Annotated in this window: 52 protein-coding genes (2 of these 52 cut by a window edge); 16 read left to right on the top strand and 36 right to left on the bottom strand. The window is 73.2% G+C overall.

From position 1 onward, the window contains the following. A protein-coding gene (glgP, locus tag ACI79S_RS05410) for an alpha-glucan family phosphorylase (protein ID WP_456592413.1) crosses the window boundary here: on the bottom strand, positions 1-1,254 show its 5' end (the start). Its footprint begins 1,296 nt before the window's first position; 1,254 of the gene's 2,550 nt are visible here — the first part of the coding sequence; the start codon lies at positions 1,252-1,254; its stop codon lies beyond the left edge, outside the window. 159 nt (positions 1,255-1,413) lie between these two features. Here glgP and ACI79S_RS05415 point away from each other — a divergent pair, with 159 nt between their 5' ends. The 5 genes from ACI79S_RS05415 (at position 1,414) to ACI79S_RS05435 (ending at position 11,217) form a co-directional block, all read left to right on the top strand. Next, on the top strand, positions 1,414-3,447 hold the full coding sequence (locus ACI79S_RS05415) for an alpha-1,4-glucan--maltose-1-phosphate maltosyltransferase (RefSeq protein WP_456592414.1): 2,034 nt from the start codon (positions 1,414-1,416) through the stop codon (positions 3,445-3,447). 106 nt (positions 3,448-3,553) lie between these two features. Further along, entirely contained in the window at positions 3,554-5,371 is a 1,818-nt protein-coding gene (gene treS, locus ACI79S_RS05420; protein ID WP_456592415.1) for a maltose alpha-D-glucosyltransferase, read from the top strand. Then, the gene (locus ACI79S_RS05425; protein ID WP_456592416.1) at positions 5,368-6,735 is read left to right on the top strand and encodes a maltokinase N-terminal cap-like domain-containing protein; all 1,368 of its coding nucleotides are present in this window, start codon (positions 5,368-5,370) and stop codon (positions 6,733-6,735) included. Before treS ends, ACI79S_RS05425 begins: the two co-directional genes overlap by 4 nt. 52 nt (positions 6,736-6,787) lie before the next feature. After that, positions 6,788-9,697 (top strand): 1,4-alpha-glucan branching protein GlgB, encoded by a 2,910-nt coding sequence (gene glgB, locus ACI79S_RS05430; RefSeq protein WP_456592417.1) that lies wholly within the window; start codon positions 6,788-6,790, stop codon positions 9,695-9,697. Positions 9,698-9,828: 131 nt separating this feature from the next. Further along, the gene (locus tag ACI79S_RS05435; RefSeq protein WP_456592418.1) at positions 9,829-11,217 is read left to right on the top strand and encodes a neutral zinc metallopeptidase; all 1,389 of its coding nucleotides are present in this window, start codon (positions 9,829-9,831) and stop codon (positions 11,215-11,217) included. A 10-nt stretch (positions 11,218-11,227) separates the two neighbouring features. On the opposite strand, the gene ACI79S_RS05440 is transcribed toward ACI79S_RS05435, so the two are convergent. The 5 genes from ACI79S_RS05440 to ACI79S_RS05460 form a co-directional block, all read right to left on the bottom strand. After that, the gene (locus ACI79S_RS05440; RefSeq protein WP_456592419.1) at positions 11,228-12,187 is read right to left on the bottom strand and encodes a tetratricopeptide repeat protein; all 960 of its coding nucleotides are present in this window, start codon (positions 12,185-12,187) and stop codon (positions 11,228-11,230) included. A 46-nt stretch (positions 12,188-12,233) separates the two neighbouring features. Beyond that, entirely contained in the window at positions 12,234-12,617 is a 384-nt protein-coding gene (locus ACI79S_RS05445) for a VOC family protein (RefSeq protein ID WP_456592420.1), read from the bottom strand. Positions 12,618-12,620: 3 nt separating this feature from the next. Then, the gene (locus ACI79S_RS05450) at positions 12,621-14,300 is read right to left on the bottom strand and encodes an acyl-CoA mutase large subunit family protein (protein WP_456592421.1); all 1,680 of its coding nucleotides are present in this window, start codon (positions 14,298-14,300) and stop codon (positions 12,621-12,623) included. Positions 14,301-14,339: 39 nt separating this feature from the next. After that, positions 14,340-14,846, bottom strand: a complete 507-nt coding sequence (locus ACI79S_RS05455) for a MarR family winged helix-turn-helix transcriptional regulator (protein WP_456592422.1) — start codon at positions 14,844-14,846, stop codon at positions 14,340-14,342. A 74-nt stretch (positions 14,847-14,920) separates the two neighbouring features. Then, the gene (locus ACI79S_RS05460; RefSeq protein ID WP_456592423.1) at positions 14,921-16,396 is read right to left on the bottom strand and encodes a phytoene desaturase family protein; all 1,476 of its coding nucleotides are present in this window, start codon (positions 16,394-16,396) and stop codon (positions 14,921-14,923) included. Positions 16,397-16,531: 135 nt separating this feature from the next. Between ACI79S_RS05460 and ACI79S_RS05465 the strand changes: the two genes are divergently transcribed. After that, complete coding sequence (locus ACI79S_RS05465; protein ID WP_456592424.1) at positions 16,532-17,023, top strand: hypothetical protein; 492 nt, start codon at positions 16,532-16,534, stop codon at positions 17,021-17,023. After that, on the top strand, positions 17,020-17,907 hold the full coding sequence (locus ACI79S_RS05470) for an HTTM domain-containing protein (RefSeq protein WP_456592425.1): 888 nt from the start codon (positions 17,020-17,022) through the stop codon (positions 17,905-17,907). The genes ACI79S_RS05465 and ACI79S_RS05470 overlap by 4 nt, the downstream gene beginning before the upstream one ends. 28 nt (positions 17,908-17,935) lie before the next feature. Here ACI79S_RS05470 and meaB read toward each other — a convergent pair whose 3' ends face one another. Both meaB and ACI79S_RS05480 read right to left on the bottom strand, forming a co-directional pair. Continuing rightward, entirely contained in the window at positions 17,936-18,958 is a 1,023-nt protein-coding gene (gene meaB, locus ACI79S_RS05475) for a methylmalonyl Co-A mutase-associated GTPase MeaB (protein WP_456592426.1), read from the bottom strand. Further along, positions 18,955-20,145, bottom strand: a complete 1,191-nt coding sequence (locus ACI79S_RS05480; RefSeq protein WP_456592427.1) for an acetyl-CoA C-acetyltransferase — start codon at positions 20,143-20,145, stop codon at positions 18,955-18,957. The genes meaB and ACI79S_RS05480 overlap by 4 nt, the downstream gene beginning before the upstream one ends. Positions 20,146-20,348: 203 nt before the next feature. Between ACI79S_RS05480 and mce the strand changes: the two genes are divergently transcribed. The 4 genes from mce to ACI79S_RS05500 all read left to right on the top strand — a co-directional run bounded on the left by mce (position 20,349) and on the right by ACI79S_RS05500 (position 25,021). Next, positions 20,349-20,807, top strand: a complete 459-nt coding sequence (gene mce / locus ACI79S_RS05485; protein ID WP_456592428.1) for a methylmalonyl-CoA epimerase — start codon at positions 20,349-20,351, stop codon at positions 20,805-20,807. Between the two features lie 99 nt (positions 20,808-20,906). Beyond that, entirely contained in the window at positions 20,907-22,238 is a 1,332-nt protein-coding gene (ccrA, locus tag ACI79S_RS05490) for a crotonyl-CoA carboxylase/reductase (protein ID WP_456592429.1), read from the top strand. Between the two features lie 204 nt (positions 22,239-22,442). After that, positions 22,443-23,687: a hypothetical protein gene (locus ACI79S_RS05495; protein ID WP_456592430.1), complete on the top strand. Its 1,245-nt coding sequence runs from the start codon at positions 22,443-22,445 to the stop codon at positions 23,685-23,687. 29 nt (positions 23,688-23,716) lie between these two features. Then, complete coding sequence (locus tag ACI79S_RS05500) at positions 23,717-25,021, top strand: class F sortase (RefSeq protein ID WP_456592431.1); 1,305 nt, start codon at positions 23,717-23,719, stop codon at positions 25,019-25,021. A gap of 66 nt (positions 25,022-25,087) precedes the next feature. On the opposite strand, the gene ACI79S_RS05505 is transcribed toward ACI79S_RS05500, so the two are convergent. The 3 genes from ACI79S_RS05505 to nucS all read right to left on the bottom strand — a co-directional run bounded on the left by ACI79S_RS05505 (position 25,088) and on the right by nucS (position 27,938). After that, positions 25,088-25,393, bottom strand: coding sequence for a hypothetical protein (locus tag ACI79S_RS05505; protein WP_456592432.1), 306 nt, complete (start codon positions 25,391-25,393; stop codon positions 25,088-25,090). A 3-nt stretch (positions 25,394-25,396) separates the two neighbouring features. Continuing rightward, positions 25,397-27,178 (bottom strand): 3-hydroxyacyl-CoA dehydrogenase family protein, encoded by a 1,782-nt coding sequence (locus ACI79S_RS05510; RefSeq protein ID WP_456592433.1) that lies wholly within the window; start codon positions 27,176-27,178, stop codon positions 25,397-25,399. Positions 27,179-27,266: 88 nt separating this feature from the next. Beyond that, a complete protein-coding gene (gene nucS, locus ACI79S_RS05515) occupies positions 27,267-27,938 on the bottom strand; it encodes an endonuclease NucS (RefSeq protein ID WP_456592434.1) in 672 nt (223 codons plus the stop codon). A gap of 110 nt (positions 27,939-28,048) precedes the next feature. Here nucS and ACI79S_RS05520 point away from each other — a divergent pair, with 110 nt between their 5' ends. Together ACI79S_RS05520 and ACI79S_RS05525 are read left to right on the top strand one after the other, a co-directional pair. Beyond that, positions 28,049-29,266, top strand: a complete 1,218-nt coding sequence (locus tag ACI79S_RS05520) for a sensor domain-containing phosphodiesterase (RefSeq protein WP_456592435.1) — start codon at positions 28,049-28,051, stop codon at positions 29,264-29,266. A gap of 53 nt (positions 29,267-29,319) precedes the next feature. Then, entirely contained in the window at positions 29,320-30,195 is an 876-nt protein-coding gene (locus ACI79S_RS05525; RefSeq protein WP_456592436.1) for a hypothetical protein, read from the top strand. Between the two features lie 79 nt (positions 30,196-30,274). On the opposite strand, the gene ACI79S_RS05530 is transcribed toward ACI79S_RS05525, so the two are convergent. Further along, the gene (locus ACI79S_RS05530) at positions 30,275-31,621 is read right to left on the bottom strand and encodes a dicarboxylate/amino acid:cation symporter (RefSeq protein WP_456592437.1); all 1,347 of its coding nucleotides are present in this window, start codon (positions 31,619-31,621) and stop codon (positions 30,275-30,277) included. 195 nt (positions 31,622-31,816) lie between these two features. After that, on the bottom strand, positions 31,817-32,587 hold the full coding sequence (locus ACI79S_RS05535) for an enoyl-CoA hydratase-related protein (RefSeq protein ID WP_456592438.1): 771 nt from the start codon (positions 32,585-32,587) through the stop codon (positions 31,817-31,819). Positions 32,588-32,655: 68 nt separating this feature from the next. Between ACI79S_RS05535 and ACI79S_RS05540 the strand changes: the two genes are divergently transcribed. Continuing rightward, the gene (locus ACI79S_RS05540) at positions 32,656-33,450 is read left to right on the top strand and encodes a YqjF family protein (protein WP_456592439.1); all 795 of its coding nucleotides are present in this window, start codon (positions 32,656-32,658) and stop codon (positions 33,448-33,450) included. Here ACI79S_RS05540 and ACI79S_RS05545 read toward each other — a convergent pair. Beyond that, on the bottom strand, positions 33,380-35,398 hold the full coding sequence (locus ACI79S_RS05545) for a protein meaA (protein ID WP_456592440.1): 2,019 nt from the start codon (positions 35,396-35,398) through the stop codon (positions 33,380-33,382). The genes ACI79S_RS05540 and ACI79S_RS05545 overlap by 71 nt on opposite strands. A gap of 93 nt (positions 35,399-35,491) precedes the next feature. Between ACI79S_RS05545 and ACI79S_RS05550 the strand changes: the two genes are divergently transcribed. Beyond that, on the top strand, positions 35,492-35,806 hold the full coding sequence (locus ACI79S_RS05550; RefSeq protein WP_456592441.1) for a hypothetical protein: 315 nt from the start codon (positions 35,492-35,494) through the stop codon (positions 35,804-35,806). Between the two features lie 9 nt (positions 35,807-35,815). Here ACI79S_RS05550 and murA read toward each other — a convergent pair whose 3' ends face one another. Then, positions 35,816-37,096: a UDP-N-acetylglucosamine 1-carboxyvinyltransferase gene (gene murA / locus ACI79S_RS05555; RefSeq protein ID WP_456592442.1), complete on the bottom strand. Its 1,281-nt coding sequence runs from the start codon at positions 37,094-37,096 to the stop codon at positions 35,816-35,818. Between the two features lie 70 nt (positions 37,097-37,166). Between murA and ACI79S_RS05560 the strand changes: the two genes are divergently transcribed. After that, complete coding sequence (locus tag ACI79S_RS05560) at positions 37,167-37,778, top strand: cob(I)yrinic acid a,c-diamide adenosyltransferase (protein ID WP_456592443.1); 612 nt, start codon at positions 37,167-37,169, stop codon at positions 37,776-37,778. A 9-nt stretch (positions 37,779-37,787) separates the two neighbouring features. Here the strand turns inward: ACI79S_RS05560 and ACI79S_RS05565 are convergent, their stop codons facing one another. The 21 genes from ACI79S_RS05565 to ACI79S_RS05665 all read right to left on the bottom strand — a co-directional run. Further along, entirely contained in the window at positions 37,788-38,189 is a 402-nt protein-coding gene (locus ACI79S_RS05565; protein ID WP_456592444.1) for a DUF2550 domain-containing protein, read from the bottom strand. Positions 38,190-38,210: 21 nt separating this feature from the next. Next, on the bottom strand, positions 38,211-38,588 hold the full coding sequence (locus ACI79S_RS05570) for a F0F1 ATP synthase subunit epsilon (RefSeq protein WP_456592445.1): 378 nt from the start codon (positions 38,586-38,588) through the stop codon (positions 38,211-38,213). Between the two features lie 151 nt (positions 38,589-38,739). Further along, a complete protein-coding gene (locus ACI79S_RS05575; protein ID WP_456592446.1) occupies positions 38,740-38,928 on the bottom strand; it encodes a hypothetical protein in 189 nt (62 codons plus the stop codon). Positions 38,929-39,160: 232 nt separating this feature from the next. Further along, positions 39,161-40,603, bottom strand: coding sequence for a F0F1 ATP synthase subunit beta (atpD, locus tag ACI79S_RS05580; protein ID WP_456592447.1), 1,443 nt, complete (start codon positions 40,601-40,603; stop codon positions 39,161-39,163). Positions 40,604-40,652: 49 nt separating this feature from the next. Beyond that, the gene (locus ACI79S_RS05585; protein ID WP_456592448.1) at positions 40,653-41,624 is read right to left on the bottom strand and encodes a F0F1 ATP synthase subunit gamma; all 972 of its coding nucleotides are present in this window, start codon (positions 41,622-41,624) and stop codon (positions 40,653-40,655) included. A gap of 3 nt (positions 41,625-41,627) precedes the next feature. After that, positions 41,628-43,265 (bottom strand): F0F1 ATP synthase subunit alpha, encoded by a 1,638-nt coding sequence (atpA, locus tag ACI79S_RS05590; RefSeq protein ID WP_456592449.1) that lies wholly within the window; start codon positions 43,263-43,265, stop codon positions 41,628-41,630. A 49-nt stretch (positions 43,266-43,314) separates the two neighbouring features. Further along, positions 43,315-44,187 carry a F0F1 ATP synthase subunit delta gene (locus tag ACI79S_RS05595; protein ID WP_456592450.1) on the bottom strand — a complete coding sequence of 291 codons (873 nt, stop codon included), beginning with the start codon at positions 44,185-44,187 and terminating at the stop codon, positions 43,315-43,317. Further along, positions 44,187-44,750: a F0F1 ATP synthase subunit B gene (locus tag ACI79S_RS05600; RefSeq protein ID WP_456592451.1), complete on the bottom strand. Its 564-nt coding sequence runs from the start codon at positions 44,748-44,750 to the stop codon at positions 44,187-44,189. The genes ACI79S_RS05595 and ACI79S_RS05600 overlap by 1 nt, the downstream gene beginning before the upstream one ends. A 48-nt stretch (positions 44,751-44,798) precedes the next feature. Continuing rightward, positions 44,799-45,029, bottom strand: a complete 231-nt coding sequence (atpE, locus tag ACI79S_RS05605) for an ATP synthase F0 subunit C (RefSeq protein WP_014377627.1) — start codon at positions 45,027-45,029, stop codon at positions 44,799-44,801. A gap of 108 nt (positions 45,030-45,137) precedes the next feature. Then, complete coding sequence (gene atpB / locus ACI79S_RS05610) at positions 45,138-45,965, bottom strand: F0F1 ATP synthase subunit A (RefSeq protein WP_456592452.1); 828 nt, start codon at positions 45,963-45,965, stop codon at positions 45,138-45,140. Positions 45,966-46,305: 340 nt separating this feature from the next. After that, positions 46,306-46,788, bottom strand: a complete 483-nt coding sequence (locus tag ACI79S_RS05615; RefSeq protein WP_456592453.1) for a hypothetical protein — start codon at positions 46,786-46,788, stop codon at positions 46,306-46,308. Continuing rightward, a complete protein-coding gene (locus ACI79S_RS05620; RefSeq protein ID WP_456592454.1) occupies positions 46,785-48,053 on the bottom strand; it encodes a glycosyltransferase family 4 protein in 1,269 nt (422 codons plus the stop codon). Before ACI79S_RS05620 ends, ACI79S_RS05615 begins: the two co-directional genes overlap by 4 nt. A gap of 3 nt (positions 48,054-48,056) precedes the next feature. Beyond that, positions 48,057-49,361: a serine hydroxymethyltransferase gene (locus ACI79S_RS05625; RefSeq protein WP_456592455.1), complete on the bottom strand. Its 1,305-nt coding sequence runs from the start codon at positions 49,359-49,361 to the stop codon at positions 48,057-48,059. Positions 49,362-49,534: 173 nt separating this feature from the next. Beyond that, positions 49,535-50,176: an L-threonylcarbamoyladenylate synthase gene (locus ACI79S_RS05630; protein WP_456592456.1), complete on the bottom strand. Its 642-nt coding sequence runs from the start codon at positions 50,174-50,176 to the stop codon at positions 49,535-49,537. A gap of 23 nt (positions 50,177-50,199) precedes the next feature. After that, entirely contained in the window at positions 50,200-51,057 is an 858-nt protein-coding gene (gene prmC / locus ACI79S_RS05635) for a peptide chain release factor N(5)-glutamine methyltransferase (RefSeq protein ID WP_456592556.1), read from the bottom strand. Next, positions 51,054-52,133, bottom strand: a complete 1,080-nt coding sequence (gene prfA, locus ACI79S_RS05640) for a peptide chain release factor 1 (protein ID WP_456592457.1) — start codon at positions 52,131-52,133, stop codon at positions 51,054-51,056. Before prfA ends, prmC begins: the two co-directional genes overlap by 4 nt. Before the next feature lie 114 nt (positions 52,134-52,247). Next, a complete protein-coding gene (rpmE, locus tag ACI79S_RS05645; RefSeq protein WP_456589223.1) occupies positions 52,248-52,481 on the bottom strand; it encodes a 50S ribosomal protein L31 in 234 nt (77 codons plus the stop codon). A gap of 133 nt (positions 52,482-52,614) precedes the next feature. Then, positions 52,615-54,783, bottom strand: coding sequence for a transcription termination factor Rho (rho, locus tag ACI79S_RS05650; protein ID WP_456592458.1), 2,169 nt, complete (start codon positions 54,781-54,783; stop codon positions 52,615-52,617). Between the two features lie 246 nt (positions 54,784-55,029). After that, a complete protein-coding gene (thrB, locus tag ACI79S_RS05655; RefSeq protein WP_456592459.1) occupies positions 55,030-55,956 on the bottom strand; it encodes a homoserine kinase in 927 nt (308 codons plus the stop codon). A 32-nt stretch (positions 55,957-55,988) separates the two neighbouring features. After that, entirely contained in the window at positions 55,989-57,062 is a 1,074-nt protein-coding gene (gene thrC, locus ACI79S_RS05660; RefSeq protein WP_456592460.1) for a threonine synthase, read from the bottom strand. Next, on the bottom strand, positions 57,059-57,289 hold the final stretch of the coding sequence (locus ACI79S_RS05665) for a homoserine dehydrogenase (RefSeq protein ID WP_456592461.1). It continues 1,065 nt past the right edge of the window; 231 of the gene's 1,296 nt are visible here — the last part of the coding sequence; its start codon lies off the right edge, out of view; the stop codon is at positions 57,059-57,061. Before ACI79S_RS05665 ends, thrC begins: the two co-directional genes overlap by 4 nt.

Here is a 57,289-nt window from a genome sequence, read left to right on the forward strand (position 1 = left end):
CTCGCGCGCGGTCCAGGTGGGTGCGTGCACGCCGTTGGTGATGGAGCTGATGGGCACGTCGCCCTCGTCGAACCCCGGCCACAGGTCGTTGAACATCCCCCGGCTGACGTGCCCGTGCAGCGCGCTGACCCCGTTGGCCCGCTGGCCCAGGCGCAGGCCCATGTGCGCCATGTTGAACTTCGCCGGGTCGTCCTCGGCGCCCAGCGGGAGCAGCTGGTCCATCGGCACGCCGAAGCCCGCGAAGTAGCGCTCGATGAGCGCCTTCGGGAACCGGTCGATGCCGGCCGGGACAGGGGTGTGGGTGGTGAAGACGGTGCCGGCGCGCACGGCCTGGAGCGCCTCGGCGAAGGTGAGACCGTGCGCCTCGGTGAGCTCCCGGATGCGCTCGACGCCCTGGAAGCCGGCGTGGCCCTCGTTGGCGTGGAACACCTCCGGCTGCGGGGTGCCGGTCAGCGAGCAGTAGGCGCGCAGCGCCCGCACCCCGCCGATGCCCAGCAGCATCTCCTGCCGGAGGCGGTGGTCCTCGTCGCCGCCGTAGAGCCGGTCGGTGACCAGCCGCTCGCCCGGGGCGTTCTCCTCGATGTCGCTGTCCAGCAGCAGCAGCGAGACCCGGCCGACCTGCGCGCGCCAGACGTGCGCGTGCAGGGTTCGCCCCTCCGGCAGCGGCACGGTGATGACCACGGCGGAGCCGTCGGCCTGGCGGAGCAGCTTGATCGGCAGGCCGTGCGGGTCCAGCGAGGGGTAGTGCTCGAGCTGCCACCCGTCGGCGGACAGCCCCTGGCTGAAGTACCCGGCCCGGTACAGCAGGCCCACGCCGATCAGCGGGACGCCGAGGTCGGAGGCGGCCTTCAGGTGGTCGCCGGCGAGGATGCCCAGGCCGCCGGAGTACTGCGGGAGCACCTCGCTGATGCCGAACTCGGCGGAGAAGTAGGCGATGGTCCGCGGCGCCTCCTCGCCCAGCGACTGGTACCAGCGGGGGGTGGCGAGGTACTCCTCCAGGTCGTCGACCGCGTCGGTCAGCCGGCGGACGAACCGCCGGTCCTTGGCCAGGGTGGCCAGCCGCTCGGCCGACACCTCCCCCAGCACGCGCACCGGATCGCCGCCGCAGCGGCCCCACAGCTCGGGGTCGAGCGCCTCGAACAGGTCGCGGGTCTCGACGTGCCAGGACCAGCGCAGGTTCGTCACCAGCTGGGAGAGGGGCAGGAGCGGCTCCGGCAGAGCCGCGCGGACGGTGAACCGACGGAGAGCTCGCACCCGGCGAGCCTAACGAGTTCCGGGCCCTCCGTCGCGTTCGTCGCGCGGTGCCCCGCGGAGCTCGCCGGAGCCCGCCGCCGACCCCGGACGGGTGAGGCGGGAGCTGCGGACGAGCGGCCGAGATGCTGGTGAGGCGGCAGCTCAGTAGCGTGGTCGGCGATGACTGGCCGCGCTGATCTCCGCCTCGGCATCACCGATGTCGCCCCTGTCGTGTCCTGCGGGTCCTTCTCGGCCCGCGCGGTGGTCGGTGAACACCTGCCGATCACCGCCACCGTCTTCCGCGAGGGCCATGACGCCGTCGCGGCCAACGTCGTGTGGATCCCGCCCGGCGCCGAGGACGACCCCGGCCCGCTGCGCCGCCTGGCGAAGTACGGGCAGGAACCGGACCGCTGGCTCACCACCGTGGTCCCCGACCGCGAGGGCTCCTGGTCCTTCTGCGTCGAGGCCTGGAGCGACCCCCTGGCCACCTGGCGGCACGCCGTCGAGGTCAAGGTCGAGGCCGGGCAGGGCGCCGACGAGCTGGCCAACGACCTGGAGGAGGGCGCGCGGCTGCTCGACCGGGTCGCCGCCGGCGCCGCGGAGGACTGGCGCGGCCGGGTGGAGGCCGCCGCCGCCGCGCTCCGCGACACCTCGCAGGAGCTGACGGTGCGCATCGCCCCGGCGCTGGCCGCCGGGCTCCAGCGCTACCTCTACGAGCACCCGGTGCGCGAGCTGGTCACCCGCTCCCCCCGGTACGAGGTGTGGGTCGACCGTCGCGAGGCCCTCTACGGCTCCTGGTACGAGTTCTTCCCGCGGTCGGAGGGGCCCGTCGTCGGCGGCGTCCCGACCCACGGCACCTTCACCACCGCCGCCGACCGGCTGCCGGCGATCGCGGACATGGGCTTCGACGTGGTCTACCTGCCCCCGATCCACCCGATCGGCAAGGTCAACCGCAAGGGCCCGAACTCCAGCCAGTTCCCCGGCGGGAACCCGCACGACGTGGGCCCCGACGACGTGGGGTCGCCGTGGGCCATCGGCAGCGACGAGGGCGGGCACGACGCCGTCCACCCGCAGCTGGGCACCATGGACGACTTCAAGGCCTTCGTCGCCCGCACCCGGGAGCTGGGCATGGAGGTCGCGCTCGACTTCGCGCTGCAGGCCGCTCCGGACCACCCGTGGGTGGCCGAGCACCCGGAGTGGTTCACGACCAAGCCCGACGGCACGATCGCCTACGCGGAGAACCCGCCGAAGAAGTACCAGGACATCTACCCGATCAACTTCGACAACGACCCCGAGGGCATCTACGCCGAGTGCCTGCGCGTGGTGCGTGTCTGGATGGACGCCGGGGTCCGGATCTTCCGCGTCGACAACCCGCACACGAAGCCGCTGAACTTCTGGCACTGGCTCATCTGGGAGGTCAAGAAGACCGACCCGGACGTGCTCTTCCTCGCCGAGGCGTTCACCCGGCCGGCGATGATGCACCAGCTCGCGCGGATCGGGTTCACGCAGTCCTACACGTACTTCACCTGGCGCACCGGGCGCGAGGAGCTGGAGGAGTACGGCCGGGAGCTGGCCGCGAACTGCCACTACATGCGGCCCAACTTCTTCGTGAACACCCCGGACATCCTCCACGAGTCGCTGCAGTTCGGCGGCCCGCCGATGTTCAAGATCCGCGCCGTGCTCGCGTCGATGATGAGCCCCACCTGGGGCGTCTACTCGGGGTTCGAGCTCTTCGAGCACGTGGCGGTGAAGCCGGGCAGCGAGGAGTACCTGGACAGCGAGAAGTACAGGCTGCGCCCGCGCGACTGGGCCGGCGCGGAGGCGTCCGGCCGGAGCCTCGCCCCGTACCTGCGGCGGCTCAACGAGGTCCGGCGCGCCCACCCGGCGCTGCAGCAGCTGCGCACGCTGCGCTTCCACCAGGTCGACAACCCCAACCTGCTCTGCTTCTCCAAGACCGACCCGGGCTCGGACGACGCCGTCATCGTCGTCGTGAACCTGTCCAGCCGCGACACCCAGATCGGGACGACGGCGCTGGACCTGCCGGCACTGGGCCTGGACTGGCACGAGCGCTTCGGGGTCACCGACGAGCTGACCGGTGCCCGCTACGACTGGGGCCAGTTCAACTACGTGGAGCTCGACCCCTACCGGGAACCCGCCCACGTCTTCGCCGTCACCTTCCCGCGGCCGGTGCAGTTCCCCCCGCCGGTCGACTGACGGAGGACCCCGTCCTCCCGGCCCCCGGCTCCGCTCGGAGCGGGACCGGGGACGGGGCCGACGACTTCCACCCCCCGGCACGACAGGAGAGGGGCACCCGCTCCCGATGAACGTTCCCGTCCCCGACTCCCCCGCGAACCGGTCCGCGCTCCCGCCGCCGGGGACCGACCCCGAGTGGTACAAGCGCGCGGTCTTCTACGAGGTCCTCGTCCGCGGCTTCGCCGACAGCAACGCCGACGGCGTCGGCGACCTGCGCGGCATGAAGGACAAGCTGGACTACCTGCGGTGGCTCGGCGTCGACTGCCTGTGGCTGCCGCCGTTCTTCGCCTCCCCGCTGCGCGACGGCGGCTACGACGTCAGCGACTACACGGCGGTGCTGCCCGAGTTCGGCACCATCGAGGACTTCAAGGAGTTCCTCGACGAGGCCCACGCCCGCGGCATGCGCGTGATCATCGACTTCGTCATGAACCACACCTCGGACCAGCACCCGTGGTTCCAGGCCAGCCGCAGCGACCCCGACGGCCCGTACGGCGACTTCTACGTCTGGGCCGACGACGACACCGGCTACGCCGACGCCCGGATCATCTTCGTCGACACCGAGAGCTCCAACTGGACGTTCGACCCGGTGCGCAAGCAGTACTTCTGGCACCGGTTCTTCTCCCACCAGCCCGACCTGAACTTCGAGAACCCGAAGGTGCAGGAGGCGATCATCGACGCCCTGCGCTTCTGGCTGGACCTCGGCATCGACGGCTTCCGGCTCGACGCCGTGCCCTACCTCTTCGAGGAGGAGGGCACCAACTGCGAGAACCTCCCGCGCACGCACGAGTTCCTCAAGGAGGTGCGCAAGGTCGTCGACGCCAACTACCCCGACACGGTCCTGCTCTGCGAGGCCAACCAGTGGCCGGCCGACGTCGTCGAGTACTTCGGCGAGAACGGCGACGAGTGCCAGATGGCGTTCCACTTCCCGGTCATGCCGCGCCTGTTCATGGCGGTGCGCCGGGAGCAGCGCTTCCCCATCTCCGAGATCATGGCGCAGACGCCGGACATCCCGGACAACTGCCAGTGGGGCGTCTTCCTCCGCAACCACGACGAGCTGACCCTCGAGATGGTCACCGACGAGGAACGCGACTACATGTGGGACGAGTACGCCAAGGACCCCCGCATGAAGGCCAACATCGGCATCCGCCGGCGGCTGGCCCCGCTGCTGGACAACGACATCAACACCCTCGAGCTGTTCAACGCGCTGCTGCTGAGCCTGCCGGGCTCGCCGGTCCTCTACTACGGCGACGAGATCGGCATGGGCGACAACATCTGGCTCGGTGACCGCGACGGCGTCCGGACCCCCATGCAGTGGACCCCGGACCGCAACGGCGGCTTCTCCACCGCCGACCCCCAGCGCATGTACCTGCCGCTCAACGCCGACCCGGTGTACGGCTACCAGGTCACCAACGTGGAGTCGCAGCTGCGCAACACCAACTCGCTGCTGCAGTGGGTCCGCCGGATGATCCAGGTCCGCGGCCAGCACCCGACGTTCGGGCTGGGCAGCTACGCCGAGATCGGGTCGCGCAACCCCACGGTGCTCTCGTTCGTGCGCGAGTTCGGCGACGACGTCGTGCTCTGCGTCAACAACCTGTCGCGCTTCCCGCAGCCGGTCGAGCTGGACCTGCGCCGCTTCGAGGGCTACACGCCGATCGAGCTCACCGGGCGGGTGGAGTTCCCGCAGATCGGCGTCCTGCCGTACATGCTCACCCTCGCCGGGCACGGCTTCTACTGGTTCGAGCTCTCCAAGCCGACCGAGCCGGCCCCCGACGAGCACGAGGACTGGGCCAGCGCCACCTCCAGCGCCGTGGCCGACTCCCTGCTGGCCGCGGGCGTGGTGAGCGCCGCCGACGAGCCGTCCGACGAGTCCGGAGATGCCCGATGAGCGCACTGATCGACCTGTTCCGCGAGTGGATCCCGCAGCAGCGGTGGTTCGGCGGCAAGGGCCGCGAGTGGGCCGGGGTGACCGAGGACGGCTTCTTCCTCGACCGCGGCAACCCGGTGCTGTCGGTGCACCGGGTGCGCATCGAGTACACCGACGGCGCCCGCGACACCTACCTGGTGCCGATCTCCTGGCGCGATCAGCAGGCCGAGGAGCTGGGTTCGGCCTACATCGGCGCGGTGGCGGGCGAGGGGCAGGAGACCTACGCCTACGACGCGATGCGTGACCGCGAGTCCACCGCCCCGTGGCTGATCCACCTGGCCAACGGCTCCTCGGTGGGCCCGATGCACTTCTCGCCCGCCGGCGAGGGCGACATCCCCGCCGGCCTGCCGGGCGACATCGTCTCGACCGAGCAGAGCAACACCTCGCTGGTGTACGGCCAGGAGGCGATCCTCAAGCTGTTCCGGCGGCTGGAGCCCGGGCTGAACCCCGACGTCGAGATCCACGGCGCCCTGCGCCGGACCGACAACGAGCACATCGCCCCGCTGCTCGGCCACGTGGAGATCGACGAGCCCGCGGGCGGCGAACCGGCCACCGTGGCCATGCTCCAGACGTTCGTGCCCAACGCCAGCGATGGCTGGCGGCTGGCCACCGCGAGCGTCCGCGACCTGTACGCCGAGGGCGACCTTCACGCCGACGAGGTGGGCGGTGACTTCGCCGCCGACAGCGAGCGGCTGGGTGCGGCGACCGCCTCGGTCCACGCCGACATGGCCTCGGTCCTCCCCACGGAGGAGGCCGCGCCGGACTGGTACCCGGCCGTGGCCCGGCAGATGACCGAGCGGCTCGACGCGGCGATCGAGATCGTGCCGCAGCTGCAGGAGCACGCGGACGCGCTGCGCCAGGTGTACGCCGCCGTCGCCGACAGCGGCGAGCAGGTGGTCCGCCAGCGGGTGCACGGCGACCTCCACCTGGGCCAGGTGCTGCGCACCGCCACCGGGTGGATCATCCTCGACTTCGAGGGCGAGCCGGCCCGCCCGCTCGCATCCCGCCGCGAACTCGACAGCCCGCTGCGCGACGTCGCCGGCATGCTGCGCAGCTTCGACTACGCGGCCCGGCACCTGCTCGTCGAGCAGCCGGAGGACCCGCAGCGCGAGTACCGCGCACAGGAGTGGGCGGCGCGCAACCGAGCCGCCTTCTGCGCCGGCTACTCCGAGGCCAGCGGCCTGGACCCGTGCGGGGAGTCACCACTCCTTCGGGCGTTCGAGGCCGACAAGGCGGTTTACGAATGCGTCTACGAGGCGAGGAACCGTCCGCACTGGCTGATGATCCCGCTCCAGTCGATCGCCCGGCTCGCCGGTCGCGACTGAGCTCCCGAACCGACGGACCAGAGCACCGAGAACGGACGAGGACGGCGAGACGATGACGACCGACGACCGAGGCGAGAGCCACGTGGCCGACAAGGACGATCTGCAGCGCGCCGTGGACCGGAAGGTGGCCGAGGCCGAGGCGGCCGCCGGCGGCCCGGTCGTGAACGCCGAACCGGCGAAGAAGACGACCCGCCGTGCCGCGGCGAAGAAGGCGCCCGCCGAGAAGGCCACGCCCGCCGAGAAGGCCACGCCCGCGAAGAAGGCCCCGGCCGCGAAGAAGGCGGCCCCGGCCAAGAAGGCGGCCCCGGCGAAGAAGGCGGCCGCCGCCGACGCGGCGACGCCCACCACGAAGGCGACGGCGGCCAAGCGGGCGACGGCGAAGAAGGTCGCCGCCGCCCCCACGGCCACCGAGGCCACGCCGGAGCCCGGCGGCGAGGACACCGAGGTCACCGCCAACCCGGTGGTGGCCCCCGCCCCCATCGCCGAGCCCGGCTCCCCCAGCGGCACCCCGGCCGGGCAGCCGGAGGCCCCCGACCCCGACCCGGCCGCCCCCGACACCCCGCAGGCGCCGACCGAGGACCGGGCGGCCGGCGATGGCTCGGCGGAGCCTGCGGCGCCGGTCCCCCCGGCCGGCACCTCCTCCCCCGCCGGCGGCACGACCGCGGGCGCCGCCGGCGACAGCGAGATCGAGGAGTTCGGCGAGGAGGACCTCCGGGCCATCGTCGAGGGCTGGTCGCACGACCCGCACCGCATCCTCGGCGCGCACCGCACGGCCGAGGGCTGGGCGGTGCGCACGCTGCGGCCCGATGCGGTCAGCGTCGCCGTCCTCGACGAGGACGGCAGCCGGTACGAGGCCGAGCCCCTCCACGACGCGGGCATCCACGAGGCGCGCCTCCCCGGCCAGCCCGGGGACTACCGGATCGAGGTCGTCTACGGGGACGGGCAGGGCGGCACGACCACGCACACGGTCGACGACCCCTTCCGCTGGCTGCCCACGCTGGGGCCGATCGACGAGCACCTGATCCGCGAGGGGCGCCACGAGCGGCTGTGGGAGGTGCTCGGCGCGCACGTCCGGCGCTACGAGACGCCGCGCGGCACGGTGGAGGGCGTCTCCTTCGCCGTGTGGGCGCCCAGCGCTCGCGGCGTGAAGGTCACCGGCGACTTCGACTACTGGGAGGCCCGCGCCTACCCGATGCGGGTGCTCGGGTCCTCCGGCGTCTGGGAGATCTTCATCCCCGGCGTCCAGGTCGGCACCCGCTACCGCTACCACGTCCTGGGTGCCGACGGGACCTGGCGCGAGAAGTCCGACCCGCTCGCGTTCGCCACCGAGGTGCCGCCCCTCAACGCCTCCGTGGTCACCGAGTCCACCTACGAGTGGGGCGACGACACCTGGCTGACCGAGCGCGCCGAGGCCGGGTGGCACCAGCGCCCGATGAGCGTCTACGAGGTCCACGCCGGCTCGTGGCGCGAGGGGCTGTCCTACCGCGAGATGGCCGACGAGCTGGTCGACTACGTCCGGGACGCCGGCTTCACCCACATCGAGTTCATGCCGCTGGCCGAGCACCCCTTCGGCGGTTCCTGGGGTTACCAGGTCACCTCCTACTACGCGCCCACCTCCCGTTTCGGCACCCCGGACGACCTGCGGTACCTGATCGACCGGGCACACCAGGCCGGCATCGGGATCATCGTCGACTGGGTGCCCGCCCACTTCCCCAAGGACGAGTGGGCGCTGGCCCGCTTCGACGGGACACCGCTCTACGAGCACGGTGACCCCCGCCGGGGCGAGCAGCTGGACTGGGGCACCTACGTCTTCGACTTCGGCCGGTCCGAGGTCCGCAACTTCCTCGTCGCCAACGCCCTGTACTGGTGCAAGGAGTTCCACATCGACGGCATCCGCGTCGACGCGGTCGCCTCGATGCTCTACCTCGACTACTCCCGCAGCGAGTGGGAGCCCAACAAGTACGGCGGCCGGGAGAACCTGGAGGCGGTGGCCTTCCTGCAGGAGTTCAACGCGACCGTCTACCGCGAGGTCCCCGGCGTCATGACGATCGCCGAGGAGTCGACCGCCTGGCCCGGGGTCACCCGGCCCACCCACCTGGGTGGGCTGGGCTTCGGCTTCAAGTGGAACATGGGCTGGATGCACGACTCGCTGGCCTACGTGGAGCGGGAGCCGGTCTACCGCAGCTACCACCACGGCCAGCTGACGTTCTCGATGCACTACGCGTACAGCGAGAACTACGTGCTGCCGATCAGCCACGACGAGGTCGTGTACGGCAAGGGCTCCATGCTGCGGAAGATGCCCGGGGACCGGTGGCAGCAGCTGGCCAACCTGCGGGCCTACCTGGCCTACATGTGGGCCCACCCCGGCAAGCAGCTGCTGTTCATGGGGTCGGAGTTCGCCCAGGACTCCGAGTGGGCCGAGAGCCGCTCGCTGGACTGGTGGCACCTCGACGACCCCGCGCACCGCGGCATCCTGCAGCTGGTCACCGACCTCAACGGCCGCTACAAGGAGTTCGACGCCCTCTGGTCGCTGGACGTCGACCCGGCCGGGTTCCAGTGGATCGACGCCAACGACGCCTCGGGCAACGTGCTGTCGTTCCTGCGCTACGGGGCCGCCCCGCAGCCGGTGGCGATCACCGCCGCCCCCGACGACACCGCCACCGACGACGGTGCCGAGGCGGCCGGTGCCGACGACGCCGTCGAGCCGGCTGCGCCCCAGGGCTCGGCGCTGGCCTGCGTGGTGAACTTCTCCGGCGCCCCGCACCACGAGTACCGCATCGGGCTGCCCCGCCCCGGGCACTGGCGCGAGGTGCTCAACACCGATGCCGAGGGCTACGGCGGGTCCGGCGTCGGCAACTACGGCGGCGTCGAGGCCGAGGCGGAGCCGTGGCACGGCCAGCCGTACTCGGCGACGATCTCGGCACCGCCGCTGGGCACCGTCTGGTTCCTGCACGAGGGCTGATCCACCGTCCCGCCACCCGGCCGCGCCGCTCCGGCGCGGCCGGGTGGTGGCCGGCTCCTCACCCACCGGGCATGCTGTGCGGCGCGCGACCTCCCGGACGCGTGCCCCGCACCGCCTGGAGGAGCAACCGGATGAGACAGCTGCTGCGCCGGGTGGCCCCCCTGGTCGCCGCGGGGCTGGTGCTCTCCGGCTGCATCACCGGCACGGTCCGCGGGGAGGCCACTCCCCCCGACGGTGCACCGACCGACGTGCCGGCCGACGAGTTCCCGATCACCGGCGTCAGCGATGAGCCGATCGACCAGTTCGCCCGCAATGCCCTGGCCGACCTCGAGACCTTCTGGACGCAGGCGTACCCCGAGTACTTCGGCGAGGAGTACACCCCACTGGCGGGCTACTTCTCGGTGGACTCCGAGGACCTCGACGAGGACGCCTACCCCGAGACCGGGATCGGCTGCGCAGGGTCCTCCACCGCGCCGGAGGACGTGGCCGGCAACGCGTTCTACGACCCCGCCTGCGACGTCATCGCCTACGACCGGGCGCTGCTGCAGGAGCTCTCCGACGACTACGGTCGCTTCCTCGTGCCGGTGGTCATGGCGCACGAGTTCGGGCACGCCATGCAGGGTCGGTTCGGCTTCGCCGAGTCCGGGCGCAGCATCCAGGACGAGACCCAGGCCGACTGCCTCGCCGGCGCCTGGACGCGCTGGGTCGCCGACGGGGAGGCCGCTCACCTGTCCCTGCGCGAGCCCGAACTCGACGACGTCGTCCGCGGCTTCCTCCTGCTCCGCGACGACGTGGGCAGCGACCCGGACGACGTCGAGGCGCACGGCTCCTACTTCGACCGCGTCTCGGCGTTCTACGACGGCTTCGAGAGCGGTCTGGCCACCTGCCGCGACGCGTTCGGCGAGGACCGGCTGTTCACCGCCGCGGAGTTCAATCCCACCGACCTCAACCAGGGGAACGCCGACTTCGCCGACATCGTCGACTGGGTGGGCGCCACCCTGCCCGCCTTCTGGGGTGAGGTCTTCCCCGCGGCATTCGGCGGCCGGTTCGAGGAGCCCGCGATCGCCGGGTTCGACGGCCGCGCCCCGGGCTGCGGCGGGCTCGACGGCCGGGACCTGGGTTACTGCCCCGACGAGGTGACCGTCTACATCGACGAGACCGAGCTCGCGGTGCCGGCCTACGACGAGATCGGTGACTTCGCGCTGGCCACGGCCATGGCCCTCCCCTACGCCCTCGCGGTGCGCGACCAGGCCGGCCTGTCGGTGGACGACGGCGAGGCGACCCGGTCGGCGGTCTGCCTCACCGGCTGGTACCAGGCGCAGTGGTACAACGCCGAGTTCGTCGACGTGGTCGACGCCGAGATCAGCCCGGGCGACCTCGACGAGGCCGTCCAGTTCCTGCTGCGCTACGGCGTCGACGAGCAGGTGTTCCCCGACGCCGACGCCTCCGGCTTCGAGCTGGTCGGCGCCTTCCGCAGCGGCTTCCTCGACGGCGGGGAGGCCTGCGGCATCGGCGCGTGACCCCCCGCCGTCAGAAGAGGGCGGCGGTGAGCTGACGGCGGGCCGAGGCGACGCGCGGATCCTGGTCGCCGACGACCGCGAAGAGCTCCACCAGGTGCCTGCGCGCCTGGTCGCGGTCCTCGCCCCCGGTGCGGCGGACGACGTCGAGCAGCCGGTCGAAGGCCGCCTCGATGTTCCCGGTGCCCAGGAGGAAGTCCGCGGCCCGCGTCTGCGCGGCGACGTCGTCGGGCGCGGCGTCGGCGGCGGCCAGCGCATCCGGGCCCGCCTCCTCCGCCCGGCGGAACAGCTGCACCTGGCGCAGGGCGATGCTCGCGTCGGGGTGGTCGGGCTCCTCGGCGAGGATCGCCTCGTAGGCGGCCTCGGCCGCGGCGAGGTCACCGCGCTCGAGCGCGGCCTCGGCGGCGTCCAGCCGCGGGTCCTCCACCTCCTGGGGCTCGGCCCCGGGGACCGCGCCACCGGTGGTGGCCTGCACCAGCTCGGTGACGAACTGGCGGGCCTGCTCCTCGGGGATCGCCCCGGTGAACTCGGCGACCAGCTGCCCCTGCCACACCGCCTTGACGGCGGGGATGCCCTGGACGCGCAACCCCTGGGCCAGCGCCGGGTTGGCCTCGACGTCGACCTTCGCCAGCACCCAGGAGCCGCCGCCCTCGACGGCCAGCCGCTCGAGCACCGGGGAAAGCTGCTTGCACGGACCGCACCACTCGGCCCACAGGTCGAGCACCACCGGCACCTGGAACGAGCGATCCAGCACCTCGGCCTGGAACGTGGCCTCGGTGACGTCGACGACGGCGCCACCCGGCACGCCCGCCGGCGCGGCGGCGCTCGGCGGCGGGGCGGCCTGGGCGCGTGCGGCGGCCTCCGAGCGGGCCTTGACGGCGGCGAGGTCGACGGCGCCGGCCATGGCAGCGGCCATCTGGGCCTGCTGCGCCTGCGCGCGCGGGTCGGGACGTCCGGGGCGGGTGGGCTGCATGACCTCGATCATCCCACCGCGGGACCGGGCGTGTCGGAGCCGGGGCTCAGGCCTCTCCCCACACCCCGAGCTCGTTGCCGCTCGGATCCACGAAGTGGAACCGGCGCCCGCCGGGGAACGGGTACGGGCCCTCGGTCACCCGGCCGCCGGCCGCCTCCACGGCGACGACGGTGCGGTCGAGGTCGGCCGAGTAGAGCAGCACCACCGGACCGCCGGCGCGGGGGGCCGCCGCGTCGGGCCGCAGGCCTCGCCGTCCGCGCTCCGGCGAGCGGAGCCCGGAGGATTCCCGAGGAGGGCGCGATGCCGCCGCCCTGCGAGGTCGGTACGCCGAGCGGGGGCCGGAGGCTTCCCGAGGCGTGCCGAGGAGCGGCTCAGCGCCCGTCGGGGACGGCACGTGGCCGCGGTGCGGTCCGGAGGACCGCGATGTCATGGCTCAGAACCGCGCGGGCTCGGTGTAACCGCCCCACTCGGTCCGCAGCGCGTCGCAGATCTCACCGAGGGAGGCCTCGGCGCGGACCGCGTCGAGCATGGCCGGCACCATGTTCTGCTCCGTCCGGGCGACCTCCACCATGCGGGCGACGGCCGCCCGCGCCGCGGCGTCGTCCCGCTGCCGCCGGCGCTCGGCGAGCTCCGCCTTCTGGTCCCGCTCGACCTCGTGGCTGACCCGGAGGATCTCCAGCTTGTCGTGGGCATCGACCGAGCCGACCAGGGTGTTGACCCCCACCACCTTCTTGTCGCCCTTCTCCAGCGCCCGCTGGTAGACGAACGCCGCCTCGGCGATCTCCCCGGTGAACCAGCCGTCCTCGATGCCCCGCAGGATGCCGGACGTCATGGTGCCGTCGGTGCCCATGTCCTTGATGCGGGCGAAGATCTCCTCCGCCTGCCGCTCGATCTCGTCGGTGAGCGCCTCGACGTACCAGGAGCCGCCGAGCGGGTCGGCGACGTTCATGACGCCGGTCTCCTCGGCGATGACCTGCTGGGTGCGCAGCGCGATCTGCGCCGCCTTCGCGCTGGGCAGGGCGAGCACCTCGTCGAGGGCGTTGGTGTGCAGGCTCTGCGTGCCGCCGAGGACGGCCGACAGCGCCTCGACCGCCGTCCGGACGATGTTGTTGTCCGGCTGCTGAGCGGTCAGCGAGACGCCGGCGGTCTGGGTGTGGAACCGCAGCTGCTGCGCCTTCTCCGTCGTCGCCCCGTAGACGTCGCGCAGCCAGCGGGCCCAGATGCGGCGGGCGGCGCGGAACTTCGCGATCTCCTCGAAGAAGTCGATGTGCGCGTCGAAGAAGAACGAGAGGCCGGGCGCGAACTGCTCGATATCCAGGCCACGGGAGAGCCCCAGCTCCACGTAGGCGAAACCGTCGGCCAGCGTGTAGGCCAGCTCCTGCGCGGCGGTCGAGCCGGCCTCGCGGATGTGGTAGCCGGAGACGCTGATCGGCTTGTACGCCGGGATCCTCTCGGCGCAGTACTCCATCAGGTCGCCGATCAGGCGCAGGTGCGGCTCCGGCGGGAAGAGCCACTCCTTCTGCGCGATGTACTCCTTGAAGATGTCGGTCTGCAGCGTGCCGTTGAGCTTCCCGATGTCGGCGCCCTGGCGCTCGGCGGCCACCAGGTACATGCAGAACACCGGGACGGCGGGGCCGCTGATGGTCATCGACGTCGTCGTCGCCTCGAGGTCGATGCCGTCGAAGAGCGCGTCCATGTCCACGGCGGAGTCCACGGCGACGCCGCAGTGCCCGACCTCGCCGAGCGCGCGGGGGTCGTCGGAGTCACGGCCCATGAGGGTGGGCATGTCGAAGGCGACCGAGAGCCCCCCGCCGCCCTCGGCCAGGATCATCTTGTAGCGCTCGTTGGTCTGCTTGGCGTTGCCGAAGCCGGCGAACTGGCGGATGGTCCAGGCCCGGCCGCGGTAGCCGGTGGCGTGCAGGCCCCGGGTGAAGGGGAACTCCCCCGGGTAGCCGATCCGCTCGAACCCCTCGACCGCGCTCTCGTCGGGCGGCCCGTACACCGGGTCGACCTCGACGCCGGAGAGCGTCGTGAAGTCCGCATCCCGCACCCGCCCCGCAGCCAGTGCCGCGTCGTACCGCTGCTGCCACCGCTGCCGCGCGTCCTGGGTCATACCGAGATGCTAGGACGTCCAACTATCGTGTGTCGAGGGTCACCCGGCGACGTCGCCGGCGCCCAGGCGGACCCGGCGCAGCGTGGCGAACACGGACTCGTGCTCGTCGACCGAGAGGTCCCCCAGCCCGAAACCGATGTCGGTGAGCGCCCGGGTGCCCTCCTCCACCACGGCACGGCCGCGCTCGGTGATCGAGGCGAGGACGCCCCGACCGTCGGCGGGGTTGGGGCGGCGGTCGACGTAGCCCGCGGCGACCAGGCGGTCGATCGCGTTGGTGACGCTGGTCGGGTGCACCATCAGCCGGCTGCCGATCACCTTCAGCGGCAGCTCCCCCGACCGGCTGAAGGTCAGGAGCACGAGCACCTCGTACCGCGCGAAGGTGAGCCCGAGGGGGCGGAGCACCTCGTCGAAGCGGGCGAGCAGGATCTGCTGGACCCGGAAGACCGACGTCGCCGCCCGCATGGCCGAGGACGGCCCGAAGTGCTTCTCCCACGTCTCGCCGGCGCGCTCGATCGGGTCGAACGGCAACCCCAGCGGTCGGACCATGCGCGGCAGGCTACCGGGGGCGCCGCCCGCACCGAACCGGCCGTCGCGAGCGCCGTCGTGCGCGGTCGGGCCGCTCAGTGCAGCGGTGGCCGCAGCGGCGGGACCTTCCGGATGCCGAAGACCTCCCGCAACGCGGTGCGGGCGGCGTTGTCACCGCAGGCCCCGTGCACGGCGGGCCCCGGTGGGGTGGCCGCGGAGGCGAGGTACACGCCCTCGACCGGCGTCTTGTAGGTGTTCCACCGCGGGACGGGGCGAGCCAGCATCTGGCGCAGGGTGGCCTGGCCGTTGGAGATGTCACCACCCCGGTAGCTGGGGTTCCACCGCTCCATCTCCACGGCGTTCTTCGTGCACCGGTCGACGATCGTGTCGCGGAACCCGGGGGCGAACCGCTCGACCTGGTTCTCGATGGCCTCGGTCATGTCGACGTCGGAGCCGTGCGGCACGTGCACGTAGGCCCAGAAGATGTGCCCGCCCTCCGGTGCGCGGGTGGGGTCGGCGACCGTGGGCTGGACCGCCAGGACGTAGGGGCGGTCGGTGATCCGGCCCTCGTTCGGCGCCCGCTCCCCCGCGACGGTCTCCTCCAGGTTCCCCGCGACGTGCAGGGTGCCGGCCTTCCGGACGTCGGGGTTGGTCCACGGCACCGGCTCCGACAGGATCCAGTCGATCTTGAAGGCCCCGGGGCCGTGCTGGTAGCGGGAGACCCACCTCCGGTAGCCCTGGTTCACCCGGTCGCCGGCCATGGCGACGAACGCCTCCGGAGTCGTGTCCAGCAGCACCGCGGGCACGCCCTCGAACTCGCGCAGGTCGGTGACCAGGTGCCCCGTCACCACCTCGCCCCCCTGCTCCTCGAGCGCGGTGACCATGGCGTCGGCCAGCTTCTGCGACCCGCCCTCGACCAACGGCCACCCGACGTGGTGGCCGAGCATCGCCAGCAGCATGCCCAGCGCCGAGGTCAGCGGCTTGGTGAGGTCGACCATCCCGTGCGCCGCGGCGCCGCCCAGCAGCGCGCGCCCCTCCTCGGTGTCGAAGTACCGCTGCGCCAGCCACCGCACGTCGGGCAGCCCGGTGAGCCCGAACCTCGTGATCTGCGCGACGCTGCGCGTGGGCAGGCTGCGCAACCGGCTGGTGAGGAAGAAGTCGACGATGTCCGCGCCGTGCTCGACGAGCGGCGCGAACAGCCGGCGGTAGGCCGCCGCGTCCGCACCGAGCCCCTCCGCGGTCCGGTCCAGGGACCGGCGGCTCACCGCCGCCCGCCCCCCGTCCAGCGGGTGCGCGAAGTTGATCTCGGGGTCCACGAGACGCACACCCCGCGCCGGCAGGTCGAACTCGCGGAAGAAGGGCGCGGCCGCAGCCAGGGGCTGGACGGTCGAGCAGACGTCGTGGTGGTACCCGGCACGCATCAGCTCCTCGGTGCGCATGCCACCACCGGGCCGGTCACCGGCGTCCACGACACGCACCCGCAGACCCGCGGCCGACAGGCGCAGCGCGGCGGCCAGGCCATTGGGCCCCGCCCCGACGACGACGGCGTCCGGACGTCCCGCAGCGCTCACCCGGTGATCCTCACGAGGCCACCGACGAAGCGCAAGTTCCGCGGCCGGTGGGTCGGCTGTGGCCACTGCGCCCACGGGGAGGAGGAGCATGCGCGCCGGTCGGCTTCCGGCACCCGCCGGTCCTAGCCTGCCCACGTGCCGCTCCCCCCACCTCCCGAGCGGGCGGCGGACTCGCCGGCGCTCCGGCTCGGCCCGGCCGGGCGCCGTGGCCGGCTGGTCGCGACGGTCGTCGTCCTGGCGATGCTGCTCGCCGGGTCCCTGTTCGGTGACGACGACGAGTTCCCGTTCGGCCCGTTCCGCATGTACTCGACCCGCGCCGACCCGGATGCCCCGGTGGTCTCCACCCGGACGGTCGGCCTGACCGCGACGGGTGAGGAGGTACGGCTCTCCGGCGGCGAGGTCGGCCTGCGCCGCGCGGAGTTCGAGGGCCAGCTGGACCGGATCAGGGAGCACCCCGAGCTGCTCGGGATGCTCGCCGAGGCCTACGCCGAGGCGCACCCCACGGCGCCCGACCTGGTGGTCGTGCAGGTGGTGCAGCGCCGGATCGAGCTGACCGACGGACGGCGGACCGGGAGCTGGTCGGATCGGGTCGTCGTCGAGCACGCACTGGAGGACGGCAGCGCATGAGCGCACCGCACACGCCCGCTCCCGCACCCTCGTGGCACCGCTGGTGGTTCCGCCCGGTCCCGCTCGCCCGGGTCGCGGTGTTCCGGACGATCGCCTACCTCTTCATCCCGGTCGACGTCTTCCTCACCACCGCCTGGGTCAGGGCGCACGCCCACGTGCCCACCGAGTGGTACGACCCGTTGCTGATCGGCCGCCTGCTGGACCTGCCGACGCCGACCGCCACGGTGGTCCTCGTCGTGCAGTGGGCGCTCGTGCTCGCCGCCCTCGCCGCGGCCGGCGGCCGCGCCCCCCGGCTCCTCGGCACCGCCGTCTTCCTCCTCTACCTGGAGTGGATGGTCATCGCGATGAGCTACGGCAAGGTGGATCACGACCGGATCGCCTTCCTCGTGGCGCTCGCGGTGCTCCCGACCATCGGACGGGCGCGGTTCGGCGACCGGCGCCGCTCCGAAGCCGCAGGCTGGGCCATGGCCGCCGTCCTGGTGACGGTGATGCTCACGTACTTCCTCGCCGCCTGGGCCAAGATCCGCTTCGGTGGGCTCGACTGGCCGACCGGGGCGACGCTGACCCGGGCGCTGGTGCGCCGCGGGACGGACCTGTCGCAGTGGACCCTGGACGTGCCGTACCTGCTGCCCGCCGTGCAGTGGGTGATGCTGATCCTGGAGTTCGCCGCCCCGCTGATGCTGCTGGTGCGCAGCGACCGGGCGCGGGTCGCGCTCGTGCTGTTCCTGCTGGGCTTCCACGTGATGGTCTACGCCGGCGTGCAGATCATCTTCCTGCCGCACTGCATCGCGATCCTGTCGATCCTGCCGTGGGAACGGCTGAGCGCACCGCGCGCGCGGGCGACGCCGCCGCTCGTGCCGGAGCGGATCCCCGCCCCCGCGTAGCCGGGCAGCCGCCCGGGGACGCGGCGGGTCAGAGCTGGTCGAGCAGCTCGTCGGCGGCGCGGTAGGGGTCGGTCCCGCCGCCGACCACCGCGTCGGCCAGGGCACCGAGCGCGGCCGACCCGCGCACGTCGCCCATCCGCTCGCGCAGCGTGGCCAGCGCGATCGCCTCGATCTCGCGGGCGGCCCGCTCGCTGCGGCGGCGGTGCCCCTCGCCCGAGGACTCCAGCCACTGCCGGTGCTCCTCGATCCTCGCCAGGACCTCCTCGACACCGTTGTCGGTGTCGCGGGCGGCCACCGTGCGGCAGATCGGCGGGCGCCAGTGCCCGGCCTCGGAGTGCCGCCCGCCGAGCGAGAGCATGTAGCGCAGGTCGCGCACGGTCTGGTCGGCACCGTCCCGGTCGGCCTTGTTCACCACGAAGACGTCGGCGACCTCGAGGATCCCGGCCTTGGCGGCCTGGATGCCGTCGCCCATACCGGGGGCCACCAGCACCAGCGTCGTGTCGGCCAGCGAGGCGATCTCGAGCTCGGACTGCCCGACGCCGACGGTCTCGATCAGCACCACGTCGCACCCGGCGGCGTCCAGCACGCGCAGGGCCTGCGGCGTGGCCCAGGACAGCCCACCGAGGTGCCCGCGCGAGGCCATCGACCGGATGAAGACACCGCTGTCGCCGGCGTGGTCCTGCATGCGCACGCGGTCGCCGAGCAGGGCTCCGCCGGAGAAGGGCGACGACGGGTCGACGGCCAGCACCCCGACCCGTTTGCCGGCCTGCCGCAGCGCCCGCACGAGCGCGGTCGTCGACGTCGACTTGCCCACGCCCGGCGAGCCGGTCAGGCCGATGACCTGGGCGTGGCCGGTGTGCGGAGCGAGCGACGCCGCCACCTCGCGCAGCGCCGGGCTCGCGTCCTCGACCAGGGAGATCAGCCGGGCCACCGACCGGGCGTCGCCCTCACGGGCGCGCGCCACCAGCGTCGGGACGTCGGCGGCCCGGCGGCTCCGCCGCCCGCGAGGGGCGGCGGGAGCCGGCGGCTGGACCGCGGTCCCCTCCGTCACGCCTTGGCGGGCACGTGCAGGATCAGCGCGTCACCCTGGCCCCCGCCACCGCACAGCGCGGCGGCGCCGACGCCGCCACCGCGGCGCCGCAGCTCGAGCGCCAGGTCCAGCACGATGCGGGCGCCGCTCATGCCGACCGGGTGCCCGAGGGCGATCGCGCCGCCGTTCGGGTTCACCTTCTCCGGGTCGATGCCCAGCTCGCGGGTGGAGACGATGCCGACCGCCGCGAACGCCTCGTTCAGCTCGACCAGGTCGAGCGACGTCGGGTCGATGCCCTCGCGCTCGCAGGCCTTCTGGATCGCCCGCGACGGCTGGCTCTGCAGGGTGGCGTCCGGGCCGGCGACGACGCCGTGCGCACCGATCTCGGCGAGCACGGTGCAGCCCAGCTCGGCGGCCTTCTCGGCGCTCATGACCACGACCGCGCAGGCGCCGTCGGAGATCTGCGAGGCGGTACCGGCGGTGATCGTGCCGTCCTTGGCGAAGGCCGGCTTGAGCTTCGAGAGGCTCTCGGCGGTGGTGTCGGGGCGGATGCCCTCGTCCTCGCGGAACTCGATCGGGTCACCCTTGCGCTGCGGGATGAGGACCGGGGTGATCTCCTCGTCGAAGATCCCGTCCTTGGCGGCGCGCGCGGCCTTCTGGTGGCTGGCGGCGGCGAACTCGTCCTGCTCCTCGCGGGTCAGGTCGTAGCGGCTGTTGGCCTGCTCGGTGAGCGCGCCCATCGCCACCTGGTCGAAGGTGTCCGACAGCCCGTCGTGGGCCATCGAGTCGATGAGCTTCGTGTCGCCGTACTTCGTGCCGGTGCGCGAGTTGGCCAGCAGATGCGGCGCCTGGGTCATCGACTCCATGCCGCCGGCGACGACGACGTCGTACTCACCGGCGCGGATGAGCTGGTCGGCCAGCGCGATGGCGTTCATGCCGGACAGGCAGACCTTGTTGATGGTCAGCGAGGGCACCGACATCGGGATGCCGCCGGCCACCGCAGCCGGGCGGGCGGGGTTCTGGCCGGCGCCGGCCTGGATGACCTGGCCCATGATCACGTAGTCGACCTGGTCGCCGGAGATGCCGGCCCGCTCGAGCGCGGCCTTGATGGCGACGCCACCGAGGTCTGCCGCCGAGAAGTCCTTGAGCGAGCCGAGGAGCCGGCCCATCGGGGTACGGGCGCCGCTGACGATGACCGAGCGGGACATGCTGCCTCCAGTGGCGGGCCGCCGCCGGTGGCGACCACGTTGTCGGGACGCGCCGCGCCGGCGTTGCCGGCGCGGCGTCGGGCCTTCCGGGAAGGATAGGACGGGCATCCGACGGGCGGCAGGGCGGATTTCGTGGTCGCCGTCACGTCCGGGGAGTGAGGCCCACCACACCCACCTGTCGTCTCAGACGTCTTGACGGCAGGATGCCTCCCGTGAGCAACGACGCCGCGCGCCCCGGCCTCCCCGAGGGCCTGCTGACGACCATCGACCACGTGGGCATCGCCGTCCCCGACCTGGACGAGGCGATCGCCTTCTACGCCCGGGCGTTCGGGGTGCACTCGGTGCACGAGGAGACCAACGAGGAGCAGGGCGTCCGCGAGGCGATGCTCGCCGTCGGCACCGGCGAGACCCGCATCCAGCTGCTCGCGCCGCTGACGCCGGAGTCCACCATCGCGAAGTTCATCGGCCGCTCCGGCCCCGGCCTGCAGCAGCTGGCCTTCCGCGTCGACGACGTCGAGGCGGTGAGCGCGACGCTGCGCGAGCGTGGCCTGCGGCTCCTCTACGACACCCCCAAGCGCGGGACGTCGGACAGCCGGGTCAACTTCGTCCACCCGAAGGACGCCGGCGGCGTCCTGGTCGAGCTCGTCGAGCCGGCCCGCTGAACCTCAGCGATCCCGCCGGTTACCCACCGGTAACCTCACCCCACCCGCACCGCCCTCCGAGCCCGGCCGACCACGGCCACCGATGACCCGGGAGTACGCGTGAACGAGATCAGGGACGCCATCCTCGCCGACCAGCTGGACGCGCTGGGGGGCCTGGCCGTGCCGGAGTCCTACCGCGCCGTGCTGGTCCGCAAGGACGAGCAGCACATGTTCGAAGGCCAGGCCACGAGGGACAAGGACCCGCGCAAGTCCCTCCACGTCGAGGAGGTGCCGACCCCCGAGCTCGCCCCGGGCGAGGCGATCGTGGCCGTCATGGCCTCCTCGGTGAACTACAACACCGTCTGGACGTCGATCTTCGAGCCGGTGTCCACCTTCGGCTTCCTCGAGCGCTACGGCCGGGTCTCCGAGCTCACCAAGCGGCACGACCTGCCCTACCACGTCGTGGGCTCCGACCTCGCCGGCGTCGTGCTGCGCGTGGGCCCCGGGGTCAACAAGTGGAAGCCGGGTGACGAGGTCGTCGCGCACTGCCTCTCGGTGGAGCTCGAGGACCCGGCCGGCCACGACGACACGATGATGGACCCGCAGCAGCGGATCTGGGGCTTCGAGACCAACTTCGGCGGCCTGGCCGAGCTGGCGCTGGTCAAGAGCAACCAGCTCATGCCCAAGCCGGCCCACCTCACCTGGGAGGAGGCGGCCAGCCCCGGGCTGGTCAACTCCACCGCCTACCGCCAGCTGGTGAGCCGCAACGGCGCCAACATGAAGCAGGGCGACACCGTGCTCATCTGGGGCGCCTCGGGCGGGCTGGGCTCCTACGCCACCCAGATGGCCCTCAACGGCGGCGCCATCCCGGTGTGCGTCGTGAGCAGCCCGGAGAAGGCCGAGATCGTGCGCAAGATGGGCGCCGAGCTGATCATCGACCGCTCCGCCGAGGGCTACAAGTTCTGGAAGGACGAGCACACCCAGGACCCCAAGGAGTGGCAGCGCCTGGGCAAGAAGATCCGTGAACTGACCGGGGGCGAGGACGTGGACATCGTCTTCGAGCACCCCGGCCGGGAGACCTTCGGCGCGAGCGTCTACGTCGCCAAGAAGGGCGGCACGATCGTCACCTGCGCCTCGACCACCGGCTACATGCACCAGTACGACAACCGCTACCTGTGGATGAACCTGAAGAACATCCTCAGCTCGCACTTCGCCAACTACAAGGAGGCGTGGGAGGCCAACCGGCTGATCGACAAGGGCCTCATCCACCCGACCCTGTCGAAGGTGTACCCGATGGAGGAGGTCGGCCAGGCCGCCCTCGACGTCCACCGCAACGCCCACCAGGGCAAGGTCGGCGTCCTGACCCTCTCCCCCGAGGAGGGGCTCGGCGTCAAGGACGCCGAGAAGCGCGAGAAGCACATCGACGCGATCAACCGCTTCCGCGGCGTGTAAGGACCACCCTCCTCCCCGCGCCTCGCATGCTCGGCGCGGGCCCCTGGAAGGTGGCCGTTCCAGCGCGTCACCGGGGGCCGGGCCGCACGTGCGGCCCGGCCCCTCGCGCACGCGCCCGGCGTGTCACCCGGGACATCCGGGACACCTGGGGCGCACCCTGCCGGGGACGGTGACGAGCCCCTGCCCTTCTGCGAGGATGAACCCATGAGCGACCCCCGCCGTGACATGCCGGTGCACGAGGCCCAGCACTCGTTCGATGTCGTCCTCCGGGGGTACGACCGCAACCAGGTCGCCGACACGATCGAACGGCTGGAGGCGGACTTCCGCATCGCGCTGGCCGACCGCGACGCCGCGGTCGAGCGCTCCGCCGACCTGGCCAGCCAGCTGTCGGCGCTCCACGGCGAGATCGAGTCGCTGCGGCGCAAGGCCGCGACCGCCGCCGCCCCCACGTTCGAGAACATCAGCGAGCGCATCCAGCACATGCTGCAGCTGGCGGAGGAGGAGGCGGGCGAGATCCGGCGGGCCGCCGAGCTCGACGCCCAGGCCGTCCGCGAGCAGACCGATGCCGAGGAGCGCGCGCTGCAGGAGCGGCACGCGGCCGGGCAGGCCGAGGTCGAGCGGATGATCGCCGAGGCACGGCAGGCCGCCGAGCAGATCATGCAGAAGGCGCAGCTGCGCGCCGACGAGCTGGTCGCCAAGGCGCAGGAGCGGGTGGCCCGCCTCGACGCCGAGTCGCAGGCCCGCCGGGCCAAGGTCGAGGAGGACTTCGACATCGCGCAGCGCGCCCGCCGGGCCGAGGCGGCGCAGGCGGAGGAGGAGCGCGAGCGCGTCTCCACCCAGGCCGCCCGCCAGCGGATCGCCGCCGCCGAGCAGCACGCCGCCCAGCTCGTCGCCGACGCCGAGGCGCGCGCCGAGGCCATCCGCGAGGTCCGCGACGAGCTCACCAGCCGGCTGGTGCAGGCCCGGCGGCTGCTGGACAGCCTGCCCGACCTCGGCGACCGCGCGCAGCAGGCCCGCGACGACGCCGACACCGAACGGCGCGCGCAGCATGCCGCACCGACGGGCGAGGCCGGTCAGCGGCAGCCCGCGGCCCAGCAGACCGCGCCCCGGCAGACCGCGCCCCAGCAGCAGGCGGCTCCGGCGGAGCGGCCGGAGCGCGCGGAGGCGCCGGCACCTGCCGGCCAGGCACCCGCACCGGTCGCCGGTCCCCAGACCGGGCAGCAGCCCGCCGTCCAGGCCCCCCGGGCCGAGGGCGAGTCCGCCGCGGCCCGCCAGCCGACCCGCTCCGACCCGGTGACGGCCACGTTCCCGGCGGTCCAGCGCGCGGAGCCGACCACCCGGGCGCTGCCCCTGCCGCCGCGGCCGAACGCCACCGGGTCGACCCCGGCCGCGCAGGCCGCCCCGACGACGCAGTCGATCGACGAGCCGGTGGGCCAGGGGCGCTCCTGATCCCCCGGTACCTCCCGGCGACAGCCCGCGTGACCCCGGACCCCCGCGTCCGGCCGGCACGCGGGCTGTCGGCGCTCCTGGCCCTGCTGCTCGTCGCGCTGCCGGCCGTGCTGGGCACCCCGGGCCGCGCCGCCGCCGACGAGCCGCGCGCCGGACTGCTGCGGGTCGCCCACCTCTCCCCCGACACCCCGGCGGTCGACGTCTCGCTGACCCGGGCCGCACCTCCCGGTGAGGTCCTCGTCGACGCGGGGCCCGTCGTCGCGGAGGGCCTGGGGTACGGCGAGGTGGACGGCTACGCCGAGCTGGCCGCCGGCGCGTACGCGGTCAGCGTCCGGCCCGCCGGTGCGCCGGCCGCCACCGCGCCGGTGCTCACGACCCGCGTCGACCTTCCCCCTGGGCAGGCGCGGACCGTGGCGGTCACCGGCACCTTCGCCGGACTGGCCCTGCAGCCGTTCGACGACGACCTGAGCGCCCCGCCGGCCGGCGCCGCCCGGGTCCGGGTGCTCGCCGCCGCGCCCACGGCCACCCCGCTCGGCGTCGTGCTGGCCGGCGGCCCGGCGCTCGCGACCGACCTGGGCTTCCCGGGCGCCGGGCCCCCCGTCGTCGTGCCGGGTGGCCGGCACCGCGCCCTCGTGCCGGCCACCGGCGACGAAGCCGAGCTGGACCTGCCCGCCGGCTCGGTCCGCACGGTGCTCGCCCTGGAGCGCTCCGGGGGCGGCGTGGAGCTGCGAGTGGTCGCGGACGCCACCGGCCCCGCCATGCGGCCCGTGGGCGGGGTGGAGGCCGGTGGCGGTCCGGCCGGCCCGGTCGCCGGCTGGCTCCCCCGCACCGTCTCCGTCCTGGCCGGTGCACCGTGGGGCACCACCGCACGGTCGGCGGCGCCCACCGCCGTCGCCGACCCGGTGCGGCTGCGCATCACCGCGGCCGGGATCGACGCTCCGCTGGTCGGGGCCGGTCTGGACGGCACCGGCGCGCTCGTCCCTCCGGCGGACCCGTCCGTGGCCGGCTGGTTCACCGGCGGCCCGCGCCCGGGCGCGGTCGGCCCGGCGGTGCTCACCGGGCACGTGGACTGGGCCGGCCGCCCCGGGGCGCTGGCCGGTCTGAGCGAGGTGGCTCCCGGGAACGAGGTGCTGGTGGACCGGGGCGACGGGACGACGGCCCGCTTCCGGGTCACCGCCGTCGACCGGTACGCCAAGGCGGCGTTCCCGGGGCCGACGGTCTACGCGCCGACCTCCGGGGCCCAGCTGCGGATCATCACCTGCGGCGGGCCGTTCGACCGGGGGGCGGGCAGCTACCGGGACAACGTGGTGGTGTCGGCGGAGCTCATGACCTGATGGAACGGCCCCGCTGCAGGGGCCCGCGCCGAGCTCGCGAGGCGTGGAGGGCAGCGGGGTCCTTCTTCACCGCCGCCGGGCGCGCGACCGCCAGCACGCCGTGTGCCAGTGCCGGCGCCGGTCGGCCGCCGACTCGACGTCCCACGGCTCGAGGTCGGAGTCCCGCAGGTAGGCCGGCCAGGTGACCACGTGCGGCGTCCCCGGGCGGATCTCCTGGTCGCAGCCGGGGCAGCGGTAGGTCTTGCCGGTCGAGCTGCCGGTGACCGGCCGGACCACCCAGTCGCCGTCACCGGACTCCTCGACGGCGTCGACGGACCGGGCCGGCTCCCGACGCGCAGGTCGGGAGCCGGCCCGGGGACGGCGACGGGGCACGCGTCAGCGGCCGGCGTAGTCCCGGAAACCGCGACCGGTCTTGCGGCCGAGGTAGCCGGCGGTGACCAGGTGCTCGAGCAGCGGCGCCGGGGCGAAGCCGGGCTCCCGGAACTCGGTGTAGAGCTCCTTCTCGATCGCCAGCGAGACGTCGAGGCCCACGACGTCGAGCAGTTCGAACGGCCCCATCGGGTAGCCGCAGCCGACCTTCATCGCGGCGTCGATGTCGTCGGCGGTGGCGTAGTGCGCCTCGAGCATCTTCACCGCGTCGTTCAGGTACGGGAAGAGCAGGGCGTTGACGATGAAGCCGGCCCGGTCGGTGCAGGAGACCGCGTGCTTCTTCAGCTGCGCCGACACCGCGTGGATGGTCGCGGCGACGTCCGGCGCGGTCGAGATCGTCGAGACCACCTCGACCAGCTTCATGACCTGGGCCGGGTTGAAGAAGTGCATGCCCACGACGTCGGCCGGACGACCGCTCGCCTTGGCGCACTCGATGACCGGAAGGCTCGAGGTGGTGGTGGCCAGCACCGCGCCGGGCTTGGCGATCTCGCCGAGGTTGGCGAACAGCGCCTCCTTGACCGGCAGCGACTCGACGACGGCCTCGATGACCAGGTCACGGTCGGCGAGGTCGTCCAGCGAGGTCGTGCCGGTGACCCGGGCGAGGATCTCGTCGCGGGCGGCCTCCTCGAGCCGGCCGCGGACGACCTGCTTGTCGAGCGACTTGGCCAGCGCCTTCTGCACGGCCTCGACCTTCTCGGCCGACCGCGCGACGAAGACGACGTCGTACCCGCCCTTGGCGACGACCTCGATGATGCCGGTGGCCATCGTCCCGGAGCCCACGACACCCACCGTCCGCACCGGGCGGGCACCCTCCGCGGCGCCACCCGGCGTCGGGGTCTGCGCGTCGGCGACGACCTCGGCCGAGCCGGGCTCGGCGTAGGTGTAGAAGCCCCGGCCGGACTTCCGGCCCAGCAGCCCGGCGGTCATCATCTGCTTGATGACCGGGCTGGGCGCGTGCAGCCGGTTCCGCGACTGCTTGTACATCGTGTCGAGGATCTCGTAGGCGGTGTCGATGCCGATGAGGTCCATGAGCGCCAGCGGCCCCATGGGCAGGCCGCAGCCCAGGCGCATGCCCGCGTCGATGTCCTCGCGCGAGGCGTAGCGGTTCTCGTACATCGAGACCGCGTGGTTGAGGTAGCCGAACAGCAGCGCGTTGGCGATGAACCCGGCCTTGTCGCCGATGGTCACGTCGACCTTGCCCAGGCGGTCGGCGAGCGCCTCGACGGTCTCGACCACCTCGGGCTCGGTGACCACGGTGCGGACCACCTCGACCAGCTTCATGACCGGGGCCGGGTTGAAGAAGTGCATCCCGATGACCTTGCTCGGCCGGCCGGTGACCACCGAGAGCTCGGTGACCGACAGGCTGGACGTGTTGGTCGCCAGGATCGTGTCCGGCGGGCAGATCTTGTCCAGCTCGGCGAAGAGCTCGGCCTTGAGCTCCATCCGCTCGGGCACCGCCTCGATGACCAGCTCCGCGTTCGCGAGGTCCTCCAGCGAGGTGGTGAACCGGATCCGCTCGAAGATGGCGTCGCGCTCGGCGGGGTCCAGCTTGCCGCGGGCCACGGCCCGGTCCGTGGACTGCTCCAGGTGACCGCGGCCGCGTGCCAGCGCCTCGTCACCGACCTCCACGGCGGTGACCGACAGCCCCGCCCGCGCGAGCACCTCGGTGATGCCGGCACCCATGGTGCCCAGCCCCACGACGCCGACCTCGTTCAGTTCCCTGGCCACGTTGCCATCTCCCATCGCCGGTGATCGCGGGGAAGTCTCTCACTCCCCGGATTCCGGCCGTGCGGGGGCTACCGTCCGGTAGCCCGGATCAGAAGAGGCGCTGGGACGGGTCGTCGGTGCCCTTGAGGACGGCGTAGTCCACCGTGACGCACTCGATGCCGCGGTCCTGCGCCAGCACGCGCGCCTGCGGCTTGATCTCCTGCGCCGCGAACACGCCCTTCACCGGCGCGAGCAGCGGATCACGGTTCAGCAGTTCGAGGTACCGGGTCAGCTGCTCGACGCCGTCGATCTCGCCGCGGCGCTTGATCTCCACCGCGACCACCCCACCGGCGGCGTCCCGGCAGAGCAGGTCCACCGGGCCGATCGCCGTCGGGTACTCGCGCCGCACCAGCGACCACCCCTGGCCGAACGTCTCCACGTGCAGGGCCAGCAGTCGCTGCAGCTCCGCCTCCACGCCGTCCTTCTGCAGCCCGGGGTCGACGCCGAGGTCCTCGGCGTGGTCGTGCAGGACCTCCTCGATGCTGATGACCAGCTGCTCGCCGGCCTTGTTCGTCACCGTCCAGGTGCCCGCGCCGTCGGTGAGCGCCTCGTCCAGCCGGCACGGCGGGCTCATCCAGTTCAGCGGCTTGTAGGCGCGGTCGTCGGCGTGCACCGACACCGAGCCGTCCGCCTTGACCAGCAGCAGGCGGGTCGCCATGGGCAGGTGGGCGGTGAGCCGACCGATGTAGTCGACGGAGCAGCGGGCGATGACCAGGCGCACGGGCGTCGACGCTACCGCCCCTCGACCGGTCGCCGCGCCGGCGCCCAGTTCCGGAAAGAATCCGGGACGTAAGCGTGGTGACCTCCGCCACCGGGACCCAGAATGGGTGGGTGGGCGCAGCGGGAGCGATCGGTACCCGGGACGGAGAGCGCCTCGATGGCGACTGGGTGCACTGGCTCCTCGACGCCGCCCGCACCCGGTTGGGCATGGACGTCGCCTGGGTCTCGCTCTTCACCGAGGGCAGCCAGCTGATCACCTCCGCCACGGGTGACCTGGAGGCCATGAACGTCCAGGAGGGGATGACGGCTCCGCTGGAGGGCTCGTACTGCGTGCGGGTGCTCAGCGGCCAGCTCCCTCCCCTGGTCACCGGCGCGGCGCGCGATCCCCGGACGCGCGATCTGCCGGTCACCGGCGACCTGCACATCGGCTCCTACGTCGGCGCCCCGGTGCGGGGGCGCGACTCCCGGCCCATCGGGATGCTCTGCTGCGTGAGCCGCGACCCGGGCGCGCAGCTGGACGGCGAGTCGGTGCGCACGGTCGAGCTGCTGGCCGACCTGATCAGCGACCACTTCCGGCACGCCGGCGCAGCGGCCGACCTCGATCTCGCCGCGCGCCGTGCCCGGGTGCGCGCCTTCCTGGCGCGGGGCGCCGTCGAGATCCACCTCCAGCCGGTGGTCGACATGGTGACCGGCGCGATCGCCGGGCACGAGGCCCTCGCCCGCTTCCCCGGGTGGGGCGGGGACGGACCGGCGGCGTTGTTCGACGAGGCCGCCGCGGTGGGGGTCGGCGTCGAGCTGGAGGAGGTGGCGGTGAGCGCCGCGCTGACCGAGGCCGGTCAGCTGCCCGGCGGGCTGACCCTCGCGGTGAACCTCTCGCCGGACGCCCTGCTGTGCCCGACCGTGGTCGACCTGCTGCTGGGCCACGCCGGCTGCCCGCTGGCCGTGGAGATCACCGAGCACAGCCCGCTCGACGACTACGAGGCGGTCGTCTCGGTCACGACGCGGCTGCGCCGCACGGGTGTCGCCATCAGCGTGGACGACGCCGGCGCCGGCTACTCGAGCCTCCGGCACATCCTGCGGCTGAACCCCGACGTCATCAAGCTCGACATCGGGCTGGTCATGGGGCTGCACACCGACCCCGCGCGCCAGGCCATGACCTCGGCCATGGTGACGTTCGCCCGGGAGACGGGGGCGCGGCTGGTGGCCGAGGGCGTCGAGCACGCCGCCGAGCGCGACGTCCTCGTCGCCCGCGGCGTCCGCTACGGGCAGGGGTACCTGTTCGGCCGGCCGCGGCCGGCGCGGGACGTGCTCGACCGGTTGCCGGCCTGACCGGGGACGGACCTGCGGGGAACCTCCCGAGCACCCCGACCCGTCCTCCCGGTATGAGCACCCGTCCCCTGGCTGTCACCACCCTGCTGGTCCTGGCCCTGCTGCTCGGCGCCTGCGCCGACTCGGCCGGCGGCGGCGCCTCCGCCGAGGACCCGTCGCCCGCGGAGGAGGACGCGACCGTCGTGCTCCAGGTGGAGGAGGTCGGTGGCTTCACCACGCCGGCCCTGCTCGCCGGCCGGGTGCCGTCCGTGACCCTGTACGCCGACGGCCGGCTGATCACCGACGGACCGGTCATCGCCATCTGGCCGGCGCCGGCGCTGCCCAACCTGCAGCTGTACCGGCTCGGTGACGGCGGGGTGCGCGACCTCGTCGAGCGGGCGGTGGCCGCCGGGGTGACCGAGACCGGCGACCTCGGCGAGCCGCCGGTCGCCGACATGACCAGCACGCGCTTCACCCTCCGCACCGAGGGGGAGACGGTCACCCGCGAGGTCTACGCCCTGGGCGTGGGGTCGGATCCGCGCGGCGAGTTCGACACGGGGCTCACCGAGGAGCAGGCGGCTGCCCGGGCCCGGCTGTCCGAACTGGCCGATGCGCTCCGCGACCCGGTCGCGACCCTGGGCGCGGACCGGGTGAGCGGCCCCGAGCCGTACCAGCCCGAGGCCGTCGCCGCCCTGGCGACCCCGCACACCGAGGTGGAGCCCGCCCAGCCGGAGCAGCCGTGGCCCGGCCCGGAGCTCCCGGGCGACCCGGTCGGCCCCGGGGTCACCTGCGTGACGGCCACCGGTGAGGAGGCGCGCGCGGTGCTCGATGCCGCGGCGGAGGCGAACGCGGCCACCCCCTGGGTCACCCCCGACGGTGCGCGGTGGTCGCTGGTGCTGCGGCCGCTGCTGCCGCACGAGACCGGCTGCGCGGACCTGGGCCAGGCATGACGACGGGCCCGGACCTCCGGAGAGGTCCGGGCCCGGCTCCGTGCACGCCCGTGCGAGTGACGGGCCAGGGGGTGCTTCTTCAGGCGGTGGCCGGCTCGCGCAGGTCGGCGTCCACGCCGCCGCGCTCCTCGACCGGGGCCAGCGGGTCGATCGTCCTCGTCGAGCGGTAGCGCTCGAGGTCGAGGATGCCCTCGCGCTTGGCCACGATGGTGGGTACCAGCGCCTGACCGGCGACGTTCACCGCGGTGCGCCCCATGTCCAGGATCGGGTCGACGGCCAGCAGCAGACCCACGCCGGCCAGCGGCAGGCCGAGGGTGGACAGCGTGAGGGTCAGCATGACGACCGCGCCGGTGACCCCCGCGGTGGCGGCGGACCCGATGACGGACACCAGGACGATGAGCAGGTAGTCCGTGAGGCCCAGGTCCACCCCGAAGAACTGGGCGACGAAGATCGCCGCCAGCGCCGGGTAGATCGCCGCGCAGCCGTCCATCTTCGTCGTCGCGCCCAGCGGGACGGCGAACGAGGCGTAGGACCGCGGGACACCCAGGTTCTGCTCGGTCACCCGCTCGGTCACCGGCAGCGTGCCGATCGACGAGCGCGAGACGAAGGCCAGCTGGATGGCCGGCCAGGCGCCGGCGAACCACCGCAGCGGCGAGAGGCCGTGGGCGCGCAGGAGCACCGGGTAGACGACGAACAGCACCAGCGCCAGCCCCGCGTAGACGGCGCCGGCGAAGACCCCGAGCGAGCCCAGGGACTCCCAGCCGTAGCTGGCGACGGCGTTGCCGATCAGGCCGACGGTCCCCAGCGGCGCGAGCAGGATGACCCACCACAGCACCTTCTGCACGATCGCCAGCGCGGAGCGCACGAAGCCCAGGAACGGCTCGGCGGCCTCGCCGACCTTGAGCACCGCGATGCCGATCGCCGCGGCGATGACGATCAGCTGGAGGACGTTGAACGACAGCGCCCCCTCGGCCGACGCCTGCAGGCCGAGGATGTTGCCGGGCACGATGCCGTTCAGGAAGTCGAACCAGGAGCCGGTCCGCGTGGGGTCGGCCTGGGCCGCGGCGTCGACCGAGCTGTTGCGGCCGGGCTCGGTGAGCAGCCCGAGTGCGATGCCGATGCCGACGGCGATCAGCGCGGTGATGGCGAACCAGAGCAGGGTCTGCCCGGCCAGTCGCGCGGCGTTCGAGACCTGCTTGAGGTTGGCGATGCTGACGATCACCGCGGTGACGATCAACGGCGGGACGAGGGTCTTCAGCAGCGTGACGAAGGTGCTGCCGATGGTCTGGAGGGTGCTGGTGAGCCAGTTGGGCGAGCCGTCGGCGACGGCGCCCATCTCACGGGCGACGAAGCCGAGGGCCACGCCCACGACGAGGCCGAGGAGCACCTGCGCCGCGAAGGGCACGCGGCGGAGACGAGCGAGCACGGGGGTGTTTCCGTTCTGGGTGGAGGATGACCGGGCGGGGACGTCAGCCCCGACAGCGGTCCACCGTCACGCGGCCGAAGTCGACGGTGCGCCGTCGCGTCAGCCCCCAGATGTTCTGCACGGGTGGATCAGTCCTCCGGCGCCGCCGGGCATTCCGGCTGTGGCCGGGTTCACCCCGCCCGGGTGCATCTTCCGTCAGTCCGGCCAGGCCGGACGCCGCTTCTCCAGGAACGCGGCCATGCCCTCGCGCGCGCCGGGCAGCTGGCTGGCCGCGGCCATGACCTCGATCGCGGTCGTGTACGCATCCCGCTCCGGCCGGTCGAGCTGGGCGTACATCGTCTGCTTGCCCCACCCCTTGCTCGCCCGCGAGCCCCGGGTGGCCCGGTCCATCAGCTCGTCGACGGCGGCGTCGAGCTCGGCGTCGGGCACGACCCGGTTGACCAGCCCCCAGTCCAGCGCCGTCGCCGCGTCGATGGCGTCACCGGTGAGCGCCAGCTCCATGGCCCGCTTGCGGCCGACGTTCCGGGCGATGGCGACCATCGGGGTGTGGCAGAACCAGCCGCCCTTGCCGCCGGGGGCGGCGAAGCCCGCGGACTCGGCGGCCACCGCCAGGTCGCACGAGGCCACGAGCTGGCAGCCGGCGGCCGTGGCCAGGGCGTGCACCCGCGCCACGACGACCTGCGGCACGTCCTGGACGGTCTGCATCAGCTCGGTGCACAGCCGCAGCAGGCTGCGCACCTCGGGCAGCGAGGCGCCGGCGACGTCGGCGAAGTCGTGGCCGGCGCTGAACACCGGGCCCTCGGCGCCGAGCACGATGCCCGCGGCGTCGCTCTCCCCCGCCTCGGTGACGGCGGCGAGCAGTTGCGCCAGGTGCTCGCGGGAGAGCGCGTTGCGCTTGGACGCGCGCGTCATCGTGATGCGGACGACGTCGCCGTCGCGCTCGACCCGGGGTGCACCGTCGGCCATGCCCGACCTCACCATGCCCGGCCGCGGTCGGCAACGACGATCGCGCTCCGAACGGGGAAACTGGGCCGGTGGCCGACACGGAACCGCTCAGCCCGACCGCCCCGCGGCCGGCGGGCCGCACGGTGTTCACCCAGCGCTGGCGCGACGTCGCGTTCCTGCACTGGGCGGTGGACCCGGCGCGCGTGGCTCCCCTGCTGCCGGCCGGCACCCGCCCCGACGTGCTCGACGGCGCCACCTACGTCGGGCTGATCCCGTTCCGCATGCAGCGGATCGGTCTGTTCGGGACGCCGGGCATCCCCTACCTCGGCTCGTTCGCCGAGACCAACGTCCGGCTCTACTCGGTCGACGAGCAGGGCCGCCGGGGCGTCGTCTTCCGATCGCTGGACGCCGAGCGCCTGCTCCCCGTGCTCGCCGCCCGCTGGGCCGCGCGGCTGCCCTACGCGTGGTCGCGGATGCGGGTCGAGCGCGCCGGCGACCGCCTGACCTACAGCTGCCGCCGGCGCTGGCCCGGCCCTCCCGGTGCGCACAGCCGGGTCACCCTCCAGGTGGGCGGCCGGCTGGCCCGGCCGGACCCGCTCGCGCACTTCCTGACCGCCCGGTGGGGGCTGCACCGGGCCGGACGAGGTGGCCCGGCCTACTGGCGCAACGAGCACCCGGAGTGGCCGCTGCACCGGGCGGAGCTCGTCGACCTCGACGACTCGCTGCTGCCCGTGGCGGGCCTGGGCGATGTCCCGGGCCCACCCGACAGCGTGCTCTTCTCCCCCGGCGTCGACGTCCGCTTCGGCCCGGTGGTCAGGCCGGCGCGGGCACCAGGTCCGGGAGACCGTTCGCCTCGCGGACCACGTCGACCACCTGCCCCATGATGTCGTTCAGGCCGAAGTCCTTCGGCGTGAAGACGCGGGCGACGCCCTGCTCGCGCAGCCGCCGGGCATCGCTGTCGGGGATGATCCCGCCGACCACGACCGGGACGTCGTCCAGCCCGGCGTCCCGGAGCCCCTGCAGGACCGCCGGGACCACCTGCAGGTGGGAGCCCGAGAGCACCGACAGGCCGACCACGTGCACGTCCTCCTCCACGGCGGCGCTCACGATCTGGGCCGGCGTCAGCCGGATGCCCTGGTAGATCACCTCGAACCCGGCGTCGCGGGCGCGCACGGCGATCTGCTCGGCGCCGTTGGAGTGGCCGTCGAGCCCGGGCTTGCCGACCAGGAACCGCAGCCGCCCGCCCAGCTCCTCGCCGGTGGCCCGCACCCGCTCGCGCACCTCGGTGAGGGTCTCGTCGGCCTCTCCGCCACCGGTGGCGGCGGCGACGCCGGTGGGGGCCCGGTACTCGCCGAACACCTCGCGCAGCACCCCGGACCACTCCCCCGTCGTCACGCCGGCGCGGGCGCAGTCGAGGGTGGCGGGCATGAGGTTGACGTCGGAGGATGCCGCCGCGCGGAGCGCGTCGAGGGCCTTGCGCACCGGCTCCGGGTCGCGGTCGGCCCGCCACTTCCGCACCGCCTCGCAGGCGGCGGCCTCGACGGCCGGGTCGACCACCATGATCGCGGTGTCGAGGTCGGCGGTGAGCGGGTTGGGCTCGGTGGTGTCGAACTTGTTGACGCCGACGACGACGTCCTCGCCGCTCTCCATCCGGCGCCGGCGCTCGGCCAGCGAGGCCACCAGCTCGCCCTTCATGTAGCCGGACTCGACGGCGGCCACGGCCCCGCCCATCTCCTGCACCCGGGCGATCTCGGCCCGGGCGCCCTCGACGAGCTCGGCGACCTTCTTCTCCACGACGACCGAGCCGGTGAACAGGTCGTCGTACTCGAGCAGGTCGGTCTCGTAGGCGAGCACCTGCTGCAGGCGCAGCGACCACTGCTGGTCCCACGGCCGGGGCAGGCCGAGCGCCTCGTTCCACGCCGGCAGCTGCACGGCGCGGGCGCGGGCGTCCTTGGACAGGGTGACGGCCAGCATCTCCAGCACGATGCGCTGGACGTTGTTCTCCGGCTGCGCCTCGGTCAGGCCGAGGGAGTTGACCTGCACCCCGTACCGGAAGCGCCGGTGCTTGGGGTCCTCGACGCCGTAGCGCTCCTTCGTCAGCTCGTCCCAGAGCTGGGTGAAGGCCCGCATCTTGCACATCTCCTCGACGAAGCGGACGCCCGCGTTGACGAAGAAGGAGATGCGGGCGACGACCTCGCCGAAGCGCTCCTGCGGCACCTGGCCGGAGTCGCGCACCGAGTCCAGGACGGCGATCGCGGTGCTCATCGCGTAGGCGATCTCCTGCACCGGCGTGGCCCCGGCCTCCTGCAGGTGGTAGCTGCAGATGTTGATCGGGTTCCACTTCGGCATCGTCGTCACCGTGTAGGCGACCATGTCGGTGATCAACCGCATCGACGGCGCCGGCGGGAAGACGTAGGTCCCCCGCGAGAGGTACTCCTTGATGATGTCGTTCTGCGTCGTGCCGGCGAGCTTGCTGACGTCGTGCCCGTGCTCCTCCGCGACCGCCTGGTAGAGCGCGAGCAGCCACATGGCGGTGGCGTTGATCGTCATCGACGTGTTCATCTCGTCGAGCGGGATGCCGTCGAAGAGCGCGCGCATGTCACCGATGTGCGTGACCGGCACGCCGACCTTCCCGACCTCCCCGCGGGCGAGCTCGTCGTCGGGGTCGTAGCCGGTCTGCGTCGGCAGGTCGAAGGCGACCGAGAGACCGGTCTGGCCCTTCGCCAGGTTGCGGCGGTAGAGGGCGTTGGACTCGGCCGGCGAGGAGTGGCCGGCGTAGGTGCGCATGACCCAGGGGCGGTCGCGCTCCAACGGCTGCGAAGGGAACGGCATGCCAGCGGAGTGTAGGGCTGTTACCCGCGAGTAGCAGCCCCGTGCGCCAAGGTGTGCGGTGGCACACTCGTTCGGGTCGACAGGAGGCTGGACGTGGGGAGCCTGCCCCTCGAGCTGGGCCCGGTGATCGCGGTCGCCGTGGTGGTGGCGCTGGCGCTGTTCACCCGGTGGGCCTTCGGCGGCGATCCGGCCGGGGGACGGCGCGCCGGGGCACCCGACGACGGGCTCCTCACCCGCGTGGCCACGCTGACCCGCCGCGAGTCGGCCCTGGCGCTGCGGGCGCTGCTCTCCGACGCCGGCATCCGGTCCACCGTGCGCTGCCCGGCGGCCCACCGCGCGGAGGTGCTGGTGTTCCCGGAGGACGCCGAGCGCGCCCGGGCGCTGGCCGCCTCGTTCGGCGACGCCTGAGCCCTCCCCCTAGTTCGGTCGCTCCGTGCGCCGCACCACGGCGCCGAGGCCGCACAGCTGGTCGACGAAGTCGGGGTAGCCGCGGTCGACGTGGTGCACGTCCTGCACCTCGGTGATGCCGTCGGAGCACAGGCCCGCGAGCACCAGCCCCGCGCCGGCGCGGATGTCGGTGGCCAGCACGGGCGCGCTGGAGAACCGCTCGCGGCCGCGGACGACGGCGTGGTGCCCGTCGATGCGGACGTCGGCGCCCAGCCGCACCAGCTCGTTGACGAACATGAAGCGGCCCTCGAACACGTTCTCCGTGATCAGGGCCGTACCGGTGGAGACGGCGGCCAGCGCCACCGCCATCGGCTGCAGGTCGGTGGGGAACCCGGGGAAGGGCAGGGTGACGACGTCGACGCACCGGGGCCGGTCGGCCATGGCGACGCGGATCGCACCGGGCAGCGCCTCGACGGTGGCGCCGGCGTCGGTCAGCTTGTCCAGGGCGACGGTGAGGTGCTCGGCGACCCCGCGCTCGATGACGACGTCGCCGCGCGTCATCACCGCCCCGATGGCCCAGGTGCCGGTCACGATGCGGTCGGGCACGGTCGTGTACTCGACGGGGTGCAGCGAGTCGACGCCCTCGACGGTGATGGTGGAGGTGCCGGCGCCGTCGATGCGCGCGCCCATCTCGCAGAGCATCCGGCAGAGGTCCACGATCTCGGGCTCGCGCGCGGCGTTGTCGACGACGGTCGTGCCCCGCGCGAGGACCGCCGCCATCACCAGGTTCTCCGTGGCGCCGACCGACGGGAAGTCCAGCCAGATCGACGTCCCCGTCAGCCGGGGCGCGGTCGCCACCAGGAAGCCGTGCTCGCTCACGATGGTGGCGCCGAGACGCTCCAGGCCGGAGATGTGCATGTCCAGCCCGCGGGAACCGATGGCGTCACCACCCGGCAGCGCCACCCGCGCGCTCCCGCGGCGGGCGACGAGCGGGCCCAGGACGCTGATCGAGGCGCGCATGCGGCGCACCAGGTCGTAGTCGGTCTCGGTCGAGGGCTCGTCCGGGACGTCGATGGTCAGCCGGCCACCGCCACCGCTGCCGGGCGTGCGCTCGTAGGAGACCGCGCAGCCCAGCCGGCGCAGCACCTCGCTCATGATGGCCACGTCGAGGATGTCGGGCACCTCGTCGATGGTCGAGCGCCCGGCGGCCAGCAGCGCGGCCGCCATGAGCTTCAACGCGCTGTTCTTGGCACCGGTGACCCGCACCCGGCCCGCGAGCCTCGCTCCCCCGGTCACCTCGAAGCACTCCACCGGCCCACCCTACGGCCCGCGGCCGCCGCACCGGCGCGGTGCGGCGGGGGCCGCGGCCTAGGCTGCGGGCATGACCATCCGGCTCACCCGCATCTACACCAAGACCGGCGACGCCGGTCAGACCCACCTGGGCGACATGAGCCGGGTGGCCAAGACCGATCCCCGGCTGGTCGCCTACGCCGACGTCGACGAGGCCAACAGCGCGATCGGCGTGGCGCTGGCCCTCGGCAACCCGGAACCGGAGCTCGCCGGGCTCCTCCGCAGCATCCAGAACGACCTGTTCGACGTGGGCGCGGACCTGTGCACGCCGATCGTGCCCGAGCCGCAGTACCCGCCGCTGCGGGTGACGGCCGCCTACACCGAGCGGCTCGAGGCGGCGTGCGACACCTACAACGAGACGCTGCCCAAGCTGGACAGCTTCATCCTGCCCGGCGGCACCCCGCTGGCCGCCCTGCTCCACCAGCTGCGGGTGGTCGTGCGCCGGGCCGAGCGCAGCGTCTGGGCACTCCTGGAGAGCGACGCCGAGCGCACCAACGCCGAGACCGCGCGCTACCTGAACCGCCTGTCGGACCTCGTCTTCATCCTCGGCCGGGTGGCCAACCCCGACGGCGACATCCTGTGGGAGCCGGGGGCGCACAGCGGCGTGCACGCCCAGCGCCGCGCTGCCTCCCGGGAGGACTGAGCCGGCCGCTCAGCTGCCGGGGGGCGCCGACTCCACCCAGGACAGGAAGCCGGTCACCGTGGACCGGTCCATGGCCAGCTCCCGGCGGCCCTGCGCGGTGCTGCACGACAGGACGTGGACGTCGGCGGGCAGCGCAAGATCCTCCCGTCCCGCCGGTCGCTGGGCGAGCACGCGGAACCCGACCCGTGTGAGCCGCTGCTGCGGACGGACGGACAGCGAGAGGGCCCGGTACCAGAGCAGGGCGTCGCCGCCGTACCAGGCGACGCCCACCGACCAGCGCGGCGTGCCCTCGGGGCGCAGCCACATGGTCACCGCGCCGAGCCCCGAGAGCAGGAAGCGGCGGCGCAGCAGGAAGACCACGACGACGAGCAGCAGCAGGACGCCGATCAGCACCCACAGGGCGGTGGTCATCCCGCGCGCTCGCCGGCCGGGTCAGTCGCTCGCGCCGGCCGCCCTCAACCGCGACTGCGCGCGGCGCGCGGCCGGGGAGTCCCCGTCGCCCTCGGCCCGGCGCAGCGCCTCGCGGGCGCGCTCCACGTCGATCTCCGAGGAGATCTCGGCGGTCTCGGCCAGGATGGAGACACCGCGCTCGGTGACGGAGAGGAATCCTCCGTGCGCGGCGACGACCATGTCCTCGCCGGACTCGGTGCGGATCGTCACGACGCCGCCGTCCGCCAGCTGGCCGAGCAGCGGCGCATGGCCGGGCAGGACACCGAGCTCGCCCTCGGTGGTACGGGCGATGACGCGCGTGGCCTCACCCGACCAGATCTTGCGCTCGACGGCCACCAACTCGACCTGCAGGGTCGCCACGACACTCCTCGGGGTCCACCTCTCCACCGGCGAAGAGGTGCGCTGCGGTTCGTGCTCCGCCGGCCCGGGCGGACCGGCGGACGATGCGGCCACTGTACCGGCGTGTCGCGCGCGGCCCCCGCCCAGGGCCCGCCCGGGCCACGGGCCGTCGTCAGGCCGCGCGACGGTAGAGCAGCGTCCAGCGGCCGACGCGTACCCACGGGTGCCGGACGCAGGTGGCCGTCGCCCAGCACTCGGTGTCGAAGTCGGCGATCCGCGCATCCACCGGCGCGCACGGCGGCCAGGTCCAGTCGGGAGCGCTCCGGCTCCCGGACGGCAGTACCGCGCTGTCCCGTTCCACGTCGCCCCTCGTGCCGGCGCCCGTCACCCGGGCGCGCCTGCGGGCATGGTCGGCAGGCGCGCCCCCGTTCCGCAGACCCCGTGGCGCGGAACCACCCGATCGGGCGATCCCGGCGGTGGGACGACGACGGCCGGGCCTCCCCGGAGGGAGACCCGGCCGACGGACCGTCCTGGAACTGCCCCGTCCGGAGGCTCACCCCGAGCGTGCGAGGGGCGAGGAGGACGGGGTCCTGCTACTTCCGGAGCTTCGCGGCGTTCTTCTCGAGGTCCTCGAGCCCACCGCACATGAAGAAGGCCTGCTCCGGGACGTTGTCGTACTCGCCCTCGGTGATCGCCTTGAACGCCTGGAGCGTCTCCGCCAGCGGCACGAAGGACCCCGGCTGACCGGTGAAGGCCTCGGCCACGAACATGTTCTGCGAGAGGAAGCGCTCGACGCGCCGGGCCCGCTGGACCGTGACCTTGTCCTCCTCGGAGAGCTCGTCGATGCCGAGGATCGCGATGATGTCCTGCAGCTCCTGGTAACGCTGCAGCACCTGCTTCACGGTCTGGGCGATGTCGTAGTGCTCCTGGCCCACGTACTGCGGGTCGAGGATCCGGCTGGTGGAGTCCAGCGGGTCCACGGCCGGGTAGATGCCCTTCTCCGAGATCGGCCGCGAGAGCACGGTCGTCGCGTCGAGGTGGGCGAACGTGGTGTGCGGCGCCGGGTCGGTGATGTCGTCGGCGGGCACGTAGATCGCCTGCATCGAGGTGATCGACCGGCCGCGGGTCGAGGTGATCCGCTCCTGCAGCTGACCCATCTCGTCGGCGAGGGTCGGCTGGTAGCCCACGGCCGAGGGCATGCGGCCCAGCAGGGTCGAGACCTCGGACCCGGCCTGGGTGAACCGGAAGATGTTGTCGATGAACAGCAGCACGTCCTGGTTCATCTCGTCGCGGAAGTACTCCGCCATCGTCAGCGCGGAGAGCGCGACGCGCAGCCGCGTGCCCGGCGGCTCGTCCATCTGCCCGAACACCAGAGCCGTGGACTCGATGACGCCGGACTCGGTCATCTCGGTGATGAGGTCGTTGCCCTCGCGGGTGCGCTCGCCGACACCGGCGAACACCGACACACCACCGAACTCCTGGGCGACCCGGCGGATCATCTCCTGGATGAGGACGGTCTTGCCGACCCCGGCGCCGCCGAACAGGCCGATCTTCCCGCCGGCCACGTACGGCGTGAGCAGGTCGATGACCTTGATGCCGGTCTCCAGCATCTCGGTGCGGCCCTCGAGCTGGTCGAACCGCGGCGCGCTCCGGTGGATCGACCAGTGCGTGGCGTCCTCGGCGTAGCCGGGGGTGTCGAGGCACTCGCCCAGGGCGTTGAAGACGTGGCCCTTCGTCACGTCGCCGACCGGGACCATGATCGGGTTCCCGGTGTCGGCGACCTCGGCGCCACGGACGAGCCCGTCGGTCGGCGCCATCGAGATGGTGCGCACGACGTTCTCGCCCAGGTGCTGGGCGACCTCGAGGGTCAGGGTCTTGCCGAGGTCGGCCAGCGTGACGTCGACCTTCAGGGCGTTGAACAGGTCGGGCATCGCGTCGCGCGGGAACTCGACGTCGACGACCGGCCCGGTGACCCGCACGACCCGGCCGGTGCCGGTGGTCTGCGAGGTGGTCGGACGGTCCTCGGTGACGGTCATCTGTACTGCTCTCCTGCCCTGGGGCTCGGGTGTCTGCTGTTCGGTGGGGTCAGTCGTTGGCGCTGGAGGAGACCAGTGCGTCGGCGCCACCGACGATCTCGCTGATCTCCTGCGTGATCTCCGCCTGGCGCGCCTGGTTGGCCTGCCGGGACAGGTTCTTCGCCAACTCCTCGGCGTTGTCCGAGGCCGACTTCATGGCCCGGCGACGAGAGGCGGACTCGGAGGCGGCCGCCTCCAGCATCGCCGCGTAGATGCGCGTGGTGATGTACTTCGGCAGGAGCGCGTCGAGCAGCCCCTCGGCGGAGGGCTCGAACTCGTACGACGTCGGGATCCCGGTGTCGCCGGTGCCGCCGGCCGCCCGCTCCTCCCGCTCGTAGTCGAACTCGTCGACCTCCTCGACCTCCAGCGGGGCCATCCGCCGGGCGACCGGGACCTGCGAGAGCAGCGACCGGAACTCGGTGTAGACGATGTGCAGCTCGTCCACGCCGACGACGCCGTCGGCACCGCTCCCGGACTCGTCGTCGTCCTCGCCCGCCGTGAAGGTGTCGATCAGCACACGACCGACCTCCTGGGCGTCGGCGTAACCCGGCTGCTCCGAGAACCCGGTGAAGGTGCCGGCCATCGCGCGGTCGCGGAAGGAGTAGTAGGTCTCCCCCTTCCGGCCGACGACGTACAGCACCGGCTCCTTGCCCTCCTGCCGCAGCAGGGCGAGCAGCTCCTCGGTCCGCCGGAGCACGTTGACGTTGTAGGACCCGGCGAATCCCCGGTCGGAGGTGATGACCAGGACCGCCGCCCGGCGCGGGTTCTCCCGCTCGGTCAGCAGCGGGTGGTCCAGCGACGCCGAGGACGCCAGCGCCGACAGCACGCGCGTGATCTCCCGGGCGTACGGCTTGGACGCCTCCACCCGGGCCTGGGCGCGCACGATGCGGGCACCGGCGATCAGCTCCTGGGCCGAGAAGATCTTCTTCGTCGACTGGGTGGAGCGGATGCGGCGCCGCAGCGCGCGGAGGGAAGCGGCCATGGGTCAGCTGCCCCGCTTGACCTGGACGCGCTCCTGACCCCGCTCCGAGGCGTCCATGGCCTCGGCCTCGGGCTCGTTGCCGACCAGCGACTGCCCCTCGGAGGTGGTGAACTGACCGTAGAAGGTGTCCACCGCCCGCTCGAGGCTGGCGACGGCGTCGTCCTCGAGCTTCTTGGTCTGCCGGATCGACTCGAAGACGGCGTTGTCACCGCGGCCGACGAACTCCAGGAACTCGGACTCGAAGCGGCGCACGTCGGCGACCGGGACGCGGTCGAGCTTGCCGGTCGTGCCCAGCCACAGCGACACGACCTCGCGCTCCACCGGGTACGGCGAGTACTGGCCCTGCTTGAGCAGCTCGACCAGACGCTGACCGCGCTCCAGGGTCGCGCGGCTGGACGCATCCAGGTCGGACGAGAACGAGGCGAACGCCTCCAGCTCGCGGTACTGCGCGAGGTCCAGGCGCAGCCGGCCGGCGACCGACTTCATCGCCTTGATCTGCGCCGAGCCGCCGACGCGGGACACCGAGATGCCGACGTTGATGGCGGGGCGGACACCGGAGTTGAACAGACCCGTCTCGAGGAAGATCTGGCCGTCGGTGATCGAGATGACGTTGGTCGGGATGTACGCCGAGACGTCGTTGCCCTTGGTCTCCACGATGGGCAGACCCGTCATGGAGCCACCGCCGAGCTCGTCGGAGAGCTTGGCGCAGCGCTCCAGCAGACGGGAGTGCAGGTAGAAGACGTCACCCGGGTAGGCCTCGCGGCCCGGCGGGCGGCGCAGCAGCAGGGAGACGGCGCGGTAGGCCTCGGCCTGGCGGGACAGGTCGTCGAAGACGATCAGGACGTGCTTGCCCTCGTACATCCAGTGCTGACCGATGGCCGAGCCGGTGTAGGGGGCGATGTACTTGACGCCGGCAGCCTCCGAGGCGGGAGCAGCCACGATCGTCGTGTACTCCAGGGCACCGGCGTCCTCGAGGGCCGCGCGGATGGAGGCGATCGTCGAGCCCTTCTGGCCGACGGCGACGTAGATGCAGCGCACCTGCTGCTTCGGGTCGCCGGTCGCCCAGGCCTGGCGCTGGTTGATGATCGTGTCGATCGCGATCGCCGTCCGGCCGGTCTGCCGGTCGCCGATGATCAGCTGGCGCTGCCCCCGGCCGATCGGCGTCATGGCGTCGATGGCCTTGATGCCGGTCTGCATCGGCTCGTGCACCGACTGCCGCTGCACCACCGTCGGCGCCTGCAGCTCCAGGGCGCGCCGGCCGGTGGTGGCGATCGGGCCGGCACCGTCGATCGGGTTGCCGAGCGAGTCGACCACGCGCCCGAGGTAGCCGTCCCCGACGGGCACGGAGAGGACCTCGCCGGTCCGGCGGACCTGCTGCCCCTCCTCGATGCCGGAGAAGTCACCCAGGACGACGACACCGATCTGGCGGGTGTCGAGGTTCAGCGCCAGCCCGCGGACGCCGCTCTCGAACTCGAGCAGCTCGTTGGTCATGACCGAGGGCAGGCCCTCGACCCGGGCGATGCCGTCGCCGGACTCGGTGACGATCCCGACCTCTTCGCGGGACACGTCCGGCGAGTACTCGGTGACGTAGTTCTGGATGGCACTGCGGATCTCGTCTGCGGAGATCGTCAGCTCGGCCATGGCGTGGAGTCCTCTTCCCTGCGGGGTCGTGATCAGTGGTGGTGGGCGGTCAGCCGGCGAGCTGCCGTCGGGCAGCTTCCAGCCGATGCGCGATGCTGCCGTCGATGACCTCGTTGCCCACCTGGACGTGGAGGCCGCCGAGCACCGCCGGGTCGACGGTCACCTGCAGCCCGATGGTCCGCCCGTAGAGGCGGCCGAGCACGTCGGTCAGCCGCCGCTCCTGGGCGGCGGTGAGCGGCACGGCCGTCGTCACCCGGGCGACCGACTGACCACGACGACGGCTGGCGGCCTCGGAGAGCCGCTCGACGGCCACCGCGGCCGTTCCGACGTGCGAGCCGGTCAGGACGTTGCGGAGCAACAGCTCGGTGACCGGGCTGACCCGGCCGGACAGCAACCGATCGAGCAGCTGCCCCTTGCCCTCCGGGGAGGCGCTCCGGTCGCTGAGGATGCGCGAGAGCTCGCGATCGCCGGAGACGATCCGGCCGAAGCGGAAGAGTTCGTCCTCCACGTCGTCCAGCTCGTCACGGACGTCGGCGGCGTCCAGCGCGGCCTCGGTCGCCAGGTTCTGGGCGGCATCGACCAGGTCCAGGGGACGCGACCAGCGCTGCCGGACGCTCACCCCCAGCAGGTCGAGCGCGACCGGGGACAGGCGCGCGGCGAACAGCCGCTGCACCAGGGCGGCCCGCTCCTCCGGCTTGCCCGCGGGGTCGGACAACGCCCGGCGCAGCGACGGCTGCGCCTCGAGCAGCCGCGCCACGGAGAACAGCTCGCCGGACAGCGTGAGCAGCTCCTCGGGGGACGTGGCCCGCGCCTGGCCGGTGATCCGGTCGCGCGCACGGCCGAGGAGCCCCGAGGGGTCCCGGGTCAGCTCGGCCAGTCGCTCCCGGGCCACGATGAGCGCGGCGCGGCTCGAGGCCTCCATCAGCGCGCACTCTCGGCGGTCGCGCCGCCACGCTGACCCGACCCGACCATCCCGTCGAGCTGGTCCAGGAAGCGGTCGACGGTGCCCTGCCGACGCGCCTCGTCGGCGAGGGACTCCCCGACGACCCGCCCGGCGAGCTCGACGGCGAGGGCACCGATCTGGCCACGCAGCTCGTGCACGACCTGCTGGCGGGAGGCGGCGATCTGCTCCTCGCCACGCGCCACGATCCGCGCCGACTCCTCCTGCGCCTGCACCCGCAGCTCCTCAAGGATCTGCTGGCCCTCGGCGCGGGCCTGGTCCCGGATCTGCGCGGCCTCGGTGCGTGCCTCGGCCAGCTGCGCGCGGTACTGCTCGAGCGCAGCCTTCGCCTCGGCCTGCATGGCCTCGGCGCGCTCGATGCCGCCCTCGATCGCCTCGCGGCGGGCCTGGAAGGCCTGCTCGAAGCGGGGCGCGACGAACTTGGCGATCACGAACAGCAGGATCAGGAAGGCGATCAGGCCGATGATGATCTCGCCGAGCGGCGGGAGGAGCGGATTCGGGCTCTCCGCAGCCAGGATGCTCATGCTCTCAGTGTCCCGTCTGGAGTCGGTGTCCGTACCCAGTGGTACGGATCAGGTGCCGTAGACGAGGGGGGCGACGAAGCCGATGAGGGCCAGCGCCTCGGCGAGCGCGAAGCCGAGGAAGGCGTAGGTACGGGTCAGGCCGGCCGACTCGGGCTGGCGGGCGGTGGCCTGGATGTAGGCGGCCCACACCAGACCGACGCCGATGCCCGGGCCGATCGTGGCGATGCCGTAGCCGACCGAACCGATGCTGCCTTCGAGCTCTGCGAGAACCTCGATCATTGCGGGGTGTTCCTCCTGTGTCGTCGCCCGGCGTTCCACCGGGCGGCTGGCGGGGTCGTGCGGGTGGTGCAGTGCGTGGGGCGACCGCGGCGCGGTCACCGATTCAGGTCAGTGCGCGGCCTCGACGGAACCGTTGAGGTAGGTGCCCATCAGCATCGTGAAGACGTAGGCCTGCAGGAAGATGATCAGCAGCTCGAAGAAGGTCATCACGATCGCCATGAGGGCCGACAGCGGGCCGAAGACGGCCGAGAAGTTGCCCACCGTGAACAGGTAGGTGGCGCCCAGCGCGAAGGTCACCAGCAGCATGTGGCCGGCGAAGAGGTTGGCGAAGAGCCGGATCGCCAGGGTGAACGGCCGCACGATGAAGTTCTGCAGGATCTCCAGCGGCGTCACCAGGATGTAGGCCGCCTTCGGCACACCCGGCAGGAACATGATGTCGCGGAAGTAGGGCCACAGGCCCTGGTTCTTGATGCCCACCGCGATGTAGACGGCCCAGCAGATCAGCGCCAGGACCAGCGGGAACGCGAACCGCGCCATCGGCGAGATCTGGATACCGGGGATGATCGCCAGCAGGTTGTTGGCGAGGATGAAGAAGAACAGCGAGGCCAGGAAGGGCGCGAACGGCAGCCCCTTCGGGCCGACGACGTCGCGGGCGATGCCGTCGCGCACCAGCGAGTACCCCGACTCACCGATGAACTGCAGCCGACCGGGGACGATCGCCGCCTTGCGGGCCGACATCACCAGGAAGACCAGCATCGCCGCGGTGGCCAGCCACATCGCCAGGATGATCCGGTCGAAGTCGAACTGGATGCCGAGCAACGAGAAGCCGAAGAGGGTCTCGGGGAAGAACTCGCCGATCCCCGGGGGCGTGAAGCCGCCGCCGGGATCGCTCTCCACAGCGAGCACGCCGCTGAGCGCGGAAGCGCTGGAGGTCACCTTCGTCCCTTCTGCGTCCTGCCGGGCCGGCTTCGTCGCCCGCCCTGGGTGCTGCTGGCCTCCTCCGACCCGGGGAGCGGGTCGAAGGCCCCGAACTTCACGGCAACCACGTAGATGGCAACCGCGACTCCGAGAAGGATGCCCACCGGCAGGAAGAACCGCGTCTCCAGCCACCGGTCGAGCAACCACCCGACCCCACCCCACACGGCCATCCCGGAGAGGATCGTCCCGGTGACCGCCCAGCCAGCGTCCGCCCCGGAGGGCTGACGAGCCGGGCTCGCAGGGCGTGGACGAGCGCCTCCGTCTCCGGAGGATTCGTCGGCCATCGGCTCGGACACTATCAGCCGCCCCCGCCGACGCTCGGCGGGTGCTCGCCGGTCCCCCGTCCGGGTGGTGCCGGCGGAGGCACGTAGAACACCTGCCGGGTCCACACCCAGCGCAGCTGGATGCCGCTCCAGAGGAGCGCGCCGACCACGACCGCCCAGGCGAGGGTCCGCTGGTCGAGCCAGCCGTCCTCGGGCAGGGCGCGCAGCACGCCGAAGAGCACCACCGCCTTCACCATGAACGCGAGCAGCGCCACCGGGAGCGTGAGCGTGTCACCGATCCGGCCGGCCCAGGCCACCGCCAGTCCGGAGACGGCGAAGAACGCCGTGACGATGACCGCGGCGACCAGCACCGCTGCCGCGTCGCCCCAGTTCCCGAGCAGCCAGGCCAGGGCGGCGGCGACCACCGCGACGGCGGCGGTGACGAGGGCGCCGACACGCAGGAAGGAGACGTCCCAGGTGGCGCCGGTGGCCGGCGGGGTGGTGCGTGAGGTGCTCATCCGACGGTCTCCCGGGGATCAGGGGAACTGGTCCCGGTGGCGGGTGGTGCGTTCCCGGCGGCTCGGCGGTGCGGCACCGCGCGGGGGACGGAGGCACGTGCGGTCGGGTGGTCGGCCCGGCTGCGCCGGCGCTGCGCCTCCAGCTCCGCGGCGCGGGCCTCCCGGGCTGCTCGGCGCGCCCGCGGGCTGAGCACCACGACCACCCCGACGACGAGCAGGACGGCGATGGCCACGAGCAGCTCGACCCGCCCGCCGGTGACCGAGAGGCCGACCGCGCCGAAGGAGAGGAGCGCGGCCCAGAAGTACATGACCAGCACCGCGCGCTTGTGCGAGTGCCCGATGGACAGCAACCGGTGGTGCAGGTGCATCTTGTCCGGGGAGAACGGCGACTGCCCCTTCCGGGTGCGCCGGACGACGGCCAGCACGAGGTCGGTGAAGGGGATGAAGAGGATCGCGATCGGCACGAGGACCGGCAGCGTCAGCGGCAGCAGGCTGGCCGCCGAGTCGAAGGTCTGCGCGTCCACTCCCCCGGTGGCGGTCACGGCGGCGGCCGACAGCATGAGCCCGACCAGCATCGAGCCCGAGTCGCCCATGAAGATCCGGGCCGGGCTGAAGTTGTGCGGGAGGAAACCCAGGCAGGCGCCGGCGAGCACCGCGGTGATCAGGGCCGGGGCGCTCGCCGCCTCCTCGTAGCGCATCTGCCCCAGGTTGTAGCTGTAGGCGAAGAAGGCGAGCGCCGCGATCGCCGAGACGCCGGCCGCCAGGCCGTCGAGCCCGTCGATGAAGTTCAGCGCGTTGACCGCGAAGACGGTCAGCAGGATGGTCAGCGGCACGCCGACGTCCGGCCCGAGCGACACCGTGCCGATGTCGGCGAACGGCAGGAACAGGAAGGCCAGCTGCACACCGAGCAGCACCATGACTCCGGCCGCGGCGATCTGCCCGGTGAGTTTCGTCAGCGCGTCCAGGCCCCACTTGTCGTCGAGCACCCCGAGCGCGCAGATCAGCCCGCCGGCGACGAGGACCGCGTAGACCTGGGTGTCGTCGAAGGTCCGCTGCAGCGCCGGTAGCCGCGAGGCGACCAGGACGGCGGCCACCACGCCCAGGTACATGGCCACGCCGCCACCCCGCGGGGTCGGGATGACGTGCACGTCCCGCTCCCGCGGGGCCGCCATCATCCGCAGCCGGATCGCCATCATCCGCACCACGGGCGTGGCCAGGAAGGTGACCAGTGCCGCGGTGAGCAGGACGACGACGTACTCGCGCACGGGTCAGGCGGTCCGCGCCGGCTCGGGGGAGGCAGCCGGTCGGGTCGGGTGGGGGTAGGCGGGGTGCGCACCGACCAGCTCGCGGACGCCCGCGGCCACCTCGGCGGTGCGGCCGCCGTCGGCGTCCCGGATCGCGGCACCGATCAGCGAGGCGATCGACTTCATGTCGGGCTCGGTCATGCCCTGGGTGGTGACGGCGGGGCTGCCGACCCGGATGCCCGAGGCGACCGAGGCCGGCTGCGGGTCGAACGGGATCGCGTTCTTGTTCAGCACGATGCCGGCGGCGCCGCACCGGGCCTCGGCGTCGGCACCGGTCACCCCGGTCCCCTGCAGGTCCAGCAGCGCCAGGTGCGTGTCGGTGCCGCCGGCCACCGGCCGCAGCCCCTCCGCGGCCAGGCCCTCGGTGAGCGCCTGGGCGTTGGCGACCACCTGGCGGGCGTAGGCCCGGTACCCGGGCTGCAGGCACTCCTTGAAGTTCACCGCCTTGGCGGCGACGGCGTGCATGAGCGGGCCGCCCTGCATCATCGGGAAGGCGGCCTTGTCGATGGCCTGGGCGTGCTCGGCCCGGCACACGATGGCGCCGCCCCGCGGGCCGCGCAGCACCTTGTGGGTGGTGAAGGTGACGACGTCGGCGTAGGGCACCGGGCTGGGGATCGCCTTGCCGGCGACCAGGCCGATGAAGTGCGCGGCGTCGACCATCAGGATCGCCCCGACCTCGTCGGCGATCTCCCGGAAGAGCGGGAAGTCGATCAGCCGCGGGATGGCCGAGCCGCCGCAGATGATCATCTTGGGCCGGTGCGCCCGGGCCAGGTCGCGCACCTGGTCGTAGTCGATGTGCTCGGTCTGCGGGTCCACGCCGTACTGCACCGCGTTGAACCACTTGCCCGAGAACGAGACCTTCGCGCCGTGGGTGAGGTGCCCGCCGTGCGGGAGCGCCATGGCGAGCAGGGTGTCACCAGGCTGGAGGAAGGCGCCGTACGCGGCCAGGTTGGCGTTGGCGCCCGAGTGCGGCTGCAGGTTGGCGTGCTCCGCGCCGAACAGCTCCTTGGCGCGGGCGATACCGATCTCCTCGGCGCGGTCGACGACCTCGCACCCGCCGTAGTAGCGCCGCCCCGGATAGCCCTCGGCGTACTTGTTCGACAGCGTGCTGCCGAGCGCCGCGAGCACGGCGGGGCTGGTGAAGTTCTCGCTGGCGATCAGCTGCAGCCCACCGCGCAGCCGGTCCAGCTCGCCGGTGACCACGTCGGCGATGTCTGGATCGAAGGCGGCCAGGGCCCCGAAGTCCGGTCCCCAGTAGGGCGTGCTCATCTCGGTCGCGCTCCAGAACGTCCGTGCGGGCGCCCGCGGTACCCGGGTTCGGGCGCGCGGCGGTCAGTGCTCCACGGTATCGCTCCGACCGGTGCGAACAGGTGACCCGAGGAGCGGCCCCGTCCCGGGGCCCGCCCTGAGCGTGCGAAAGGTGGGGTGGACGGGGTCCTTCTTCAGTCGGTGACCTCGGGGACGACCTCGCGCAGCCGCTCGACCGGCACGGCACCGACCCGCAGCACCCGCGGGGCGGGGCCGGTGCAGTCGACGATCGTGCTCGCCGCCGAGCTGTCCCGCGGGCCGCCGTCGAGCACGACCGCGGCGTGCTCGCCGAGCTGCTGCACGGCCTCCTGCGCGCTGGTCGCCGCAGGGCGGCCGGAGCGGTTGGCGCTGGAGACGGCGAGCGGCCCGGTGCGGCGGAGCAGGTCACGGGTCAGCTCGTCGTCCGGCAGCCGGACGGCCACCGTGCCCTCGGCGTCACCGAGGTCCCAGGCCAGCGACGGCGCGTGCTCGAGCACGAGGGTGAGCCCACCGGGCCAGAACTCCTGCGCCAGCCGCGTCGCCACCTCCGGGGTCTGCAGCACGAGCCCGGCGAGGGTGGAGGCCTCGCCGACGAGCACCGGCACCGGCATGGCCCGCCCCCGGTTCTTGGCGGCCAGCAGCCGGGTCACCGCTGCGGGGGTGAAGGCGTCGGCGGCGACGCCGTAGACGGTGTCGGTCGGGAGCAGCACCAGCTCACCCCGGCCGATGGCCGCCGCGGCGGCGTCCAGGCCGGCGGCGCGTGTCTCGGCGTCGGAGCAGTCGTAGATGTCGGCCACGGACGTGCAGTCTTCCGCAGGGTTCAGCCGGAGCGGCGAGCGGTGGTGTGGCGGGGGCGGCCGGCGAGGTCGGGGTGGTCGTGGACGTCGGTGAACCCGCCGTGGGCGCGGACGACGGCGGGCAGGGCCTCCCCCTGCTGATCGGCGTGCTCGATGCCCAGCCAGCCGCCGGGTCTCAGCAGCCGGGCGGCGGTGACCAGCAGCCCGCGGACGACGTCCAGCCCGTCGGGCCCGCCCCAGAGGGCCAGCGGGGGGTCGTGGTCGGCGACCTCCCGGGGCACCCGCGCGCCGTCGGGCACGTACGGCGGGTTGCTGACCACGAGGTCGACGGCGCCGTCCAGCTCGCGCAGCAGCTCCGGGTCGGTCATGTCGCCCGCGACGACGTCGACGGGGGTGTCCCCCGCCGCGGCGCGGGCGGCGGCGTTGTGCCGGGTCCAGCTGATCGCCCCCGGATCCCGCTCCACCGCCGTCACCCGCGCGCCGGGGTGCTCGTGCGCGAGGGAGAGCGCGATCGCCCCCGAGCCGGACCCCAGGTCGACGACGACGGGCTCCGGGACGCCGGCCAGCCGCGCCAGGGCCCAGCCCACCAGCTGCTCGGTCTCGGGGCGGGGCACGAAGACCCCGGGCCCGACCGCGAGCTCCAGGTACCGGAAGGGTGCCCGGCCGGTCAGGTGCTGGAGCGGCACCCGGTCGGCGCGCTGGTCGAGCAGCTCCTCGAACCGGGCGGCGGCCGCGTCGCCCACGGCGTCGAGGGTCAGCAGCCGGGTGCGGGTCACCCCCAGCACGTGGGCGAGCAGCAGCTCGGCGTCGACCCGCGGCGACTCCACGCCGGCCTCGGCGAGGCGGCGGGACGCCGCGGCGAGCAGCGCGCGGGGGCTCAGGAGCCGGCCGCCAGCAGCTCGGCGGTGTGGGCGCTGACCAGCGCGTCGATCACGCCGTCGAGGTCGCCGTCGAGGACCTGGTCCAGGTTGTGCGACTTGTAGCCCACGCGGTGGTCGGAGATGCGGTTCTCCGGGAAGTTGTAGGTGCGCACCCGCTCGCTGCGATCGACGGTGCGCACCTGGCTGCGCCGCTGGTCGCTCGCCGTCGCCGCGGCCTCCTCGCGGGCGGCGGCCAGCAGCCGGGCGCGCAGCACGCGCAACGCGGACTCCCGGTTCTGCAACTGGCTCTTCTCGTTCTGCGAGCTGACCACGATGCCGCTGGGCAGGTGGGTGATGCGGACGGCGGAGTCGGTGGTGTTGACGCTCTGCCCGCCCGGCCCCGAGGAGCGGAAGACGTCGATGCGCAGGTCGTTCGGGTCGACGCTGACGTCGACCTCCTCCGCCTCGGGCAGCACGAGCACACCGGCCGCGGAGGTGTGGATGCGCCCCTGGCTCTCGGTCACGGGCACCCGCTGCACCCGGTGCACGCCCCCTTCGAACTTCAGCCGCGACCAGATGCCCTCGTCCGTGCGGGACTTGACCGCGATCGCGACGTCCTTGTACCCCCCGAGTTCGGCGTCGACGGCGTCGAGCACCTCGGTGGACCACCCGCGTCGCTCGGCGTAGCGGAGGTACATGCGCATCAGGTCGCCGGCGAACAGCGCCGACTCCGCGCCGCCCTCCCCCGCCTTGATCTCGAGGATGACGTCCTTGTCGTCGTCGGGGTCCTTGGGCAGCAGCTGCTCGCGCAGCCGGTCGGTCAGCGCGGCGATCTGCTGCTCGAGCGCGATCGCCTCCGCGGCGAAGGACGCATCCTCCGTCGCGAGCTCCCGGGCCGCGCTGAGGTCGTCGCGCGCCTCGTCGAGCGCGCGGGCGGTCTCCACGAGCGGAGCCAGCTGGGCGTAGCGACGCCCCATCCGGCGGGCGCGGGACTGATCGGCGTGCACCGCCGGGTCGGCCAGTTCCTGCTCGAGACGCGCGTGCTCGGCGAGCAGCCCGGCCAGCCGGTCGGGCGCCGACGTCTCGGTACTGCTCATCACTGCTGCCTCTCGGGACGAGGGTGCTCCACCACCGCGGAGCAGCCGGACGGAGCTGGACATGACGACGGCGCCCGCCCCACCGCGAGGGTGGGACGGGCGCCGTCGAGGGTGCTACTGGGCGTCGGTCGAGGCGCCGGCGGCGCGCTTGCCGAACCGCTTCTCGAAGCGGGCGACGCGGCCGCCGGTGTCGAGGATGCGCTGCTTGCCGGTGTAGAAGGGGTGGCAGGCGGAGCAGGTCTCGACGGTCAGCTGACCGGTCGGGCTCGTGCTGCGGGTGGTGAACGTGTTGCCGCAGCCGCAGGTCACGGTGGTGACGTTGTAGGCCGGGTGGATGTCGGGCTTCATGGCTGCGCCTCTTCTGCGGAGTCTGTGTCGTTCAGTGCTGTGAACGCCGGGGACCGGACGGCTATTTCCGGCCGCGCCGACGGGGCTCGGCCGACCAGTCTCCCAGATCGGGGGACGGGCCGGCCGCACGGGGTCAGTCCTGGCCCGGGCCCAGCGTCGTCTTCTGGATCTGCATGAGGAACTCGACGTTGTTGCGCGTCTTCTTCAGCTTGTCGAGCAGCAGTTCCAGGGCCTGCTGCGGCTCGAGCGCGGCGAGCACCCGCCGCAGCTTGATGACGATGGCCAGCTCGTCGGGCGACATGAGGATCTCCTCCTTGCGCGTGCCCGACGCGTTGACGTCGACCGCCGGGAAGACCCGCTTGTCCGCCAGCCGGCGGTCCAGCTTGATCTCGGCGTTCCCGGTGCCCTTGAACTCCTCGAAGATGACCGTGTCCATCGTGGAGCCGGTCTCGACCAACGCCGAGGCGATGATCGTCAGCGAGCCACCGTTCTCGATGTTGCGGGCGGCGCCGAGGAAGCGCTTGGGCGGGTAGAGCGCCGTGGAGTCGACACCACCGGAGAGGATGCGCCCGCTGGCGGGGGCCGCCAGGTTGTAGGCGCGGCCCAGGCGGGTGATCGAGTCCAGCAGCACGACGACGTCGTGGCCCATCTCGACCAGGCGCTTGGCCCGCTCGATGGAGAGCTCGGCCACGGTGGTGTGGTCGGCCGGCGGCCGGTCGAAGGTCGAGGCGATGACCTCGCCCTTCACCGAGCGCTGCATGTCGGTGACCTCTTCCGGACGCTCGTCGACCAGGACGACCATCAGGTGGCACTCGGGGTTGTTCGTCGTGATCGCGTTGGCGATCGACTGGAGCACCATCGTCTTGCCGGCCTTGGGCGGGCTGACGATCAGCGCGCGCTGCCCCTTGCCGATCGGCATCACCAGGTCGATGACCCGGGTGGTCAGCAGGTGCGGCTCGGTCTCCAGCCGCAGGCGGTCCTGCGGGTAGAGCGGGGTGAGCTTGGTGAACTCCGGCCGGTTGCGGGCCTGCTCCGGGTCCAGCCCGTTGACCGTGTCGAGGCGGACCAGCGCGTTGTACTTGTCCTTGCGCTCGCCCTCGCGCGGCTGGCGGACCGCACCGGTGATGGCGTCACCGCGGCGCAGGCCGTAGCGGCGCACCTGCGACAGCGAGACGTACACGTCGTTCGGCCCGGTGAGGTAGCCCGACGTCCGGACGAACGCGTAGTTGTCCAGGACGTCGAGGATGCCGGCGACGGGCAGCAGGACGTCGTCCTCGCTGACGGTCGGCTCGCCCGCCTCGAAGCGGTCCCGGTTGCCGGCGCCGCGCTTGTTGCGGTCGCGGTACCGGCGACCGCGGCGACCGCGGCCACCCTCGAAGTCCTCGTCGTCGTCCTCGGCGGGCCGCTCGTTGCGGCCGCCGTCGTTGCGGTTGTCGTTCCGGTTGTCCGGCCGACCGCCCCGGTCGTTGCGGTCCCGGTCGGGGCCCCGGTTGCCGTCGCGGCCGGCACCGTCGCGGGCGCCGCCGTCCCGGTTGCCCCGCTCCGCGCGGTCGCCGCCGTCACGGTTGGTGCCGCGCTCGGCGCGCTCGTTGCTCTCCCGGCCGCCGTCGCGGTTGCCGGTGCGCTCGCCGCCGTCACGGGTGGTGCCGCGCTCGGCGCGGTCGGTGCCCTCCCGGCCGCCGTCGCGGTCGCCGTCCCGCTCACCGCGGTTGCGGCCGCGGGTGCGCTGCGGACGGTCGCCGTCGCGCCGCTCCTGCTCGCGCGGCTCGGCCGGTGCCGACTCCGCCGCGGGGGCGTCCGCGGGCGCCTCGGTGGTGGCCTCGGTGCGGGACTCCGCCGGAGCCGACGCCGGGGGTGCGGAGCCCTCGGCGGGGGCGCCGGGCGAACCGGCGGGGCGGCTGGCCGCACGGCGCGTGCGGACCGGGGCCTCCGCGGTCAGGGGGCCACCGTTGGCGCCCCCGCTGACCGGGGCCTCGAGGGGGGCGGCCGATGCGGCGACGCCGCCCGGGGCGTCGGCGCCGCCGGTAGAGCCGCTCTCCGACTGCGGCGCAGGCGCGCCGCCCTCGGAGCCGGCGCCCACCTGGCGGGCGGAGATGGCGGCGACCAGGTCGCTCTTGCGCATCCGGCCGGTGCCGGGGATGCCCAGCTCGCCGGCCAGGCGCTGCAGCTCGGGCAGGAGCATGCCCGACAGCCCGTTGCCGCGGCGACGGGGGCGACCCGCCGTCCCAGAAGCGGCAGTGCCCTCGGCGGAGGCGGCGGCATCGGGCGCGCCGGTCGTGCCGAGGTCGGTGGTTTCGCTCACGTACAGGTCCTTCCCTGCGGTGACCTGCGCGTCTCAGCGCAGGGGGTGCCCGGTCCCCGGCGGACCGGCCCGGGGGGCGGGTGCGCGTCAGGAGACAGGTCGAGAGGTGCGAGGCGGATCAGCGGCGAAGAGGTTCGGACATCTGCTTCGGCCCCGCGCGAGGCTCGCCCGAGTGGGCGGCTACGCCGTGAGCCTAGTCGCAGCTCACGGGCAGGACAACACCGGATGATCTCGGCGTGTTCCCCGTTACCGAGACGATACCTCGACCCCACCGGGGAACACCCGGGCGCCGCCGTGGTCCACGGCGAGCGGGAGCACCCGCCAGCCCTGGGGCACCAGAGCGGCCACCTCCCGCACGCGCCGCGCGCCGGCCGGGTCGTCCGCCGGGTCGTCGGGGCACCGCCGGGTCAGCACCAGGACGCTGGGGCCGGCACCGGAGACCACCGCGGCATGGCCCTCGCCACGCAGCCGGTCGATCAGCGCCAGGGAGTCCGGCATCGCCGCTCCCCGCTGCCGCTGGTGCAGGAGGTCCTCGGTGGCGTCCAGCAGCAGACCCGGCTCGCGGGTGAGCGCGTGCACCAGCAGCGCCGCGCGCCCGGCGTTGTACGCGGCGTCGGCGTGCGGTACCGAAGCCGGCAGCAGCGTGCGGGCCACGTGGGTCGGCAGCACGCTCTCGGGCACGAGGACGACGGGGAGCACCTCGTCGGAGACGTCCAGCCGGTCGGCGCGGGCCCCGCCGGCCGTCGACCAGGAGAGGGTGGCGCCCCCGAGCAGGCAGGGGGCCACGTTGTCGGGGTGCCCCTCGAGCACGTCGGCCAGCCGCAGCACCGCGTCGCCGTCGACCGCGTCGACGTCGGGGCACAACGACCAGGCGGCGAGGAGCCCGGCGACGACCGCCGCCGCCGAGGAACCCATGCCCCGCCCCTGGGGGATGCCGTTGTCGGCCTCGATCCGCAGCCCCGGGGCGTCCCAGCCGAGCTCGGCGCAACCGGCGCGGAAGGCCCGCGCGACGAGGTGCGACTCGTCAGCGGCCAGCGTCCCGGCTCCCTCGCCGCGGACGACGATCTTCGTCGTCCCGCGCTCGAGCAGCGAGAACTCGAGGACGTCGTGGCACGCGAGCGCCAGCCCGGCGCAGTCGAAGGCCGGGCCCAGGTTCGCGCTGGTCGCAGGCACCTGGATGCGCACCCGGTCGGCCGGGGGCGGTGTCACAGCCCGAGCTGCGCCGCGGCGGCCGCGGCGTCGACGGGCACGGTCAGCGGCGCCGGCGCGCCGGAGATCGCCCACTCCGGGTCCTTGAGGCCGTTCCCGGTGACGGTGCAGACGATCCGCTGACCGGGTTCGAGCTCCCCGGCGTCGGCCACCTGGAGGAGGCCCGCGACCGACGCCGCCGACGCCGGCTCGACGAAGACGGCCTCGCTGCGGGCCAGCAGCCGGTAGGCCGACAGGATCGCCCGGTCGGTGACGGCGTCGATGCGCCCGCCGGACTCGTCCCGGGCGGCCAGCGCCTTCGTCCACGACGCGGGGTTGCCGATGCGGATGGCGGTGGCGATCGTGCTCGGGTTCTCCACCACCTGGCCGGTGACGATCGGGGCGGCGCCGGCGGCCTGGAAGCCCCACATGCGCGGGGTGCGCGTGGCGGGGCCGTCGTCGGCGTACTCGCGGTAGCCCTGCCAGTAGGCGGTGATGTTGCCGGCGTTGCCCACCGGGAGGCAGTGGATGTCCGGGGCGTCGCCGAGCACGTCGACGATCTCGAAGGACGCGGTCTTCTGCCCCTCGATGCGGTACTGGTTGACGCTGTTGACCAGGCTGACCGGGTAGTCGATCGCCAGCTTGCTGGCCAGCGCCAGGCAGTCGTCGAAGTTCCCGTCGACCTGCAGCAGCTTGGCGCCGTGCACGAGCGCCTGCGCCAGCTTGCCCATCGCGATCTTGCCCTGGGGCACGAGGACGGCGCAGGTCATGCCGGCGCGCGCGGCGTAGGCCGCGGCGCTGGCGCTGGTGTTCCCGGTGGAGGCGCAGATGACCGCCTGCGCCCCCTCCTCGAGCGCCTTGGTGATGGCCATCGTCATGCCGCGGTCCTTGAAGGAGCCGGTCGGGTTGGCCCCCTCGACCTTGAGGTAGACCTCGCAGCCGGTGCGCCGGGAGAGCTCCCGGGCGGGCACCAGCGGGGTCGCACCCTCGTGGAGCGTGACCACCGGGGTGGAGTCGGAGACCGGCAGGCGGGACCGGTAGGCCTCGATGAGACCGGGCCAGCCCGGGGACACGACCGACGAGACCGTCATTGCAGACCCTCCACGCGCAGCACGCTGGTGACGCCCCGGACCGCGGGCATCTCCCGCAGCGCCGCAATGGTGGCCGACAGCGCCGCGTCCGGGGCGCTGTGGGTCACGATGACCAGGGTCGCGGCGTCCCCGCGGCCGGTCTGCCGGACCGTGGAGATGCTCACGCCGTGCTGCGCGAACTCCTGCGCGACGGCGGCGAGCACACCCGGCTTGTCGGCCACGTCGAG

The sequence above is a fragment of the Blastococcus sp. SYSU DS1024 genome (assembly GCF_054050795.1).

What these genes read in the sequence shown, in the direction of transcription:
- ACI79S_RS05415 (WP_456592414.1), top strand. Translation starts at nt 1,414, where the DNA reads ATGACTGGCCGCGCTGATCTCCGCCTCGGCATCACCGATGTCGCCCCT.
- treS (WP_456592415.1), top strand. Translation starts at nt 3,554, where the DNA reads ATGAACGTTCCCGTCCCCGACTCCCCCGCGAACCGGTCCGCGCTCCCG.
- ACI79S_RS05425 (WP_456592416.1), top strand. Translation starts at nt 5,368, where the DNA reads ATGAGCGCACTGATCGACCTGTTCCGCGAGTGGATCCCGCAGCAGCGG.
- glgB (WP_456592417.1), top strand. Translation starts at nt 6,788, where the DNA reads ATGACGACCGACGACCGAGGCGAGAGCCACGTGGCCGACAAGGACGAT.
- ACI79S_RS05435 (WP_456592418.1), top strand. Translation starts at nt 9,829, where the DNA reads ATGAGACAGCTGCTGCGCCGGGTGGCCCCCCTGGTCGCCGCGGGGCTG.
- ACI79S_RS05440 (WP_456592419.1), bottom strand. Translation starts at nt 12,187, where the DNA reads ATGCAGCCCACCCGCCCCGGACGTCCCGACCCGCGCGCGCAGGCGCAG.
- ACI79S_RS05445 (WP_456592420.1), bottom strand. Translation starts at nt 12,617, where the DNA reads ATGACATCGCGGTCCTCCGGACCGCACCGCGGCCACGTGCCGTCCCCG.
- ACI79S_RS05450 (WP_456592421.1), bottom strand. Translation starts at nt 14,300, where the DNA reads ATGACCCAGGACGCGCGGCAGCGGTGGCAGCAGCGGTACGACGCGGCA.
- ACI79S_RS05455 (WP_456592422.1), bottom strand. Translation starts at nt 14,846, where the DNA reads ATGGTCCGACCGCTGGGGTTGCCGTTCGACCCGATCGAGCGCGCCGGC.
- ACI79S_RS05470 (WP_456592425.1), top strand. Translation starts at nt 17,020, where the DNA reads ATGAGCGCACCGCACACGCCCGCTCCCGCACCCTCGTGGCACCGCTGG.
- ACI79S_RS05480 (WP_456592427.1), bottom strand. Translation starts at nt 20,145, where the DNA reads ATGTCCCGCTCGGTCATCGTCAGCGGCGCCCGTACCCCGATGGGCCGG.
- mce (WP_456592428.1), top strand. Translation starts at nt 20,349, where the DNA reads ATGCCTCCCGTGAGCAACGACGCCGCGCGCCCCGGCCTCCCCGAGGGC.
- ACI79S_RS05495 (WP_456592430.1), top strand. Translation starts at nt 22,443, where the DNA reads ATGAGCGACCCCCGCCGTGACATGCCGGTGCACGAGGCCCAGCACTCG.
- ACI79S_RS05525 (WP_456592436.1), top strand. Translation starts at nt 29,320, where the DNA reads ATGAGCACCCGTCCCCTGGCTGTCACCACCCTGCTGGTCCTGGCCCTG.
- ACI79S_RS05535 (WP_456592438.1), bottom strand. Translation starts at nt 32,587, where the DNA reads ATGGCCGACGGTGCACCCCGGGTCGAGCGCGACGGCGACGTCGTCCGC.
- ACI79S_RS05545 (WP_456592440.1), bottom strand. Translation starts at nt 35,398, where the DNA reads ATGCCGTTCCCTTCGCAGCCGTTGGAGCGCGACCGCCCCTGGGTCATG.
- ACI79S_RS05560 (WP_456592443.1), top strand. Translation starts at nt 37,167, where the DNA reads ATGACCATCCGGCTCACCCGCATCTACACCAAGACCGGCGACGCCGGT.
- ACI79S_RS05565 (WP_456592444.1), bottom strand. Translation starts at nt 38,189, where the DNA reads ATGACCACCGCCCTGTGGGTGCTGATCGGCGTCCTGCTGCTGCTCGTC.
- atpD (WP_456592447.1), bottom strand. Translation starts at nt 40,603, where the DNA reads ATGACCGTCACCGAGGACCGTCCGACCACCTCGCAGACCACCGGCACC.
- ACI79S_RS05585 (WP_456592448.1), bottom strand. Translation starts at nt 41,624, where the DNA reads ATGGCCGCTTCCCTCCGCGCGCTGCGGCGCCGCATCCGCTCCACCCAG.
- atpA (WP_456592449.1), bottom strand. Translation starts at nt 43,265, where the DNA reads ATGGCCGAGCTGACGATCTCCGCAGACGAGATCCGCAGTGCCATCCAG.
- ACI79S_RS05595 (WP_456592450.1), bottom strand. Translation starts at nt 44,187, where the DNA reads ATGGAGGCCTCGAGCCGCGCCGCGCTCATCGTGGCCCGGGAGCGACTG.
- ACI79S_RS05600 (WP_456592451.1), bottom strand. Translation starts at nt 44,750, where the DNA reads ATGAGCATCCTGGCTGCGGAGAGCCCGAATCCGCTCCTCCCGCCGCTC.
- atpE (WP_014377627.1), bottom strand. Translation starts at nt 45,029, where the DNA reads ATGATCGAGGTTCTCGCAGAGCTCGAAGGCAGCATCGGTTCGGTCGGC.
- ACI79S_RS05615 (WP_456592453.1), bottom strand. Translation starts at nt 46,788, where the DNA reads ATGAGCACCTCACGCACCACCCCGCCGGCCACCGGCGCCACCTGGGAC.
- ACI79S_RS05625 (WP_456592455.1), bottom strand. Translation starts at nt 49,361, where the DNA reads ATGAGCACGCCCTACTGGGGACCGGACTTCGGGGCCCTGGCCGCCTTC.
- prfA (WP_456592457.1), bottom strand. Translation starts at nt 52,133, where the DNA reads ATGAGCAGTACCGAGACGTCGGCGCCCGACCGGCTGGCCGGGCTGCTC.
- rpmE (WP_456589223.1), bottom strand. Translation starts at nt 52,481, where the DNA reads ATGAAGCCCGACATCCACCCGGCCTACAACGTCACCACCGTGACCTGC.
- thrC (WP_456592460.1), bottom strand. Translation starts at nt 57,062, where the DNA reads ATGACGGTCTCGTCGGTCGTGTCCCCGGGCTGGCCCGGTCTCATCGAG.